The organism is Candidatus Merdisoma sp. HCP28S3_D10 (genome assembly GCF_052065835.1).
Taxonomy (GTDB): domain Bacteria; phylum Bacillota; class Clostridia; order Lachnospirales; family Lachnospiraceae; genus Laedolimicola.
On sequence record NZ_JBQHTG010000001.1, the window covers coordinates 399,942 to 457,166 of the forward strand.

Genomic DNA, 57,225 nt, shown 5'->3' on the forward strand with positions numbered 1-57,225 from the left:
TCTTGTCCGCCAGGGTTCCGATGGTTCCCGCCCGGAAGGTCTGGCCCGTACCGAAGATAACCTCCGTGTATTTGTGAGCCTTGGACTGGTAATCGCCGGAAAAGTTCAGGTCGATATCTGGCTCCTTATCTCCCTTAAAGCCCAGAAAGGTCTCGAAGGGAATATCGAAGCCCTCCTTCTTCAGGGGGCCTCCGCAGACCGGACAGGCCTTATCCGGCATGTCGCAGCCGGCCGCGCCCGCGTATTTCCGCACCTCATCCGACTCAAAATCACTGTAATGGCAGGAGGGACAATAGTAATGGGGCGGCAGCGGATTGACCTCGGTAATTCCGGCCATGGTGGCTACGAAGGAGGATCCTACGGAACCACGGGAGCCTACCAGATAGCCGTCCGCATTGGATTTCCACACCAGCTTCTGGGCGATGATATACATAACCGCAAAGCCGTTGGAGATAATGGAATGAAGCTCCTTCTCCAGACGCTCCGTTACCACGGGAGGCAGTTTCTCCCCGTAGATGGAATGAGCCTTCTCATAACAGATATCACGAAGGGTTTGATCGGAATTTTCGATGACCGGCGGGCACTTATCCGGGCGCACCGGGGATATCCGCTCAATCATATCCGCAATCTTATTCGTGTTAGTGATAACTACCTCTTCTGCCTTGTCGCTTCCCAGATACTCAAATTCCGCCAGCATTTCCTCGGTAGTCCGAAGATACAGCGGCGCCTGATCGTCCGCGTCCTTGAAGCCCTTTCCGGCCATGATAATCCGGCGGTAGACCTCGTCCTCTGGATTCAGGAAATGTACGTCGCAGGTAGCCACCACAGGCTTGTGAAACTGTTCGCCCAGCGACACGATCTTTTTATTCAGACGGATCAGATCCTCCCGTGACTCAAAGGTGGGGCGTTCTCCCCGCAGCATAAATTCATTGTTACCCAGGGGCTGGATTTCCAGATAGTCATAGAAATTCACCAGCCTTGCGATTTCCTCATCGGGCGCGGAACGGACCAGAGCCTGATAGAGCTCTCCGGCCTCGCAGGCGGAGCCTACGATCAATCCCTCCCGGTGCTTCTGGAGCACGCTTTTGGGAATTCTCGGCACCCGGGCAAAATAATCCATATGGGACCAGGATACCATCCGGTACAGATTCACCCGGCCAATCTCATTTTTCGCCAGAATAATCACATGATGGGAGGGCAGCTTCTTAATGGCCTCCCCGTCCAGGGTGCTCATCTGGTTGACGCCGTTCAGGTCAAAGACGTCCCGCTCCTTCAGCATTTGCACAAATTTTACAAAAATTTCCGCTGTACAGCCTGCGTCGTCCACGGCCCGGTGATGATTTTCCAGGGATACATTCAGGGCCTTGGCCACATGATCCAGCTTATAACGGTTCAGCTGGGGCAGCAGAATCCGGGCCAGGGCCACCGTATCCACCACCGTAAATTCACAGGGCAGTCCCTGCCGCTCGCTGTTTTTGCGGATAAAGCTCATATCAAAGCCCGCATTGTGGGCCACCATGACAGCTCCCCTGCAGAATTCCAGGAACCGGGGCAATATCTCCTCTATGGTGGGCTCTCCCAGCACCATCTCGTCGCTGATTCCGGTCAGCTTCTCGATTTCAAAGGGAATCGGCACCTGGGGATTGACAAATACGCTGAATCGGTCTGTAATTTCTCCCTTTTCCACCCGCACCGCGCCAATCTCAATGATCCGGTCATTTTCCGCAGAAAAGCCTGTCGTCTCGATATCAAACACCACATAGACGTCGTCCAGGCTCTGTCCTGCCGCGTCGGTGACGATGTCCTTCAGGTCGTCGACCAGATAGCCCTCCACACCGTAGATTATTTTAAAGGGATCGCCCTTGCCCAGACTGTGACTGGCCTCCGGGTAAGCCTGTACCACGCCGTGATCCGTCACCGCGATAGCCGTATGCCCCCAGGCTTTGGCCCGTTCGATGATACTTTTCACATCAGAGACGCCGTCCATGTCGCTCATTTTCGTATGGCAATGGAGCTCCACCCGCTTCAGCTCGCTGTTGTCCGTCCGGGGCGTCCGGAAATCCGATGACTTTTTTATTCCCACCACGGAGCTGATGGTCAGCTCGTTGTCAAAACGGTCCATGGCAGTCAGACCCTTCAGCTTGATAAAGGATCCCTTTTTCACCTTCTCCCGGAAGGCTTCCAGCTCGTCGTTTTTCTCAAAAATCTTAATCCGGATCGTATCCGTATAATCTGTCACGGTAATGGTCACGATGGTCTTTTCCCCGCGGATCTCCCGCTCGTCCCAGCCGGTCACCTGACCGTGGATCACCACCTCGCCCATCTCTCCGATCACCTGCACCAGATCAGTCAGCTCGCTGTCGTCGAAATCACGTCCATAGAGCACGTCGGGATTATTCGAATTGCCGCGGCTCCGGAAGCCTCCGCCGCTTCGCAGGGTCTTGCCGTAGGCGTACTCGCTCTTGCCGAAATTGCCGAAGTTCTTTTTTCCTTCTGCTTTGGCCGCTGGCTTCTTCTCTGCCTTGGCACCGGCTGCAGCCGCTCCTTCTGCCTCCTGCCCCTCTGCTCCGCCCGCCGCGTCGGCTGCCTGCTTCGCCGCCCACATGGCCGCGTTCAGAGCCTCCGCCTGCTTTTCCACATCTGCCCGGCCGGTCCGCTTCTTCTTTTCTTCCTTTTTATCCACAAACTCTACCTGAATCTTCACGTCTAATCCACAGCGTTCCGTGAAAATCTTGTAGAGAATGCGGATAAGCTCGTCGGCCGCGTCCTCTCCCAGGGTCGTTTTCTGCATTTCCAGCTTCATGACCCGGTTTTCCGGGAAATCGATTTTTGCCCCCCGGAACAGGTTGTATTCCAGCATACTGTAATGACGCAGCTCATACAGAATACTGTCCTTATAGAGCTCCATCAGCTTTTCCGGCGTATACTGTTCCGACAGCTCGTAGCGCTCCAGAACCTTCACCGTGATATCCGCCGTGCCGAACAGCTGCTTCTTTAATGTCTTTTCAAGCTGAAAAAGCTGCTCCTTATGGATCAGCTTTCCGCTCACAAGATACACTCTTATAAAATTTTTTGCCCGGTTGGAGGTCACCTTCTCCACCCGCACCTGCTCCAGAAGGTCAGACAGACCCTTCTCCACGCGCAGGGGCGGAAATACCTCCGCGAACATTTTCTGCATGTTATCTCTCCCTAATTCTCATTCCAGTGCAGCAGCTCTTCCCGCAATGCGCCCAGCAGCTCGTTCTCCGGCATTCTCCGGACGATCTCGCCCTTCTTAATCAGCATACCGGTTCCCTTGCCGCCTGCGATTCCGATATCAGCCTCCTTGGCCTCGCCCGGTCCGTTGACCACGCAGCCCATGACGGCTACCTTGATATCATTGAACGGAATATCCTCTACCATCCGCTCTACCTGATTGGCCAGGCCGATGAGATCGATCTGGGTTCTTCCGCAGGTCGGACAGGATACCACCTCGATACCGCCTTTACGGAGCCCCAGCGTCTTTAAAATACGCTTTGCGGAACGAATCTCCTCCAGGGGATCTCCGGTCAGGGATACGCGAATGGTGTCGCCAATGCCCTGATAGAGAATGATTCCCAGACCTACCGCAGACTTGATATTGCCGGAATACAGGGTTCCGGACTCGGTGATTCCCACATGGAGCGGATAAGACGTCTCCTTCGCAATCAGCTCATGGGCTTTTGCGCACATCATTACATCGGAGGACTTGATACTGATGACCAGGTTGTCATAGCCCATATCCTCAATACTGTGGACCTTATCCAGGGCGCTCTCCACGATTCCCTCCGCGGTTACGCCGTGATATTTTTCCACCAGCTCCTTCTCCAGGGAACCGCTGTTGACGCCCACGCGGATAGGAATCTTACGCTCCTTCGCGGCGTCTACCACGGCCTGCACCCGTTCCCGGCTTCCGATATTGCCCGGATTGATACGGATCTTATCCGCGCCATGCTCGATAGCGGCCAGCGCCAGCTTATAATCAAAATGAATATCTGCCACCAGCGGAATGGTGATCTGCTTCTTAATCTCTGACAGTGCCTCTGCCGCCTCCATGGTAGGAACCGCGCAGCGGATAATATCGCAGCCTGCAGCCGTCAGCGCCTGAATCTGGGCTACGGTTGCCTGCACGTCCTCGGTCCTGGTGTTGGTCATGGACTGAATCAGGATCGGATTCCCGCCTCCGATGACCCGGTCGCCGATTTTAATTACTTTCGTATGCTCTCTCATTACTCCTGCCTCCCGCAATTCTCTGTAACCACTTACAGGTTACCTCTCTCTCTTTTAAAACGACTCTGCTTTTCTACATTTAATACCATACCGATCTCGAACAGCAGGAATACCGACGCCGTTCCTCCATAGCTGAAGAAGGGCAGGGTAACACCTGTGGTCGGAAACAGACTGGTCACTACCATCAGATTCAATACCACCTGCAGGGCCACATGAGAAAAGACGCCTATGGCCAGCAGCCTTCCGAAAATGTCATCTGCCTCCTGGGCCACGCTGTACAGCCGGTACAGCAGATAGATAAACATCAGAATGATAAGGCCCGCACCGAAGATTCCCAGTTCCTCGCAGATAATCGAAAAAATCATATCGTTGTAGGGCTCCGGGATACGTCCCAGCTTCTGGATACTGTTGCCCAGCCCCTTTCCAAACAAGCCGCCGGAGCCGATGGCGTACAGCGCCTGCAGGGACTGATAGGCCTTGTCTGACTCATAGGAATAGGGATCCAGCCAGGCCATGATCCGGACGCTCCGGAAGCCCCCTCCATTTCCTGTGGTTCCCGCAGCCAGCTTCTTCTTCAAATAAAAGATCAGCGCTCCCACGCCGCCGGCTCCCGCGCCGCCAAGCAGCACAAAGGGCCAGTACTTAGGGTACACCATAAAGGCCATCAGAAAGCTGATTCCCAGCACGATGGTAGCCGTACTCATGTTATTACTGATTTCCAGAATCATAAAGGATATCACTGCCGTCGGCAGCATCATTACAATAAAAGCCTTTATGCTCTTCAGCCTGCCGGAATATTTCCCAATGTAGCTCGCTGAAAACAAAATCATCGCTACCTTGACCGGCTCCGCCACCTGGAACTGGCCCAGACCCGGAATTCGGATCCAGCGGGTCGCGCCCTTTACCGTAACGCCCAGCCCCGGAACCAGCAGAAGCCCAATCAGGAGTATCGAGGCGAGAAAGCCCAGAATCGCGAAATGCCGCCAGAAATGGTAATCCACATTTGCGATCACCAGCATCACCAGGATTCCCAGGATACTGTATTTCAGCTGGCTCTTTAAGAGAAATGTAGGATCATGGTTAAATGCGTCGCTCATACTCGCCGTATAATAGCTGGCGCTGTATATCATCACCAGACCGAATACAATCAGAAATAAGACTGCCACGATCAGGTTCATATCATAGCTGAACAGATAAGAGAAAAGCCTTCTCCTTTTCTTTTTATTTGCCATCTGGCTCTTCTTCACCATCCTTTGTTACAGATTTATCTTTTATTATAAGGTTTTCCCGGCAGGGTTGCAAGCAGAATACAGGAATTCCTTCGGAATTCCCGGTTTCGCAAAAAAAGACGGAACAAGTTTCCTTATTCCGCCTCTTCTGTAAATTCTCTTCGGATTCCCGCTTACTCTACCACGTAGATCCAGCCCTTCGGAGCCTCTATGCGGCCCATCTGGATACCGGTCAGCGTATCATACAGCTTTCTGGTAACCGGTCCCATCTCTGTCATTCCGCTGGGGAAGCAGATCTCCTTGCCATGATCTACGATCTTTCCTACCGGAGAGATCACGGCTGCGGTTCCGCAGAGTCCGCACTCTGCGAATTCCTTTACCTCCTCGAAGGGTACAACCCGTTCCTCCACTTCCATGCCCAGATACTCCTTTGCCACGTATAACAGGGAGCGGCGTGTGATAGACGGAAGAATGCTGTCGGACTTGGGTGTCACCAGCTTGCCGTCCTTAGTCACGAACAGGAAGTTCGCGCCGCCGGTCTCCTCCACATGGGTTCTGGTGGCTGCATCCAGGTACATATTCTCATCGAAGCCCTCCTGATGGGCTGTCACAATGGCATGCAGGCTCATGGCGTAGTTCAGGCCTGCCTTGATATGGCCTGTTCCATGGGGAGCTGCCCGGTCAAAATCCGATACCTTGATGGTAAGGGGCTTTGCGCCTCCCTTAAAATAGGGGCCTACCGGGGTGCCGAATACACGGAACTGATACTCGTCAGCCGGCTTTACGCCGATAACCGGGTTGGTTCCGAACATATACGGACGCAGATACAGGGTAGCGCCTGTTCCGTAAGGCGGTACGTATGCTTCATTTGCCTTTACAGTCTGTACTACGGCGTCAACAAAGCGATCCTCCGGGAATACCGGCATTTCCAGGCGCTTCGCAGACTGTACCATGCGCTCGGCGTTCAGATCCGGGCGGAAGATAACCGTCTTGCCCTGCTCCGTGGTATATGCCTTCATACCCTCAAACACGGTCTGGGCATACTGCAGAACGCCTGCGCACTCGTTCAGAACGATATTCGCGTCGTCTGTGAGGGTGCCTTCGTCCCATGCACCGTTCTTATAATTGGATACGTAACGCTTATCTGTCTGTACGTATCCAAAACCGATATTGGACCAGTCTAAATTTTTCTTTTCCATGATTTTCTCCTCCTGATCGTTCTTTCAGCACCGTTCGCATCGTTCGCGGCAACTAAATTGGTATTATTATAGATCAGATTCTTTGATACTGCAATGAGAAAAAGCGCGGACTTCTTATTTTTTTCGCTCGTATTTGCAGAAACTGAACTCCAGATCGAAATAGGTCTTTTCCTCGCTCTCCCCTGTCAGCTCCCATTCCGGATCCTGCTCCAGGTTCGGGAACCAGGCGTCTGCCATGTACGCGTGATCAATCCGGGTCACATGGGCGGTATCGCAATAGGGCAGAAACTGCTTGTAAATGGTATCTCCGCCGATAATATACACGTCCTCCGGCGGATATGCGCTGATCAGTTCCAGAGCCTCCTCCACAGAGCCGCAGACCTCCGCTCCCTTTACTTTATAATCGGGATTGCGGGTCAGCACAATGTTGGTACGGTTCTTTAAGGGCAGGCCGTTCGGAAAGGTTTCCAGGGTCTTCCGGCCCATCACGACCACCTTTCCCGTCGTCTCATTCCGAAAGAACTTCATATCCTCCGGGATACTGACCAGCAGCTTGTTCTGATAGCCGATGGCCCAGTTTTTATCTACAGCAACGATCAAATTCATAAATCAAAGTCTCCTTTTCCATATTTTTGTCTTACACTGCAATCGGAATGTCCTTGATCTGGGGCTCGGTCTCGTACCCCTCCACGTGCAGATCCTCCGTGGTAAACGCGTAAAAATCCTTCACCTCCGGGTTCAGCCATACCTTCGGCGCCGGATGCTCCGGACGCTCAATCAGCTTTCTGACAATGTCCACATGGCGGTCGTAGATATGGGCGTCCGCAATCACATGAACCAGCTCGCCGGGAACCATATCACAGACCTGGGCCACCATCATCAGCAGAATCGCGTACTGGCACACATTCCAGTTATTGGCCGCCAGCACATCCTGGGAGCGCTGGTTCAGCACCATATTCAGCACCAGCTTCTCCTGGCCCGGCTTCTTGGTCACATTGTAGGTGACGCCATAGGCGCAAGGATACAGGTGCATTTCACTTAAATCCGAAAATACATAGGTATTTGTCATAATCCGGCGACTGTAGGGATTCTGCTTCAGATCGAAAAGCACCCGATCCATCTGATCCATATCTCCCTCCCGGTAATGGCTCTTCACGCCGATCTGATAACCGTAGGCCTTTCCGATGGAGCCTGTCTCATCGGCCCACTCGTCCCAGATATGGCTGTTCAGGTCATGGATATTGTTGGATTTCTTCTGATAGATCCAGAGAATCTCGTCCATGCAGCTCTTAAGCCCTGTTCTTCTGAGTGTCAGAGCCGGAAATTCCTTCGATAAATCGTAGCGGTTCACCACGCCGAAGCGCTTGATGGTGTAGGCAGAGGTGCCGTCCTCCCATTTGGGACGTACCTTTTCTCCCTCTGTGCTGGTACCATTTTCAATGATATCCCTGCACATCTCCTTAAATATCTGATCTGCATAACTCATGCGGTATATTCCTCCCTGTATCGTTCTTCCCACTGGCTTCTATTATAGGAAATAATCAGCCTGTTTACAAGGGTTTGCACCCTATCGGAAATTTTTTTAACTTTTTTTGAAAAACCTGTTGACAAATGAGTCGAAATCCTGTAAGATACAACATGTCGCTGATGAAAAACAGCCGACACAAATGCGATAGTGGCGTAGTTGGTAACGCGCGACCTTGCCAAGGTCGAGACCGCGGGTTCGAGCCCCGTCTATCGCTCTCATCGAAAAGGAATTCTGAATCTTCAGAATTCCTTTTTTCATTCCATTCGTCAGTTAGTACGCATGCTTCATTTTATGGATTTACAGGAGGATTTTCGCAATGATTATTGACTTTCACACACATATATTTCCGAACACAGTGGCTCACCGGGCGGTCTGCAACCTGGAGCAGGTGGGCCGGGTGGTGGCCTACACGGACGGCACCCTGGAGGATCTGAAACACTCTATGAAGGAGGCCGGGGTCACCCATTCGGTGGTGCTTCCCATCGTAACGAAGCCCTCCCAGTTCCGCCACATCAATGAATTTGCCTGTTCCATCACCCATGAGGAGCCGGACGAGGACGGCCTGTCTATCATCAGCTTCGGCGGTATCCACCCGGATTCCCCCGACTACAAGGGCGAGCTCCGGGCTATCCGGGATATGGGACTGAAGGGCATTAAGCTCCATCCCACCTATCAGAACACTTACATCGATGATATCCGTTATGAGCGTATCATCGGCTATGCCACCGAGCTGGGACTTCTCGTGTCCATCCACTGCGGCCGGGATCTGGGCTTTCCGCGCCAGGTAAACGCCACCCCGGCCAGACTGCACCACATGCTTGAGGACGTCTTTCCCGGGGATAAAGGAGATACCTCCCGGCTGATTCTGGCCCATTTGGGCGGACACGATATGGAAAATGAATCCGAGCAGCTTCTGGTGGGCGGCAGCTACTACATGGATCTGGCCTATATTCTGCGCCTGGCCCTGCCGGAGCAGATTCTCCGCATGAGTCGGCATCACGGCATTGACCGGATTCTCTTTGCCACTGATTCTCCCTGGAGCGGCCAGAAGGAGGATGTGGAGTACATCAGACGGATTGGCTTTACGGAGGAAGAATTGGAGAAAATTCTCTATAAGAATGGAGCTAAGCTTTTAGGCTTGAAAGAGCGTTGATATAACGGACGCCGGGAGCGCTCTACACAAATTTTCCAGACTCGTCAGGCTCGCGTAGGAAAGTTTGTGTAGGACACTCCCGGCTGTTTTTTTATCTACGGACAGCTTCTGTTCGGAGCTCGTAGGTGTTATAGGCACGTATCAGAAGCTCCGCTTCTTTGGCTTCCGTCACAGGGAGCACAAAAGTGATGTCGGGACCGGTTTCCTCCGGCCACAGATACAGTTCGGACCAGGTAGCCCCTGTGTCCGTACTGTAATCATAATACATGACGCGGCTGTCGGGATCTTCTGCGTGGAGGGTGATCTGGGCGTTCGCCGGATCCTGGCGGGTCAGTGTGTAGTAAACGTTGACCGGATCGGTGGTATCGGGACGCACCGGAGAAGATACCGGTTCCGTGGTATCAGCAGCGGGCAGCTCCGGCAGATTTTTCCCCTTCTGCAAGCCAAAGAACGCGGCGATTCCGGCAGCGTCGCTTTTTCCAAGCTGTATTAACTTCTCATCGGTATCCATACGGCTCCAGTCGCCGTCCTGATCCATATAACCGTGTTCAATGATTATCGCGGGAATTCCCTGTTCTTTACTTTCGCGGATAATTCCGTAATAATCAGACCCCTTCCGGCCCAATCTGGTTTTCACCCCTTTGGATACAAAGCCGTCTGCCTCCAGTTGCTTCAGCACCTGATCGCCCATTCCCTTTCCAAAGGCATAATACGTTCCAAAGGCTGAGGTGAATACCTCAGATCCGAAAAAATGATGCTCCTCGGAGGCGTTAAGATGAAAGCTAATCAGGCAGTCCCCGTCCACAGCTTTAGCACAGGCCGCCCGCTCCTTCAAGGTCATGGCTTTGTCTGTCTCCCGGGTGTACAGGACTTCCACATTGCCGTAGGTGGACAGCTCTTGCCCTGCTGCCCGGGCGATTTTCAGGGTCAGGTATTTCTCGAAAGTATCCCGGTATTTCGCACCCAGTTCCTGCTCATCGGTGGTTCCTGGGCCGCCGTGACCGGGATCCAGTACGATACGGATACGGGAAACCCCGGGTTCCGAAGCCAGCTCTTCCGGACTTTGCAAAACGTCCTCTTTTCTTTCGTCCCGCTGCCCATCTGTCGTTGTTTCTATTTCTGTTTCCGTTGCAGCAGCTGTATCTTCCCCTGACTCCAAAAGAGCAGGCCCAGCGTTGCTGCCGGGTCTGCTCTCTTTCTCGTCTCGGAGTACATTGACCAGAAGCAGGGCAATGACTGCCACGCAGACCACCGCTGCTCCCGTCAGAACATATTGCAGCCGGAGTAATGCTTTTTTCCGTCTCTTTTTGCTGTTCTTTTTCATGTTCTCTTACCGTCTTTACTTCTATCTGCAGCCCTCTTTCGGGCTTTTCTCTTACTCGTTTCGTATCGCCGCCAGCGGACTTAAACGCATAGCCCGAAGCGCCGGGAACAATCCGGCCAGCATACCGATCACCACTGCAAAAACAAGCGCCAGCAGGGTCAGATACGGAGGAATATAGGAGATATTGGCGTAACTCTCCCTCACCACGAAATTAATGACCGCTGAAATGATATAACTGAGCATGATTCCTACTACGCCGCCGATCAGGCCGATGAAGCCGGCCTCTGCCAGAAACATATTCCGGATAGCCGCCATATCGCAGCCCAGCACCTTCATAACGCCGATTTCCTTGGTGCGCTCATAGATGGACATCATCATGGTATTCGCGATACCGATCGCCGCCACGAACAGGGATACGGCGCCGATACCGCCCAGGGTTGCCTGAATGGAACGGGAACTCTGCTGCACCTGCTCCATCCACTCCGCGTTGCTGCTGGCCTGCAGACCCAGGTTTTTGATCTCCTGCTGCACAGCCTTGACATTCTTCATATCGTCCACACGGATATAGGCGGAATCGTAATAAATCTCTTTATAGGGCTTGCCGGACTTGTTGGTAGGTTGGCCCGGAATGGCCTTTCCCTTATAAATCTTTTTCAGCTGCATTTTCAGCGCTTCCACATCACAGAGGACGCTGTTGGAATTCTCCGTATAGTCATTTTCTGTACCCGCCATCACGCCGCAGGCCGGAATCAGATACTTCTTCGGTGCGGCCACCGGAGCTCCGTTCTCGTCGGTACCGCCATTCTTGCTGTTCCAGTAGGCGTCCGTATCGAAAATGATAAACAGCGGATCCTTCATATAATCAATGTCTGCCAGCTGGCCCGTATCCCAGTAATACTGGTTCGTCTTTGCGTCATAGAAGTCTGTGATTACCGTATTGCCGTATAAGAATTTCAGCTCCGAGTCTGACAGCGGCAGCTCGCTTCCCTCTGTCAGCTCCAGGTTCATCTTCTGCAGGGCTTCCTTACTCATACCCTGGATATTTAGATAAGCTTCCCATTTCCCATACTTGGCAATGGCTGAGGTGGAGAGAACCGGTGAGGCGAGCTCCACATGATCGATGGCTGCCAGCGTCTCCATCATGGTGTCATTGATCCGGATCGGCTCATTGCCTGCAGAGCCCGACATACTGCTTTCCGCAGTCATGGCCATGCCGCCCCCGCCGTAATTCATTCCGCCGCCACTTTCATTGGGGTAGACCGTAATCGTGGTCAGGCCTCCGTACTGCTCGATCTGTTCCATATTGGACTTGCTGAGTCCCAGTCCCAGGGAAATCATAACCATAATGGAAGCCGTTCCCACAACTACGCCCAGCACCGTCAGAACTGTTCTGAGCTTCCGTCTCCAGAGGCTGCTCAGACTCATTTTGAGCAAATCGCTAAAACTCATGGATTACTCCTTTTCTGTATCGTCTGCGTCGTCAGTGTCTTCTGTGTCCTCGCCCAGATCCACTTCCTCCAGGCCGTCCAGATCCTCTGCGTCCAGAAGAGCTGCCGCTTTCTTTGCCTTTTTCTTACGAATGATGATAACCGCCGCAACGGCTGCAAGGATAAGCACCAGCGGAACCAGGACATACCAGATCTTGAAACCGCCCTGGGACTGACCGCCATCGTCCATCATTCCGTCGTCCGTCATTCCATCATCATAATTCATCATTTCCGTCACATAGAGTTCCATCTCTTTCTCGACGGTTGTTTTTTCTCCGGACTCGTCCTCAAAGGTAATGAGAATTTTCACCTTGCCATCGTCTGTGGTGGCTGCCGCGCCGCTCAGATACGCGTCCACGGAACCGGTTGCGCCCGGATCGATATTACCCAGATAGGTGTCGCCGCCGGTGACGGAATCTGCCTGGAACTTTACAGAAGCATTGTAAAGCTTGGTTTTTCCGATATTATAGAGGCTGAAGGATACGTTGGCCTCACCGCCCACCTCGATGGACTGGGGCGTCACCTCGATACTGCTGGTGTCAACCCGTGCCTCCTGGCGCACCGGAATGGATACACTGGCGGTATTCTCATAAGCGTTGACACTCTCGTCCTCATAATCCATCTTTACATTGATGACGTAAGGCTTCTGGGCCAGGTCGGAACGGGCCTCCAGCTCAATGCTGATGTCCTTGTTCGCGCCTGCCGCAATCTTGTCCACGAATACGGTGCTGGATCCTGCGGTGGGCAGGAAGGAAGCCGCCACATAGGTGGTATCGGTGCTCTCGCTGGCTGCCTGGATATCAAATACCATATTCTTTACCGCGGTAGCCTTGGAGGTGTTCTGCATGTGCAGGGTCAGCGTGAAGGTGTCGCCTGCGTGTACGGTCTCCGGACTGGTGGAAAATCCGGTTACAATGACACGGGGTGTAGAGGACTTGCCGTCCGCTGAGATTCCTGTGGTTCCCACTACTTTTACATAGGAAGTCAAGGTTACATTGCTCAGGCTCTTATCATCATTTTCAAAGGTTACATTAAAGGAAATGGGCATATAGCCGCTGGGAGCGTCCTTCCGGGTTCTCAGCGTCCAGGTCAGCTCCCGGCGCCGCTCCATATCCGTACCGCCGTCGTCTGTACCCGGCAGACGGTCGATGGTCTGGCTGTAATTGGAGGTTTCAATCTCAAAGGGCCATTTTGCCGCGTCCTCGCTGATAGCCGGAGTCACTACCACATTTTTCACACGGGTACGTCCCATGTTGACCACCGGAAGCACCACGTTGACCTGCTGGCCCGCGTTGGCCACCGGGGTTACCCAATTACCGCCCACCATGATGTTATTGTTGGTGGTCGTTGGGGTGGTATCGGGGGTGTCGCTGTCGTCAGGAGTGGCAGAGGGTGTGCCATAGGCCTTAAACTGTGCCTCTGCATCACTTACAATTCCATCAATTACCTTTTTAGACGTAACTTCATCGCGTTTGATTAACTCAATCTGTCCATCTCTATACTTCTCTGCCTCGTCTTTTTTTCCTTGATTCTCTATTGCTTTTTGTTCTTTCAAATAATACTGTTCCAATAATGAAATGGCCTTTGTCTTATACGCTGCGTCAGCGGTATCAGTTTCTTCCGCCTGCGCCACCATAGGCTGCGCCATTCCTGCCGCCGGAACTGCCAGCGCGCCGCACATCATCAGCACCAGTATTTTTTTCATCCACTTATTCTTCATTTTTCTTATTCCCCCTCTATCTGCTCTGATTTATTTCGGTTGTCTTCTATCTTCACAATCTTACCGTCTATAATATGGAAAATCCGGTCCGCAAAGCTGGCCAGATGATTGTCGTGGGTTACCATAACCAGCGTCTGGTTCCGCTCCCGCACAATCTTCTGCATCAGCCGCATGACCTCTGCCGATGTATTGGAATCCAGATTTCCCGTAGGCTCATCCGCAAAGATAATCTCCGGATCCACTACCAGCGCCCTGGCCACGCCCACACGCTGCTGCTGACCGCCCGACATCTCGTTGGGGCGATGATCCTTGTGCTTGGACAGTCCTACCAGATCCAGCATTTTATCTGCCTTCGCCATCCGTTCCTTCTTCGGAATCCCCCGGAACATCAACGGCAGCGCCACATTTTCCACTGCGTCCATGGTTCCCAGCAGATTAAAGGACTGAAAAATAAAGCCCACATGCTCCCGCCGGAACTTTACCAGCTGATTCTCATTCATTTTTTCCAGATGCTGTCCTGCAATGACAATCTCGCCCTTGGTGGGCTTCTCCAGACCTGCCAGCATATTCAGCATCGTTGACTTACCGGAACCGGAGGTTCCCACAATGGAACAAAACTCGCCCCGGTAGATGGTCAAATCCACACCGTTCAGCGCCCGTACCTTGTTCTCGCCGACCCGGTAGATCTTGTACAGATTCTTTACCTGAATCACAGGTTCTCTTTTCTGCGCCATGCTCTCTCTCCTGTGCGCGCAGCCCGGCTATTTTCCCGCCGACTGCCATATCTAGTGTTATATATGTTCAGTATAGCACAGAGATATACGAAAAACTATTTAATTAATTCTTAATTTGCCTAAATCCGGGCCGTCAAAAACCCCCGGAAACCGCTATCCGGTTCCGGGGGCACACACTGTTTTCTCTGTATTTTTACATATCCAGCGGATATTTGTCTGTCAGGCTCTTGACCAGGGCCTTCGCCTTTTCTGCGGCGCTTTCCCCCTCTCTGATCATCAGGGCTACCGCCTCGGCGATGGTCTCCATATCCTCTTCCTTCAGCCCTCTGGCTGTAACTGCCGGAGTTCCGATCCGGACGCCGCTGGTCACAAACGCGGACTTGGGATCGTTGGGAATGGTGTTCTTATTCGCTGTGATATTGGCTCCATCCAGCAGATTTTCCACCTCTTTACCGGTCAGATCAAAGGGCGTCAGATCCAGCAGCATCAGATGATTGTCCGTACCACCTGACACAATCTTGATTCCCCGATCCATCAGTCCCTTGCAGAGTGCCTGGGCGTTCTTCACAATCTGCTGCTGATATTCTCTATATTCAGGCTGCAGCGCCTCCTGGAAGCAGACTGCCTTGGCTGCAATCACATGCATCAGCGGGCCGCCCTGGATTCCCGGAAATACGGCCTTATTGAAATGAAACTGCTTCGCCGTCTCCGCGTCGGAGAGAATCATGCCGCCTCTCGGTCCCCGTAAGGTCTTGTGTGTGGTCGTTGTCGTCACATGGGCATAGGGAATCGGGCTCGGATGCACGCCTGCCGCCACCAGTCCCGCGATGTGCGCCATGTCTACCATCAGGTAAGCACCCACCTCATCTGCAATCTCCCGGAACCGTTTGAAATCAATGGTTCTTGCGTAGGCGCTGGCTCCTGCAATGATCATTTTCGGCCTGCATTCCTTCGCAATCCGAAGAATCTCGTCATAGTCCAGCACGCCGTCATCGTTGACTCCGTAAGGTACTACATGAAAATAGGTGCCGGAGAAATTGGCGGGGCTTCCGTGAGTCAGATGTCCGCCGTGTGCCAGGTTCTGTCCCATAATCGTATCTCCCGGCTTCAGCATGGCGAACTGCACTGCCATATTGGCCTGAGCGCCGGAGTGGGGCTGTACATTCACGTACTCGCAGCCGAACAGCTTCTTTGCCCGCTCGATTGCCAGACGCTCTACCTCGTCTACACATTCACAGCCGCCGTAATAGCGTTTTCCCGGATATCCTTCCGCGTATTTATTGGTCAACGGGCTTCCCATGGCTGCCATCACTGCCTTGGATACCCAGTTTTCCGATGCAATTAACTCAATGTGGCTGTTCTGGCGCGCCATCTCCGCCTCAATCGCCGCTGCTACTTCGCTGTCTGTCACCTTCACTTCATCTAATGAATACATGTTTCGCTCCTCCTCACCGGTCCATTCCGGAATGTCTTTTCCTCGCGGACATTTGTCTTTCAATGTTTTGGTTTATTATAGTCAAGCAACCAAGAAAATGCAAGTACTTTTTTATTTTTCTTTCATTTTTATTTTTTTGAAGGAATTTTATCCCTCTATCCGTTATTATTTCATACAACAAACATTTCACCGTATCTGTTTGTTTATTTTTATCACGAGGGGAGTTTTCTAGTATGAAACAAACAATCCAGACCCTGCTAAGCTCAGTTGGCGTATTCAGTCACTACTGTGGGTATCATTATTTCATCCGCGCCGTGGAATTGGCCATTCAGGATCCTACCCGCCTCCAGTGTATCAAAAAGGAAATTTATATGACCATTGCCTTTGAACATGCCACCACGGTCAGCAACGTGGAACGGGACATTCGGACTATCCGTAATGTAATGATGAAAAATAACGGTCGGCAGCTGCTCATTCAGATGACCGGCTGCCCTGTCTGGACAGATAAGACGCCTTGCCCCAAGGATCTTATCGCAATTTTCTGCGAATATCTGAACAGAAGCTCCTCGGGAAAAACTGCCGTTTAACCACATACAAGCCAGGAAACGCCCTGCAGCCATCTATCTGCTGCAGGGCGTTTCCTGTCTTATTTTCCTTAAATTTATAATACCACTGTGCCCAGCACTCTGACGCCTCTGTCAGCAGCCATTGCACGCTCCTTCTTAATCAGTTTGCTATAGGATACTCCCTGCTTCTCCAGGAAGATCACACCTTCGTAATTACCTATCTCATCCAGCGCAGCTGCCTGAAATACAATGCGTTCATAATCAGAAAGTGTGAGTTCCCCCAGCTCTCTGACAAATTCTGCACGAAATGCTTCTGCCTCCTCCCTTGCGATGGTACCCGCAAGCATAAGCTTTGTCACTCCAGCCTCTCTGGCTGCCGTCTTTACATTAGACGCCGCAATTTTTACGCGCTCCTCATAAGTGATATCCGCATATCCGCCCTCTTCCAGGTGTGTCAGCCAGCTGTCAACAAAACCAAACGGACGCTTTTTGCCCTCTCTTCCGGTAACATGGCCCAGCAACGGCATCTCAAATTCCTGCCGGAAGTCATCCAGGCCCTGCAGTCTGCCGCTCATCAGATACATGACAACCAGAACAAAGGCTGCCAGAAAAGCCCCGAGAACCAGACCTATAACCGCATATTTTACGCCATCTTTCACCGGATTTTCATAGGTTACTTCCTCTCCAACTACAATGGTCTCACCTTCCTGATCCTTTATCGTTTTCAGATCAGACTGCATCGTTTTTAAATTGGAAAACAGATTGTTATAGGTATTCAGAATACTGGTCTGATAATCCTGAATTTCCTGATCGATGCGCTCGGTCTGCGTCTCAGAAAGCAGCTCCAGCGTATGTTCTCCCATTTTCTCCTTCAGCTTCTCTGAATAATCATACAACGCCTGCCTTGCTGCTTCTGTATAGGCCTCCACATGTTTTTCTGTATCCGCTGTGATCTCGACCCGGAATACTCTGGGCTGCTGCCGTCCCATACCTGCCACATAGAGAGAAGAAGTTAATTCTTCGGAGATACTCTGCTCCATTGAAAAAGTATCCTCGCTCTCAAAGCGGATCAGATACTGCATCTCAGATTGATCAAAGGTTTTATCTGTCTTCAGCAATGTCTCTGCCAGACTTCCTTCCTCTGTAAAGCTTTTGTATGCAGACATGAGATTTCCCAACATACTGTTGCTCATGTTATCTGCCTGGATATAAAAGCTCAGCACTCCGGTATTCAGATGATAAGCGTCCATCTGCATCAGCACAGAGGTATCCAGATAATCCCGGACGTTATCCAGATTTTTTCTGGTGTTCTCGATAGACCGTTCATAATATTCTATATTCGGATTGGTGACAACTTCTTTTTTCTGCTTCTCCGCAGTTTTTCCGTCCTTTTCCAGTTCGGCTGCCGCTTCCTTTTTCACGGTATTTTCCTTTACCGTTGCCTGATACTTATAAGCGCCTGCCAATACTGCCGTCACCAGCATCGCAGCCACAATCCAGCGCCATTTTTTCAGGCAGTAAAACAATAGATCCATCAGGCTGATTTCCTTTTCATAGGTATCCTGATATTCGTTCATAAATATTTTCCTCCTGTATGATATCACTTTTCCATTTTCTTCAGTTTTTTACATAGTTATTTAATTATATACTATCCGTCTGCAAATATCAATTACAGTTTTTCCCTTCCTTGACATTCTGCCGGTGAAAAAGCTATACTATTAGATAACGAAAAGAAACAGGGAGACTTTTTATGCCACAGGAACGCTACCGTTCGCTGAATGACGCTTTACAGGAACGCTTCGGAGAAAAAATATATAAGCTGTCGCTGAACGGCGGCTGTACCTGTCCCAACCGGGACGGAACCTTAGGCAGCCGGGGCTGTATCTTCTGCAGTGCCGGGGGCTCCGGAGATTTTGCCTCCAGTCCCGCCCTTACGGTGACGGAGCAGATCGAGGACGCAAAAAGGCGCCTAGCCGGAAAGCGGCCCGTCCGGCACTATATCGCTTATTTTCAGGCCTATACGAATACCTATGCTCCCATAGAGCATCTCCGGAGGATTTTTACGGAAGCCATTTCCCATCCGGACGTTGTGGTGCTTTCCATCGCTACCCGCCCCGACTGTCTGGGACCGGAGGTCCTGGATCTTCTGGAGGAGCTGAACCGGAAAAAGCCGGTCTGGGTGGAGCTGGGACTACAGACCATCCACGAGGAAACGGCTGCTCTGATCCGGCGGGGTTATCCTCTGTCCGTCTATGACGAAGCCATGAGACAACTTCGGCACCGGGGGATAGAGACTGTGGTACACGCCATTCTGGGACTTCCCGGAGAAACGGAACGCATGATTCTGGATACCGTCCGGTATATCAGCGACTCCGGAGCCGACGGCGTCAAGCTGCAGCTTCTCCATATCCTGAAGGGTACGGATCTGGCCTCTTATTATAAAGAAACCGGATTTCCGGTACTGACCCTGGAGGAATACGTGGATCTGGTGATCCGCTGTCTGGAGGTTTCCCGTCCGGATCTGGTGATTCACCGACTGACCGGGGACGGACCGAAGGAGCTGCTTATCTCCCCTCTCTGGAGCCAGGCCAAGCGCCAGGTTCTGAACACCATCCACCGGGAGCTGAAGCAAAGGGATACCTGGCAGGGACGACTGTATTCCTGCCAGACGCCGTAAATCCGAAAGGAAAGGAAGGTAAAAACTGTCATGTCCGATACATTAACCCTATACAAACTGATTCTTCTCCATATTCTGGACAAGGTAAGCTTCCCCATGAGCAACGGCCAGCTTTCCGAATTCATGCTGGATAAGGAATATACCGATTATTTTACGGTACAGACGGCTCTGTCCGAGCTGGTGGAGGCTCATTTTCTCCACCTGAAGACCGTCCGCAACACCTCCTTCTACTCCATCACCGGGGAAGGGCAGAAGACGCTGGAATTTTTTGGAAATAAAATCTCCTCCCAGATTCAGGAGGAGATCGAGGAATATCTGAAGGAGCACAAATACGAGCTCCGCAATGAAGTGTCTGTTCCGGCTGACTATTACCCCACCGGGAACGGCGAATACGCTGCCCGCTGCCGGGTTCTGGAAAAGGGCTCTGCCCTCATCGATCTGACGCTGACCGTTCCCACCAGGGAGCAGGCGGAATCCATCTGCGCCAACTGGAGTTCCCGGAGCCAGCAGATCTACGCATATCTCATGCAGAATCTTCTGTAACTATCTGAATTTTTAAGAAAGAATCCTGTAACACAGTATTTCCTATAGAGTAAAAGGAGAGCAGGCTGCCCTACTCTCCTTTTCTATACGCGTTCAGCCCTTCGGCCAACTCTTTCACATCTTTGATGATATCGTCAAAGGCTCCCGCCTCATAGAGATTGATAACGATCAGTCCCACCGGAACCGCGATGATCATGGCAAAAATTCCGCCCATCTTATAACCGATATACATAAACACCATGGTGGACAGGGGGTTCAGACCGACGGTGTCGCCCACAATCTTGGGCTGGATCACCTGACGCACCAGTTGGCTGACCAGATAGATGATCACCAGTCCCACCGCAAATCTGTAATCGCCGCTCAGGGCCTTCAGCACCGCCCAGGGAATCAGCGCCGTTCCGGTTCCAAAAAATGGAAGAAAATCAAGGAACGCAATCAAAATTGCCCAGAGAATGGCATATTTGATATGCAGGATAAAGAATCCCACCAGCAGGATGACCGCGACTATGCCCATAATTTTGAACTGGGCCTTGAAGTAGCCGCCCACCGCGCCCTGGAATTTTCCCGTGATAAAGTGCCATTTGGAGCGTACCTCCTCCGGCGTATGTTCTCTTCCCCACTGGAGGATTTTATCCCGCTCTGCGATAAAAAAGTAGGCGGACAAAATGGTGAAAATCACATTGACCAGAATATTCGGTATGTTCTTCGCGATATTTCCCGCCGCCGTCACCGTCGGCACGCCAATGGTGCTGATCAGATTGCCCAGGGATTCTGTCAGGCTCTCAACGGTCTGGGCCAGCTTCTCCAGAAACTCCGGCGGTATCTTTGCCGACAGACCGGCCAGGTTTACACTGGTATCCTGCAGATCTCCCAGCAGTGCCTCATAGAGCTCCGGCAGAACTCCGATAAAGCCGTAAAGCTCCCGGGCCAGCCAGGAAAGGATTCCGTAGCCGCCCAGCACAATCAGAGCAATGGTTCCGATGATAATCACCATGGAACTGTGTTTCCGCACGATTTTCAACCGCTTCTCCATAAACTTCACCAGTGGGTTGGCAATCATAGCGATGATCCAGCCCACCACGAAGGGCATGAAAAAGATCAGAAACCGCGGTACCAAAAGACAGACCAGCACCACCCCCACAAGAAACAGTACAATGTTGACCAGATTTCTCAAGTACTTTCTGTCCATATCTTTCCCTCTTTTCGATTTTCTGTTCTGTTACGCTTCCGGCACTTCTGCCTGTTCCTCCGGCTCCGGCGTAATCAGTGTATCAATCAGCGCCCAGATCTCGTCCCGTCCCTGCTTGGTTTCCGCGGAAAAGGGCAAAATCTGTGTGCCCGGCTTTACCTGAAGCCCGGTGCGGATAAGCTTCAGCTGCTTCTGAATCTGGCTGCGCTTAATCTTATCCAGCTTGGTGGCAATGATAATCGGGTCATAGCCGTTCCAGACAATCCACTCATACATGCGCTTATCATTTTCCGAGGGCTCATGGCGGATATCAATCAACAAAAAGACCGCCTTGAGCTGCTTGGATCCATGAAGATACCGCTCGATGAGCTTGCCCCATTTTTCGCGAATCTCCTGAGTCACCTTCGCATAGCCATAACCGGGCAGATCCACCAGGTACATGGCCTGATTTACGTTATAAAAGTTAATGGTCTGGGTTTTTCCCGGCTGGGCCGAGGTCCGGGCCAGGGCCTTGCGGTTTAAGAGTCCGTTGATCAGAGAGGATTTCCCTACATTGGACTTGCCCGCGAAAGCAATCTCCGGCAGTTCATTTTCCGGGAGACGGCTGGTGATACCGCAGACCGTCTCCAGACTTACATTTTTAATAATCATTTCATTTCTCCGTTATCTCACGCTTTTCCGTGAAATGCTGTTTTCAACACATCTTCCATCTGCTCCGCATAGACAATCTGCAGCCCCTTCTTAATCTCCGAGGAAATCTCTTCCACGTCCCTGCGGTTCTTCTCCGGCACGATAACGGTCCGGATTCCGGCGCTTTTGGCTGCCAGAAGCTTCTCCTTCAGGCCGCCGATGGGAAGCACCCGACCCCGCAGGGTGATTTCACCAGTCATAGCCACATGGGCGTAGACCGGAATACCCGTCATCGCAGATAACATCGCTGTCGCCATGGTGATACCTGCGGACGGACCGTCCTTGGGCACAGCCCCCTCCGGTATGTGGATATGTATATCATGCTCCTGGAAGAAGGCTTTGTCAATCCCGTATCGGTCGCTGACAGAGCGGATATAGCTTAAGCCGGTCCGGGCGGATTCTTTCATCACGTCGCCCAGCTGGCCGGTCAGGGATATCTCGCCCTTTCCAGGCATGATGTTGACCTCAATCTGCAGGGTGTCGCCGCCCACGCTAGTCCAGGCCAGACCCCGGACGATACCGATCTCGTCGTTCTCATTTGCCATATCATAATGATACCGAGGCTTGCCCAGATATTTTTCCAGATTGCTTTCTGTGAGCCGTACACACGTTTTCTTCTGCTCCAGAATCTCCCGGGCCGCTTTCCGGCAGACCTCGCCGATTTTGCGCTCCAGCTGGCGCACGCCCGCCTCCCGGGTATAGCTGTGAATCAGAGTTTCCAACGCCTTCGGACTGATGGTGAGCTGTCCATCTTTCAGACCGTTCTTTTCCATCTGTTTGCCAATCAGGTGCTCTCTTGCGATATGTTCCTTTTCATTCTCCGTGTAGCTACTGACCTCGATAAGCTCCATACGATCCAGAAGCGGACGCGGAATCGTCTGCACGTCATTGGCTGTGGCGATAAATAGCACCTCCGACAGATCCATGGGAATCTCTACATAGTGATCCTGGAACTTGCTGTTCTGCTCAGAATCCAGCACCTCCAGAAGCGCGGATGAGGTATCTCCCTTGTAATCGCTGCTGACCTTGTCAATCTCGTCCAACAGCATCAGCGGATTCTTTACGCCTGCCTGCTTCATGCCTGCTGCGATACGGCCCGGCATGGCTCCCACATAGGTTCTCCGGTGACCGCGGATCTCCGCCTCGTCCCGGACGCCGCCCAGGGAAATCCGGACGTATTTTTTGTTCAGGGCTCTGGCAATGGAACGCGCGATAGAGGTCTTGCCTGTACCGGGCGGGCCGACCAGACAGAGAATGGGACTGCTGCCCTTCTTCGTCAGGATCCGTACAGCCAGGTACTCCAGCACCCGCTCCTTGACCTTTTCCATACCGTAATGATCCTCGTCCAGGATCTCCTCGGCTCTCTTCAGGTCATTGCTGTCCCGGGAGGTCTTGTCCCAGGGAAGCTCCAGCATGGTTTCGATGTATCCCCGCAGCACCGCGCTCTCGGAGGAATTCATACCCATACTTTTGAAACGGGCAATCTCCTTATTCAGCTTCTCCTTCACTTCCGCGGAAGCCTTCAGCTTCTTCACCTCTTCGGTGAAATGATCGGCCTCTGTCAGGGTGTCGTCCTCGCCCAGCTCCTCCCGGATAACCTTCATCTGCTCTCGCAGAAGGTAATCCCGCTGTCCCTTGTCCACACGGGCCTTCACCTTTTCCTGCAGCTCCCGGCGGAAACGCTGGATTTCAAGCTCTTTATTCATCAGAAGGCACAAAAGCTCATAGCGTTCGGACAGGTTCTCTGCCTCTAAGAGTTTCTGCTTGTCTTCATAGAAAAGCGGCAGGTTGATCATCACCTGGCTCATCATTTTCTTCAAATCGTGTTCTTCCAGAATCTGGCGCTCGGTATCCTTGCCCGGCTTTCCGTTTTCCTTACAATAGAAGCTGAAGGTCTCTGCCAGGTTCCGGAGCATGGCTTCCCGGGCGCTTTCCGGCAGCCCCTCCAGACTGGTATCCTCCGGAGAACGGATAATTTCCGCCTCCAGATAGTCTCCCTTTCCTGAAAAATGGCCTAATTCGCCACGTTCCAGTCCTTCCGCCAGTACCCGGATAATCTTCTGAGGCATTTTGATTACCTGCTTCACGGAAGCGATCGTACCGATTCGGTATAGATCCTCCGGCCCCGGATTCTCCACCTGGACGTCCCTCTGGGGCACCAGAAATACTCTCTGTTCTCTCAGCATGGCTTCCTCGATGGCTTTCACCGAGCGCTCTCTGCTCACGTCAAAATGTATGACCATGTCGGGAAGGATAGTCATCCCGCGAAGCGCTACCACGGGCATGGTTTCGATTACATCTGTCATAATATCCTCCTTCTCATCTGTATTGTTCTAATTTTTATCTTAGGTAGTTTCCTATTCCAGAAAAAGAGTTCCGCTTGCGGAACTCTTTCTGACTCCGGTCTTACGCCCGGGCTTTTATCTCGTTGCTTGCGGTCACAGGCGTTCCCGTTCCCTCTACAACCTCTTTTGTAATCATGCAGTTGGTAATGTGATCGTCAGACGGAATCTCGTACATGGTATCCATCATGATACCTTCCATAATGGAACGAAGTCCTCTGGCTCCTGTCTTCCGCTTTACTGTCTGCTCCGCGATGGCTTCGATAGCCTCCCGCTCAAAGGACAGCTTCACGCCGTCCAGCTCAAACAGCTTCTTATACTGCTTTACGATGGAATTTTTCGGCTCCACCAGAATCCGCACCATATCTTCCTTGGTCAGGGCGTCCAGGGCTACCGTCACCGGCAGACGACCCACGAACTCCGGAATCATACCGAACTTCACCAGATCCTCCGGGAGCATCTCATGAAGCAGATGACCAATCTCATCATTTTCATTGGGACGTCCCAGATATGCGCCAAAGCCCATGCTTCTGCGATCCATCCGGTGCTCGATGATCTTCTCCAGACCCTCGAAGGCTCCACCGCAGATAAACAGGATATTGGTGGTATCGATCTGAATCAGCTCCTGATGGGGATGCTTTCTGCCGCCCTGAGGCGGAACGGAAGCAACAGTTCCCTCCAGAATCTTCAGCAATGCCTGCTGAACGCCCTCGCCGGACACATCCCGGGTAATGGACGGATTCTCGGATTTTCTGGTAATCTTGTCAATCTCATCGATATAGATAATGCCGTGCTCCGCACGCTCAATATCGTAATCCGCTGCCTGAATGATTTTCAGCAGAATGTTCTCCACATCCTCGCCCACATAACCGGCCTCTGTCAGAGAGGTGGCGTCCGCGATAGCAAACGGAACATTCAGAAGACGGGCCATGGTCTGCGCCAGCAGCGTCTTGCCGGATCCTGTGGGACCCAGCAGCAGAACGTTGCTTTTCTGCAGTTCCACGTCCGAGGTATCCTTCTTATCTTCCATCGCCAGAATCCGCTTGTAGTGATTGTAAACTGCCACGGAAAGTACCTTTTTCGCGTCCTCCTGACCGATTACATACTCGTCAAGGACCGCTTTGATCTCCTTGGGCTTCAGCAGATTGATCTGCTCCCGCACTTCTTCCTGATCCTGTGCCTCGTCCTGCTCAAGCTCCTCCTCGATCAGTTCCGCGCACAGCTCCACGCACTCGTCGCAGATAAAGGTTCCGCTGGGTCCGGATATCATCTTTCGCACCTGGTCGCCTGTCTTTCCGCAGAAAGAACATCTCACCTTATCATCACTAATTCTAGCCATTCAACAATTTCCTCTATATTACTGTCTCTTTGTTACAATGCTGTCGATGAGGCCGTATGCGACTGCTTCCTCCGCGCTCATATAATTGTCGCGCTCGGTGTCTGCCGCGATGACATCCAGCGGCTGTCCTGTGTTGGCTGCCAGAATCTCATTCAGCTTCTTCTTTGTCTTCAGAATATGATCCGCTACAATCTTGATGTCTGTAGCCTGGCCCTGTGCTCCGCCGGAGGGCTGGTGAATCATAATCTCCGCGTTGGGAAGCGCCATACGCTTACCCTTCGCTCCGCCTGCCAGAAGGAACGCTCCCATGCTGGCTGCCATTCCCATACAGATGGTGGACACGTCGCACTTGATATACTGCATGGTATCGTAGATCGCCATACCCGCGGTTACAGAACCACCCGGGCTGTTAATATACAGGCTGATATCCTTGTTCGGATCCTCAGACTCCAGAAACAGGAGCTGGGACACGATCAGGCTTGCGGACACATCGGTTACTTCCTCCCCCAGAAAGATAATCCGGTCCTTGAGCAGGCGGGAATAGATATCATAGGAACGCTCTCCCCGGCTGGTCTGCTCAATGACATAAGGTACCAAACTCATATTTGTCATATTCAATCAATCCTTTATTATTTCTCTACTGCTGCGTCAGTGATCAGTTCTACTGCCTTCTGAATAGCCAGATCCTCTCTTACGCCCTTCAGATCTTCCTCTGTGAACATCTCTTTCAGCTTCTCTGTCTCCATCTTGTACTGCTCAGCCATTCTGCCCAGCTCTGCGTCCAGCTCCTCGTCGGATGCGGTCAGGTTCTCTGCTGCTGCAACTGCCTCAAGCACCAGACGGCTCTGGATACGCTTCAGGGCCTGGGGTTTGGACTGCTCTACCATAGCCTGAACATTGCCGCCTGTGAACTGCAGGTACTGATCCATGCTGAGTCCCTGCATCTGCAGTCTCTGCGCGAACTCATCTACCATACGCTCTGCCTGTGTCTCAACCATAGCGTCCGGAACCTCCATGGTAGCGCCCTCGATGATCTTCTCGATGACAGCGTCCTCTTTCTTAGCTTTAGCCTCTGCTGCCTTCTTTTCCTCTACCTTCTTGCGGACGTCTGCCTTGTACTCCTCCAGAGTATCGAAATCAGATACGTCCTGAGCGAAATCATCATCCAGCTCCGGAAGCTCTTTTACCTTGATCTCCTTAACGGTGCACTTGAATACTGCCGGCTTTCCTGCCAGCTCCTTTGCATGGTACTCCTCCGGGAAGGTTACATCTACTTCTACTTCCTTACCGATCTCTGCGCCTACCAGCTTCTCCTCGAAGCCCGGGATAAATGCGCCGGAGCCGATGGTCAGCGGGTAATCGGTTCCCTTGCCGCCCTCGAATGCCTCTCCGTCAACGAAGCCCTCGAAATCAATCACGGTCATATCGCCGTCCTGAACTGCTCTGTCCTCTACGGAGATGGTTCTGGAGTTTGCCTCGCGCTCCTTGTCGATCTCTGCGTTTACTTCCTCATCGGTCGCTGCAGTATCTGCCTTCTCTACCTCGATGCCCTTGTACTGGCCCAGGGTAACCTCCGGCTTTACAGCTACTTCTGCTGTGAAGATGAAGGACTTGCCCTTCTCCAGCTGTACGATATCTACGGTCGGACGGGATACGATCTCAAGCTCGCACTCGTCTGCTGCCTGCGGATATGCCTTCTGGATCAGCGCGTTTGCAGCGTCATCGTAAAATACTTCCGGTCCGTACATCTTCTCGATCATCTGGCGCGGAACCTTGCCCTTACGGAAGCCCGGAACAGAAATCTGCTTTCTATTCTTCAGGTAAGCGTTCTGGAGCGCTGTCTCTACTTCCTCTGCAGCTACCTCTACAGTCAGCTTTGCCATGTTCTTCTCTAATTTTTCAACCTGTAAACTCATGTTCTATTTTCCTCCTTAAGTGTGGGGCGCGCGGCGCCTTCCACAAATTCTCTGCGTATATGTTTACATACTTACAGTCATTTTAATAGTATAGCATGGGTTTCCCCGAAAAATCAAGTGTTTTGGCCTAATTTACGCGGCTCCATTCCGCGTTTTTTATCAGCTTACGCAGAAAAACCCCCGGCGGGCTCTCTGCTTTGGCACAGAGTTCCCGCCGGGGGCTGTTTTTCTTTTCCTTATCTGCCGCTCATCTGCTCTTCCTGCTTCTTGATCATTTTTCTGACCATTTCGCCGCCGATGGAGCCGGCCTGGGCGCTTGTCAGGTCGCCGTTATAGCCCTCCTTTAAGGGGACGCCCAGCTCGCTGGCTACTTCTTCCTTGAAGCGGCTCATCGCTGCTTTGGCTTCGGGGACTGCCATCTGATTCTGGCTTCCGCTGTTCTTCTGTGTCATGTTATCACCTCCATGATGGTAGTGTGGCACGGCGGGACGGCGGATATGCTGGAAGTTTTTTCATAAGACGGACGGTTCCGGCAGACGGCTGTGCCAGAAATTTCCCACGCTCGGGCGCAAATAGGCCCTCCTTAGGAAAGTTTCTGGCACAGCCGTCTGCCGGAACCTGTTCTTCATCTTACACTTCGTACACGATACTCTTCGCGATCTCGTCCGCCTTCTCCTGGCCGTAGAGCTGGGCGATCAGGCTCAGGGCGAAAGGAATAGCAGTTCCGACGCCGCGGCTGGTGGTGATGACGCCGTCGGTAACAACCGGGGCGGTCTCGCAGATGGCTCCGGTAAGTCCATCCTCACAGCTGGGATAGCAGGTGGCCTTCTTGCCATTCAGCAGTCCTGTGTGGCCCAGGACTGTGGGCGCGGCGCAGATAGCTGCCAGTCTTCTGCCTTTGGCATAATGCTCCTTCAGAAGCTCCATCAGCGGTTCGCAGGCTTTCAGATTCAGAGTACCGGGCATACCACCGGGCAGCACCAGAAGATCCATCTCTGTAAAATCCATTTCCGCAAAGAGACAGTCTGCGGTGATAACAATGCCGTGGCTTCCGGTCACTTCTTTTTTATCGCCGATGGATACCAGGGTAACCTCCGCTCCGGCTCTGCGCAGCAGATCCGCCGGTGTCAGCGCCTCTACTTCCTCGAATCCCTCTGCCAAAAATATACTTACTTTTTTCATTTTTTCCGACTCCTTCCGTATTCTGTCAGTTCTTCGTTTCTGTTTCTGAATCGACTTATTTTCTTCGGTTATTATAACAAATTTTCATTGAATTTTCTATACCTATGTGCTACTGTCCTTTTATCCTATCAATTGCTTACGGAGGTTTATTCATGGAAATCGAACGAAAATTTTTAATTCCCAGGCTGCCGGAAAACCTGGCTTCCTATCCGAGCAGATTGCTGGAGCAGGCCTATCTGTGTACGGAGCCTGTGGTCCGGGTACGGCGCAGCGACGATTCTTATATTCTCACTTACAAATCCAAAGGACTTATGAGCCGCGAGGAATACAATCTGCCCCTGACCGCGGAAAGCTACGCTCATCTGAAGGCCAAGGCCGATGGAAATATTATTTCCAAAAAACGTTATCTGATTCCGTTGCCCGACGGACTTACCATTGAGCTTGATGTCTTCGCGGCGCCTTTTGACGGACTGTGGCTGGCAGAGGTGGAATTCGAATCCGAAGAGCAGGCCAACACGTTTACACCGCCGGAATGGTTCGGAGAAGAGGTTACCTGGTCTTCCGCATACCATAACAGTACGCTCAGTCAGAAAAAGTTCTGATATCCTATATGGTCACCGCTTGATGACGGATTATTTGGTCTTGCGCTGCGTTTTGTGACATTGCGCATATATCAATCCGCAAACTGGTATAATAATGCCATCTTTTCGGAAGGAGAATGCGTGATGTCCGGTTCCTATCTGGCTGCTAATCTTCGCAGTCTACGCGAAGCCAGAAACTATTCGCAGAAATACATCAGTGAACAGCTTCATATTGCACGGCAAACCTACACGGTCTACGAGAGCGGCAAGCGCGTTCCCGATATCGGACTAATCTGTATGCTGGCAGATATCTATGACGTCTCCCTGGATCAGCTGGTGCTGACGGATCTGTCCGCCCACTCTGATATCATTGCCGATGGGGGAAGCGCCCGGCACTATGCAGCTGTACCCAATAAAAGCCTGATTCCCTTAAGCGGAGCCAACGCCAAGTCCGTTATGGATTTCTTAAACTTTCCTGAGAAGGAACAGTTGGAGACACGGGAATTTATCCGGTTTAAAAAGTATTTGCTGTCGAAGGAGCAGAAATAACTGTATGTATTAAAAATAGCAAGGGTTGTCCACATTATTTTGTGACAACCCTTGCTTCATTCTTATGACTTACAATTTGTATACTATCTTTCCGTCACAGATGGTGTAATGCACCCGTCCGGTCAGGGTCCAGCCCTCAAAAGGCGTATTGACTGCTTTGGACCGGAAGTCTTCCGCCTTCCACTCCTCATTTTCATCAAAAATCACCAGATCCGCAGGCGCGCCTTCGGCAATGCCCGGGAAGGGCAGATGATACAATGCCGCCGGATTCTGACTCATTTTCCGCATCAGCTCCATGAGTGTCAGATGACCTGGCTTCACAAGCTTCGTGATACTAAGGGCCAGAGAGGTTTCCAGGCCGATGATACCGCTGGGCGCTTCCGTCAGGGGTTTGTTCTTCTCGTCCATACTATGAGGGGCGTGGTCGGTGGCAATCATATCGATGGTGCCGTCCTTCAGGCCTTCGATGACGGCCTGCCGGTCTGCTTCCGTCCGAAGGGGCGGATTCATCTTCGCCAGTGTGCCATAGCTAAGCACCGCTTCGTCCGTCAGTGTGAAATGATGGGGCGCTGCCTCGGCTGTCACATGGGAACCGCGCTTCTTGGACGCGCGCACAGCTTCTACCGCTCCGGCTGTACTGATGTGCTGGATATTGACGCTGGCTCCGGTCTCCTCCGCCAGACGGCAATCCCGCTCCACCATGGTAATCTCCGCTTCCGCCGGGGAACCTCCGATTCCAAGCTTCTCCGAGACCGGCCCGCGGTTGATTCCATTATTGGCAATCAGCTTCGGATCCTCCTCATGAAGGCTTACCGGGACCTGCAGCTCCTCTGCTTTCCGAAGCGCCGCCTTTAAAACTGCTTCGTCCAGAATTGGAATCCCGTCGTCGGTAAAGCCTGCCGCTCCCGCTGCCCGTAAGCCGTCCATATCTACCAGCTCTTTTCCCTGCATTCCTTTGGTGACACAGACGCAGGAAAGCACATGGATCCCGGTCTTTCGTCCCTGCTCCAGGACATAGGACAGGACTTCCGCGTTATCCACCACCGGTCTGGTATTGGCCATGCAGATCACGGTCGTAAAACCGCCTGCCGCCGCTGCAGTCGCTCCGGTTTGGATATCTTCTTTATAGGTAAGACCCGGATCGCGGAAATGGACATGCACATCCACCAGTCCGGGCGCAACTACCATTCCTGCCGCGTCTATAATCTCTTCGCAGCCTTCCAGAGCAAGCTTCGCCCCTATCGCTTTGACTGTTCCTTTTTCCAGAATCAAATCTCCGGTAAATTCTCTGCCGCTTACCGGGTCCAGAATTCTTCCTCCGCGAATTCCTATCATACTATTCTTCCTCTTTCTCTGTCAGCGTCTTGTCGGCGTATTCCGTAAAGCTGTTCGTCGCTTCCTTAACACTGTACTGATCGTCAAGAATCTCTGTTTCCATCTGATACCAGTATACCCGCATTTTTTCAAAGCCCTTGACAGACTGGTAATAGGTGCCGCTATAGGGCATCAGCGCCTCATACAGCAGCGCTTCCTCATTTCCGTCATAGACGTCGCCCATGGAAGTCCGTACCGGAAACGCGCCGCTTCGTACTACATTTTCCTTTGCCACAGATTCGTCGTTGCACAGGAAATCAATCAGGTAACGGGAAGCCTGTTCCTTGGCCTCGTCCGCGGTCTGAAAAATACAAAAGCCGTTCAGCATATATTCCAGCGACGGGGTTCCGTCCTCCGACGGATAGGGCATAACTACCACATCTACGCCGTTCTCCTCCAGAGCCGCCGCATTGCTGATGGCCTGGGGCAGGCTCCACAGCAGACAGTAGGAATTGTTGCCTGTCACAAATTCTTCCACGGCGTCCGCACCGGAGGAATCTGTACCGTTCAGCATCCAACCCTTGCTGATCCATTCCTTTATCTTGGAAAATGCCTTCTGATTGGCGTCGCTGTTCATGGTGTAGGCGCTCTTATCTTCCTTCATCAGACTTCCGTCGTAGAGGTTGGTAACGAAAGAACGGGTCGCGTAATCTCCCGCGATACCGGAGCAGTACAGCATTCCGGCATTGAAGCCGGAGGCGTTCAGCTTCTCCAGCACCTGTTCAAAGGCTTCTGTAGTCCAGGTGCAGGCTCCCTCCCGGTTCATCAGCTCCATGGCGCCGGATCCCTCCAGCATTTCTCGGTTGAAGGCCATGACATAATTGGATCCGCTCAAAGGATACATGACGCAGGTATCTCCCACGCTGCAGGCACTTAAGATTCCCTCGCTGACCAGATCGGATTTCACCTCATCGGTAAACAGATCGCTGATATCCGACAGCATGCCCTTTTTCGCATAACCGCTGATTCTGCCCGGCCCGTCCAGCAGGACGTTGGGAAGCTCTCCGCCTTCGGCCTTAATCTGTTCCTCTACCAGGTTCGGACCGTCGGTATAGTCCAGAAGCTTCAGTTCTACTTTTATGTTCGGATATTTTTCATTGAATTTCTGAATCAGGGTCTGCTCGTAGGTGCCGTCGGCCTGGCCCTCGTCCTGGACAAATACCGGATAGGTCCACCAGGATATGCTGGCTTCCAGATCGGAGACAACTTTCGCCGGCGTCTCCGCCTCGGCTGTATCTTCGGTCTCTTCCACTACGTCTGCTATATCGATATCCTCATTTTTTGCGTCCTTTTTACCCTGGCATCCTGCCGCGGATACTGCCATGAGTCCTGCCGCTGTGAGAGCTGTAATTTTTTTCCAGTTTATCATGTTGTAAACTCCTCCTAACCTGTTTACTATAGCACAGATGGCAGAGGGGCACAAGGGAAAATCCTGGGAAACGGACGAAGTAAGGAAAAGAAGATAGATACCAAAAGCCCGCGGTCTTCTTGCGTCTATCGTCTGTCTTACAATGCTTTAATTCTCTCCAGCGCCTTCACCGTATTTTCATGGGAGCCAAAGGCGGTCAGTCGGAAATAGCCCTCGCCGCTGGGTCCGAAGCCGGAGCCCGGCGTACCGACTACGCCCGCATGTTCAAGCAGATAATCGAAGAACTCCCAGGAAGTCATCTGATTCGGCGTCTTCAGCCAGATGTACGGGGCGTTTACACCGCCGGACACCGTGTATCCCGCGTCCTTAAGTCCTGTCAGAATCGTCTTCGCATTGTTCATGTAGTATCCCACCTGCTCCTTTAACTGCGCCTTGCCGGCCTCGGAATAAACCGCCTCGCCGGCCCGCTGCACGATATAGGGCGCGCCGTTGTACTTGGTGCCGTGGCGTCTCGCCCACAGCGCATGCAGGGATACATCGCCGCATTTCAGATCCTTGGGAATCACCGTATAGCCAAGTCTTACACCGGTGAAGCCTGCATTTTTGGAAAAGCTCTTCAGCTCGATGGCACAGGTTCTCGCTCCCTCGCATTCGTAAATGGTGTGGGGCACATTTTCCTCGGAAATATATGCTTCATAAGCCGCATCGTAGATGATAACCGCGCCTACTCTGTTGGCATAGTCCACCCAGACCTGCAGTTGATCCTTTGTAATGGTCGATCCGGTCGGGTTATTGGGGAAGCACAGATAAATCAGATCCGGCGTCTCCTTCGGCAGCTCCGGCGCAAACCCATTGTCTGCGGTACAGGGCATATAGATCACGTCGCTCCATATCTCGGTTTTCGGATCATAGGTACCGGTTCGTCCCGCCATCACATTGGTGTCTACATAAACCGGATAGACCGGATCGCAGACCGCAATCCTGTTGTCCAGGCTGAAAATCTCCTGAATGTTGCCGGAATCGCATTTCGCGCCGTCGCTGACAAAGATTTCGTCCGCTTTGATATCCGCGCCCCGATCCTGATAGTCATTTTTCGCAATAGCGTTCCGGAGGAATTCATATCCCAGATCCGGCGCGTAGCCATGGAAGGTTTCTGCGTGTCCCATCTCGTCTACCGCCTTATGCATGGCCTCAATGATGGCCGGCGCGATCGGCTGGGTCACGTCGCCGATTCCCAGACGGATGATGCTTTTTTCCGGATGCTCCGCTGAGTAAGCCGCCACCTTCTTTCCGATGGTGGAAAACAGATAGCTTCCCGGAAGTTTTAGATAATTTTCATTTACTTTATACATAAGATTCACTCCTCCTCGTGCCACCGGCACATACATTTATTAACGTCCCTCTACGCTGGCCCGAAGCTCCTCCGGATCAAATTCTCCGGTAAACACGGTAGCTGCCGGTCCGGTCATATAGACGCAGTTATCCTTTTCATCCCAGAAGATTTCCAGATCGCCGCCCAGAAGGTGAACGGTCACATTCCGATCCGCATAGCCGTTCAGGATTGCGGCTACCGCGGTGGCGCAGGCGCCGGTTCCGCAGGCCATGGTTTCTCCGGATCCGCGCTCCCACACACGCATTTTCAGATTTTTTCGATCCATGCGCTCTACGAATTCTGTATTGACCCGATCGGGAAAACGCTCGTGCTTCTCGAATTTCGGACCGATTTCTTCTATTTTCAGGTCATCTACGCCTTCCATGAAGACCACTGCATGGGGATTTCCCATGGAAACGCAGGTCATCTCATAAATCTGATTGTCTATCACGATGGGGCTGGCCACCAGACGCTCGCCCCCGCCTGTCACCGGAATCAGCTCCGGCTTCAGAATCGGCTCGCCCATGTTGACCCGCACCTTCTTTACCTTTCCTGCTTCTACCGTAAGCTTCAGGTATTTGACTGCTCCTCCGGAAATGACGCTGATCTCCGTCTTGTCCGTCAGGCCGTTGTCGTAGACATATTTCGCCACGCACCGGATCCCGTTGCCGCACATCTTTCCGTAGGAACCGTCCGCGTTGTACATGGCCATTTCAAAATCCGCCTCGTCGGAGGACTGAATCAGAATCAGGCCGTCGGATCCGATGCCCTTGTGCCGATCGCTGACTAAACGTGCTATCTCGCCCGGATTTTCCAGACGTTCCTTCGTACAGTCCATATATACATAATCGTTGCCGATTCCATGCATTTTGGTAAATTTCATTTTTATTATTTTCTCCCTTCATTCTGATGCGGTGGACGTTCAGCCGCGCCATTCGCAAAACCATGGCTGAACTAGTATCTCATCATGCTGAGCACCATCTCCGCTGTCTCCACCAGATTCGTACCGCTGTCCATGCTGCATTTCTGGATATACCGGTGGGCCTCCTCCTCGGTCATGCCGTTCCGCTCCATCAGAAGAGCCTTGGCCTCCTCCAGCACCTTCCGATCCTCCTCAGAGCGCGCCTTTGGCATAGCTTTTCGCTTCTTCCGGCGGCGCTCCGCATTGGCCACCATCATTTCCAGGGTATTGAGCAGATCCTGGGCCTTCAGCGGCATTGCCACACACATGATACCAGATCCCGCGCATTCGCTCAAGACCCTCTGAGAGGCCATCAGAAGCACCTCGAAATGAGGCGGCAGACAGTCGGCAAGCTCCGCGTACATCATATCCGGATACTTATAACCGCAGACCACGATACCGTCTCCCAGGCTGTTAGCCCCCGCCAGGGCCTGCGCGCCCGTGGTACAGACCGACGGAACACGGAAACCGTGACGAACCAGCAGATTTCGAATGTTCTTCGCATCTTCTATTTTAGGAAATAATACTATTATATTCGTCACACTCGCACCTCCCGGAATTCTTCTGTCCTGAGGTGTCTGTTAAAAACGATACAGGTACTGCTCCGTCTCCCACTGGGACACTTCCGCAGAGTACGCCTCCCACTCCTGTTTTTTGGCGGCAATATAGCATTTACAGAGCTCTTCGCCGAGCACGCCCTTTACCAGCTCGTCCTGCTCCAGACCCTTCAGCGCCTCCATCAGATCCCGGGGCAGCGGACGGATCCCGAGTGCTTCTCTCTCTGTTTCCGTCATTTTCCGTACATCTTCATTGACCGGCTTCGGCGGCTCCACATGATTCTTTATGCCATCCAGACCTGCCGCCAGGCAGACCGCCAGAGTCAGGTAGGGATTGCAGGAGGGATCCGGGCTGCGCAGCTCGATCCGCGTATTCTCCTCCCGCTGGGCCGGAATCCGAATCATCTGGCTGCGGTTAATGGGCGACCAGGAAATATAGGACGGTGCCGTGAAGCCCGCTCCCGTCTGGGCCGGGAAAATGCGTTTGTAAGAATTTACCAGTGGATTGGTGATGGCAGACAGACCTCTGGCATGCTTGAGCAGGCCGCCAATAAACCAGTAGGCCTCCCGGCTCAGGCCGTACTCGTCGCTTTCGTCCGCGAAAATATTTTTTCCGTCCTTCTTCAGGGAAATATTGGTGTGCATGCTGGAGCCGTTGATGCCCGCCCTGGGTTTGGGCATAAAGGTGGCATGCATACCGAAGCGTCTGGCAATTGTCTTCACCGCCAGCTTGAAGGTCATGATGTTATCTGCGGAAAGCAGGGCCTCATCATAGCGGAAATCAATCTCATGCTGGGCGGAAGCCACCTCGTGATAAGAGGACTCTACTTCGAAGCCCATTTCCTCCAGGTTCAGAATAATATCACGGCGGACATTTTCTCCCTGATCGATGGGGCTCATGTCAAAATAGCCTGCCTTTTCATGACTGAATACGGTGGGATTGCCATCGTCGTCCGTGTGGAACAGAAAGAATTCACACTCCGGCCCCACATCAAAATGGTAGCCCATGCTTTCCGCTTCCTTCAGTACCTTCTTCAGAATATAGCGGGAATCTCCCTCATAGGGAGAGCCGTCCCGTTTCTGGATATCGCAGATGAGACGCGCCACCTTGCCCTGCTGAGGCCGCCAGGGGAAGATCGCCAGCGTATCCAGATCCGGACACAGGAACATATCCATGTCGTTGTCATGGAGAAAGCCCTCCACGCAGGAGCCGTCGAATACGTACCGGTTATCCAGTATCTTTTCCAGCTGGCTGGCCGTCACTGCCGCGTTTTTCAGGTTGCCGAACAGATCCGTGAACTGCAGACGGATAAATTCCACGTCCTCCTCTTCTACCAGACGCATAATATCTCTTTTTGTATTGTGACTCATACTCTCTCCTCCTATGAGTTTCTTTGTTTTATAAGGATAATATTTTTATGTAACAGGGAATTCTATCAGAGTTTCCTATTCCATAAAAAAAGGGGAGCCCCTGTGGGACTCCCCTTTCGTAGACTTCCCCCTTGGAGAACGTCATTGTTCTGTAAAAAATATAGCAGTTAGAATTTTTTTTGTCAATGATTTCTGTCAAAATCCGGGATATCGTACTTTAATGCAATACGTCCTGTAGATCAAAAAAGCCAGAATCAAAAAGATTCTGGCTAAAATCGGAGTAACAGGATTTGAACCTGCGACCTCTCGGCCCCCAGCCGAGCGCGCTACCAAGCTACGCCATACTCCGTCAAACGCATATATTATTTTATTACGTGCGTTTGATTTTGTCAAGGTTTTTTTGATAAATTTTAGTCCAACCGCAAAAAAATGGGCGGCTTTTTCGATCAGCACAACCTTTTTCTTTTTTTACTGCCGGATATAGATTCCCTGTTCCTCAATCCAGTCTTGCAGATCGTTCTGGGCGTCCTCTGCCCAGGTCTCCGTCTTTTCCGCACAGGCCAGGGACCGTCCGGTCTTCCGGAAATAATCCTCGATAGCCGCCGTCAGCTTTTCAAATTCATCTTCAAAGATACAGCTTTTCAGCGTGGCGTTTCGAATGCCGTCCAGACAGGCCCGGTAATCCATCCACAGAACGCTCTCCACCTCTTCCTTCTGAAGCTTCAAATCCCCGGTACGTCCGGTATACTCCATCAGATAAACCCTGCTGTACTCATAATTGATAAACGGCTTTCCATAGAATACATCTTTTACGTAACCCTTATGGGTGAACACCTCATGCAATTCCCCGGGCTCCGCTTTTATCCCCAGCTCTTCCCAAAGCTCCCGCAGCGCCGATTCCTGAAAATCCTGTCCTGCCGGGATATGCCCCGCGGAGGAGATGTCATAACAGCCCGGAAAAGAATCCTTATGGGCGCTCCGCTTCTGAAGCAGCACGTCGGCAGATCCCCGGTCAGCCCGGTAACGCACCAGCCATACATGGGAGGTACCGTGTAGATCGCCGTCCCGGTGCACCAGCTCCCGCTCCTTTGTTTCTCCCTTTCGGCTTCCGTCTTCCTTTCGCAAATCCAGTAACTCACTCATCCCTCTTCCTCCTTCTCTCCGCCAGCAGCAGATCCACCATGCGGCCATAGCTTTTAACCCCATCTTTCTGGGAATTAGCTCTCAGATAGGTATCGTTCATTTTATCAGAAATATCTGCCACTTTTCCGGCAAAGCTCTTCCAGTAACGGTTATGCTCTGCCAGATCGGCTTCCGCCCGGGCGCAGAGCCTCTCCCGAATCGCGATCATCCGCTCCGGATTCTCCCGATACAGGGCATTTCCACTGTAGATGTAGGCCAGCAGCGCTCCGCTGTAACGAAAGGCCGCGCTGTCCGAAGCCCGGCAGGCCAGATAAGCGATAAAATTGGCCTCGTCCTCCCGCATAAAGCCCTTCAGATGAGACAGCTCATGGCAGACCGTGGAGGGCTTGTCCGGCTGCGGCATATCCCCGTTATAATTGGCTTCTATGGTAAATGGACTGTATTCCCCCTGCAGCTGCTGATAAGACATGTACCACCAGCTGAAAATCTGCTTGGGAACCGGATAATACCCGGCCAGCTCCGGATAGCTTTCCCCCACCCGCTGCATGGCCTTCACCGCCTCTGTCCCCAGCTTCCGGCTGTCGGACAGGTCTTCGGGGGATTCTGTCTCCAGTTCCGCCGCAGCCTCATTGATTTCCTGTACCAGAGCTTCGCAAAGCTCAGCCAGCTCGTTCTCCGTAGACTTCTCTAAGGTAAAGCCAGCCCGTTCCTCGAAGGTCAGACGATGATAATTGATTCCGCAATTCAAAGTAAACAGAACAAATAAAACAATCGCGAATTTTACCACAACTACCGCCAGTCTGCGCAACCGCAGCCGTCGCCGGATTACCAGAAGCAGTCCGATCAGCGCCGACAATATCGCCGCGTAAATCAGAAGTTCAATCAGGGAAACGGGTACAAGAGCGCTTACGCGTCCCAGGCTTCCCACCCAGATCGGGTAGACCTTTTCCGCGTACCACTCCGCAAAGGCCGGAAAAAGCCGGGCCGCAAGATTCAGCGCCAGGGCAGCCAGAAGGCTGCCGCTCCAGCACACTGTACTCCTTTGTACCCGGCTTTTATGCTCCGCACGCCTCATGAAAGGGCGCTCTTCTTTTCATCGATTTCTCCCTGATACTCGTCAATCAGGATTTCCTTGCGCGCGATTTCCTCGCAAAGCTGCTGAAGCGGCGCGTCGTCGATACTGCCTGCAGCCGCGAAGCGCTCGTATACGATTTTTCCGATGGCCTCGTAATCCCGCTTCATGTCGCGCTCCAGACTGAAAATCTGATTCTTCAGCTTTGCCACGCCTGCTACCTCCGTAGCCTTGCGTCCCACCGTATCTGCCGCTCCTGTCACTGCTCTTCCGATGTTATCCCAGATCTTGTTGTCCATACTCTATACCCCTTTCTTTTTTATTCTATGCATAAGCTCTGCCAGAGCTGTAGAAGCCGCTCCCACCAGAAACGGCATCAGCAGCTGACAGGCCATGGTTTCATAAAAGCCAGCCATCAGGAAGGCCAACGCCGCAAAATTCCGCAGCAGCATATGCCACAGATAAATATTGGCGGAATCCCTTTCTCCTATCCGGGCCAGTAAAGAGCCCTTTCCCAGATCCGGAAAAGCCAGCGCCAGACGGAATAGCCCCTCCGCTGTCAGGATACTGCCCACATACAGCTCGTCATATCCGCTCCACAGACACTCTACCGACGAAAGGAGCATACCGGCTGCCACAAGCGCCATTCCCGCGCCTCTGTGTAATCGCAGCTCTCCCTGCTTCTCCCGGCAGGCAAACCAGCTGCCCCACAGGAAAAACGGAAAGCCCGTCAGCCAGAAGCTTCGGATCCAGCGGACCGGCACCGCGATACCAGTCAGCCCTCTTCCCTCTCCAAGCAGCAGATTGGCTGCCAGCAGTACCGGAATCAGAAGATATACCCTTTCCTCCAGGCGCTTACGCGCCAACAGCCGGTAAAACAGGTAGCAATACACCAGCGCGCCCATAAACCACAGATGGGGCGCCATGGCTGTCCGGTTAAAAAGCAACAGATCGGACACCGTCCTGCCTCCGTCCGGAAAAAGCTCTGCTCCCATCTGCGCGAAGGTCCGCTGAGACAAAAAATACCGGATCGCGGCCCACAGGTAATAAACCGCCACCGCTCCCACATACAGCCGGAAGATATGGCTTTCCCGCCGTTTTAAGACTGCGTCCTCCCGTCCATAGGCGAAATATCCGCTGATCAGGAAAAACAGCGGCACCGCGAACCGGGCTATTCCTTTTATGATTTCCCCGGGAACACCGGGCAGGGTGCAGTGAATCAGCACCACCGCGAAGGCGGCAATTCCCTTCCATACATTCAGACAATGATTTTTCATAGCTTATGACTGCTGCTCCAGCTCCAGCACGCCCCGCATGGAGATAAGCGGGCCGCCCCGGTGTTCTATATACTCTCTGGTTATGGTTACCCGCCCGATGTTGTCGTCCTTGGGAACCTCATACATGATATCCAGCATGAATTCCTCAATAATGGCGCGCAGGGCCCGGGCTCCCGTATCCCGCTTCAGCGCCTCCTCCGCAATGGCCTCCAGGGCTCCATCACTGAACTGCAGATCCACCTCGTCCAGGGCCAGCAGCTTCTGATACTGCTTCAGAATCGCGTTTTTCGGCTCCTTTAAAATCCGCACCAGCATAGCCCTGTCAAGCTTACCCAGCGTGCAGATAATCGGCAGTCTGCCCAGAAACTCCGGTATCATTCCAAAGCTCCGCAGATCCTCCACAGTCACTCTGGACAGCAGATTCGGCTCTTTATCGTATTTGTCCTTCAGATCTGCCTGGAAGCCCATGGAGGACTTCTGGTTCAGGCGCTCCTTGATGACATTTTCCAGCTCCGGAAACGCGCCGCCGCAGATGAAGAGAATATTCCGGGTGTTTACGGTAGTCAGCGGAACCATGGCGTTCTTACTGCCGGCTCCCACCGGCACCTCTACCTCGGCTCCCTCCAGAAGCTTCAGAAGTCCCTGCTGCACCGACTCGCCGCTGACGTCCCGGTGATGGGTATCCTTCTTTTTCGCTATCTTGTCAATCTCGTCGATAAAGACAATTCCCTTCTCTGCCTTTTCCACATCGTTATCCGCTGCCGCCAACAGCTTGGAAATAACGCTCTCAATATCGTCGCCGATATAGCCCGCCTCTGTCAGAGAGGTCGCGTCCGCAATGGCCAGCGGCACGTCCAGAAGCTTCGCCAGCGTCTTCACCAGATAGGTTTTTCCACTTCCCGTGGGTCCAATCAGCAGGATATTGGATTTCTCGATCTCAATATCGTCCTGGGTGCCGGTAGCCACCCGTTTGTAATGATTATAGACCGCCACAGATATGACCTTCTTGGCATAATCCTGCCCGATGACAAATTCATCCAGGCTGGCCTTCAGCTTATGGGGCGCCGGAATGCTCCGGATATCAAACTCCTGAGCCGGCTCCTCCTTCTTCGGCTTTTTCTTTTTTACCTGCTGCTGATGGGGCATCATGTTCTGCAGATCGGAAAGATTTATCATGTTAATTCCCTGCAGTCTGGAAAAATCGATATTTCCATTCTGAAGGGTATCCATGGTTTTCTGCATACAGTCCGGACATACGCTGATCCCATCCGTCAGGGTAATCAGTTTTCCCGCCTGGCTTTCCGGGCGGCGACAGAGGAAGCAGAAGCGCTCATATTCCTGCTTCCCGTTCCCATTATCATTGTCCTTATCCGTTTCCTTTTCGTTTTCCAAATACTCTTTATCCTGCATATTGTTCTGTGCTCCTTTTCTCACAGTATATCATAAAATGGTTCCCTGTGAGTACCAAATTCGATTTTTATAAATAGCTTTATAAATAGTTTCACAGGTGGAAAAAAGTCCGGCTGTTATCAAACCACAGCCGGACTCTCTGTTCATTTCTATTTACTTGCTGGCTGCCTCAACCTCAGCCTTGGTGCTTAAGGTCAGCGTCACGGTCTTTTCCACATAGCTTCCGTCCTCCGGAGACTGTACGGTCACCTCCACCGTCTCGCCTGCCTCATAGTACTGCAGACGCTGCCGCAAAGCATCATAGGTCGTCACTCCCACGCCGTCAAACCGGGTCAGGATATCTCCCTTCTTCAGTCCTGCCTGATCTGCCGCGCAGCCTGCCACTATAGACTTCAGATAGATACCCTCCGGCATATCGTACTGCTGCGCAATCTCACTAGTTACGTCCTGACAGGTGATTCCCAGATACCCTACCTTCTCGCTGTCTACCTCTGACCGTGTCTTCAGGTTCTGCAGATCGCCGATAATGCTCTCCACGTCGGAAATAGGAATGGCATAGCCCATACCCTCCACATAGTTAGAGGACAGCTTGGCCTCATTAATACCAATAACCTCGCCCTTCATATTCAGAAGCGCTCCGCCGCTGTTGCCCGGATTGATGGCTGCGTCTGTCTGGATCAGCTTATTGCTGATGGTGCTGCCATCTTCATTCTGCAGGGTAACCTCTCGGTCCAGGGCGCTGACAATTCCCGTCGTCACTGACTGACCGTAGCCCAGGGCATTGCCGATGGCCACAACCTGATCTCCCACCTGCATCTGAGAGGAATCACCGATGGACGCCGTCTTGATCTCGGCCATGGTTTCAGCCGGAATATCGGAAAGCTTTACCGCAATGACGCCCACATCCTTGGTGGCGTCCGTTCCTTTTACCTGCGCTTCTACAGCGGTAGCTCCGTCTTTTCCTTCGTCTACGCTGAACAAAACAGACAGGTTGGTGGCTCCCGTAATCACATGGTTGTTGGTGACAATCAGAAGCTCGCTGTCATTCTGGCCGATGATGATACCGGTTCCGGTAGAGGTCTCCTCCTGCTGGCGCGGCTGGCTGTACCAGCCAAAGCCCCAGTAATTCTGGACCTCCTTCACGCTGACATTGGTGATGGCTACCAGAGACGGCATACACTGGGTTACGATGTCAGATACAGACGCTGCGCTACCGGAAGAATCGTTTCCGGTCTGCGGCTGTACCGTTCCCACCTCCGGCTTGCTGACGCTGCCGGTGGTATTCTGGCCGGCGGAGGCTGTCACCTTGTCGCCGAACAGCTTCTGTCCCACAAAATTGGTTCCCTGAAAGGCTGCGCCTGCCACCACGCCAAACACCAGCGCGATGCATACAGTCTTCGCCAGGGTACGTCCAAAGCCCTTCTTCTTTTTCTGCTTCGGGGGCACAGAGCCTCCTGTATACTGGCTGTCTCTGCCATCATAGCTGTTATGATAATCCGTCGTTCTGTTTTCCGTTCTCTGCTCCTCGGTGTCCTGATAAAACGGGCCGCTATAGCGATACTGACTTCCGGTCGTTTCCGGATTCTCCGATGTATTCTGATTCTCAGACGTATTCTGATTTTCTTCCTCGTACATAAATATGTGCTCCTTCCTCCGCTCACTTTACTCCGTAGTTTAACAGGCAATTGTGTTCAAAGTGTGAGTAAAACATTAAAAAAAGTTTACAATTTCTCCGTCGCAGTGCGATAATGATTTTTATGTAATAAATCCGCAGGGTGCTTATACCCTACGGATTCTTCAGATTATTATTGCATTACATCTTACTCTGATAGTTTTCCAACTGGTGAAAAATTCCAAGTACATTGACTACATTTCCATCTATATTGAAAACCACAATATAGCTCATACCCGAAACGATAGCTTCTCTGTAATTCTTCTTCGCCAGATACGCATCTCTGCATTTGGGAAATTGAAAAGGATTATCTTCAAACTATAAGTCATATTTCGCCCTCGTCTCTCTGAGCGCTGCCCTTGCATCTCGCACCTGTCCATTCTCCACCTGCTTTTCAGATATTTCAATATCCTTATACATGGTAAGCTGTTTCATTGTTGCTTCATAAATCTCCATACTCATAATAACCATATCTCCATAACCATTCTTTGTTACAAAAATCGGCTCCTCCATTTTGTGACACATATCAGAAATCTCTGCTGTATTTTTCAAATCTTTAATCGGAATTATCTGTGGCATAATCGGCACCTCCTTCTTTATGGGATAATTATACCATAATTATATTCTTTTTCAATCCTTTTTATTTTCCATGAATGCCTCATAAACTCCATCCAACTGATGTCAAATAATATAAAAATAAGGGTATTCAAAAACCTTAAAAGCCTTTGAATGCCCTTATTTTCTGCAACAATGCGGATAACAGGACTTGAACCTGCACGGGGTTACCACCAGAACCTAAATCTGGCGCGTCTGCCAATTCCGCCATATCCGCGTATTGCTGTCCGCTTTCGTGGACTTGCTTAAATAAAAAGACCGAAAACCCTGTATTCACAAAATCTTCGATCCTCTCATGAAGCATCGGGGATTCGAACCCCGGACAACTTGATTAAAAGTCAAGTGCTCTACCGACTGAGCTAATGCTCCTTATCCATTTAAATTGCGGAAGGTTTTCATCCGTCCCAACTGGGCTAACTGGATTCGAACCAGCGAATGCAGGAGTCAAAGTCCTGTGCCTTACCGCTTGGCGATAGCCCAAAATTTTGCTCTCGCAAAGGGTGGATAAAGGGATTCGAACCCTTGGCCTCCAGAGCCACAATCTGGCGCGCTAACCAGCTGCGCTATACCCACCATATCTTGCCAAGTAACGGCATATGCAAATCTTGCAATCTGCAAATGTGCTCGAAGGGATTCGAACCCCCGACCCACGGCTTAGAAGGCCGTTGCTCTATCCAACTGAGCTACGAACACAAACCCTTCGAATGAAGTGTTGTCTGTAAGCAAAGTACTCACAGATCACAGCGGGTGATGGGAATCGAACCCACGTATCCAGCTTGGAAGGCTGGTGTTCTACCATTGAACTACACCCGCATGGTGCAATCGGGGTGACAGGATTCGAACCTGCGACCTCCTGGTCCCAAACCAGGCGCTCTAGCCAAGCTGAGCCACACCCCGAAGCTGTTCACCGCCGCGTCACTCGTGACGCAAAATATATTCTACTGGATAAAAGTAAAAATGTCAACAACTTTTTTCAAAAATCTTTAAACTTTTTTCAGATATATTTTATCGTATAGTGAGCGTCGCCTTTTTCATCGATTTCCATCACCATATAGCTGGGCTTTCTGCCCTCCTGGCGGGGATAAGACATACTGCCCGGATTCAAAACCGTCACGTCCTTTTCCTGCTCCAGATAGGGCCGGTGGGTATGCCCGAACATGGCGATATCAAAACTCCGTGCTCTGGCCTCCTCCTTCAGCATCTCAGTTCCCATGGAGATGTAATAATAGTGTCCATGGGTCAGAAGCACCCGGTATTTTCCGATTTCAAATTCATCTTCCCGGGGAAGATCGCAGAAAAAATCATTATTGCCAGCCACCATATGTACCGGACAGCCTGCCATTTCCCGGATTTTCTCCTCCCTGCCCTCCACGTCGCCGCAGTGAACCAGCATATCGATGGGCTGCTCCCGCTTCAGGGCTTCCCTCAGATTTCCTTCTTTTCCGTGTGTATCACTGACAATCAGTATTTTCATGCGTTTTCCCCTTCTAATACTTCTTTCATGGCCCGCAGCGCCTTGCCTCTGTGGCTCACCAGGTTCTTCTGTTCCATGGTAAGCTCTGCTGTAGAACAGCCAAATTCCGGCACAAAGAAAATCGGATCGTAGCCAAAGCCACCCTCGCCTCTCGACTCGTAACCAATGATACCCTCTATGGTTCCCCTGGTGGTAAATTCGTGTCCGTCCGGAAGCACCGCCGCAATCACACATACAAAACGGGCTGTCCGCTGTTCCTCCGGGACGCCTTCCAGCAGATCCAGAAGCTTCTGATTTTTGATCTCATATGGGGTATCCTCGCCCATATAGCGCGCTGAATAGACGCCGGGCTCCCCGTTCAGATAATCAATCTCCAGACCGGAATCATCTGCCAGTACCGGCGCGTCGGTCTGCGCCGCCACAGCCCGGGCCTTGATCAGGGCGTTCGCCTCAAAGGTGGTGCCGTTTTCTTCTGCGTTGCTCACGATACCGGCCTCCTTCTGGGACAGGATCGTAAGTCCGGGTCTTCCCAGAATTTCACGGATTTCTCTCATTTTTCCTTCATTTCCTGTGGCAAAAACTAATTTTTCCATCTTCTCTCCTCCGACGGCTCTTCCGCCCTTATCTTCCATTCGCATATACCTTCAGACACAGGTTGCTGTCCTGATTTGTCTCTACCCGTTCCCAGCCAGAAAAACCATCTGCGCTGATGTAGCCCTCGCCGTCACTCAAATCCACTGCCTCCCGCAGTTCCTCAGAGGAATATTCCACGGCGATAGGGTATTTGGAACCGGGCGTCGTGATCTGTACCACAACGGCGAACCGCTCTCCTGCTTCTACGGAAACCGCTTCCTGCAGATCTATCGTATAATAGCCTGCGTACTGCAGATACCCGGATTGGAGAAGCTGTGCCTCTCCCAGGGATTGCTCCCCGTCAAATTCCGGCTGAACGCTGATCCGGTACTCGGTGTCCGGACCGGTAGCGTAAAAGCCTACTGCCTGAAGGGTCTGATTTCCCGAAGCCTCGTATACGTTGGCAAAGCTGGCTTTTTCCGTATGGTAGCCGATCTGTCCGCACCAGCCGCACAGATCCGACTGATACAGCTCATCATAATTCTCCGCATCCTCCACCCTGGTGTAGGCCACGCTGTCATTTCCTATGTTGGCGTCATAATAGGAGACATAAAAGATTCCCGCTTCTCCAAAGCCTGTTCCCCAGCTGTTCTGGCAGATAAACGCGCCGTCCCCCTCCACCGTCTGACTGAAATTCTCTGCCGGGTACTGATCGTCCCAACCGATAATAACCACATCGTGATTGGAGGCTTCCCCGCCGGTGTATGCATAGCTGTGATACTTCCGGCTGTAGTATCGGGAATCCTGGGTCGGATCGGTAAAATCCATATACAGGGAACTTTCCACGCCTCCATGGAGATAAACCGTCTGCTTGATGGCCTCATAGTCCTTCGCCTCCGGCATCCGCACCTCCTGTACATGGCAGACCGCCGCCAAATCATCGGGAGAGTAACCGTCCCCATAAGGGTCCGCCTCCTCCGGTACCGGTCCGGCCCAGGAGGTCAGATAAGCCACCGACATCACATAAGAACCGCCCTCTTCCGTCCCCATTTTAAAATGATTATGATAATTCAAGTGATCCCTGGAAAAATTCCACAGCTTCTCCGGCATCAGGGACGTCTCCAGCGCTGTCAGACCGGCAAAGGCCCAACAGGTTCCATGCCGGCCCTGATCCCGGACCGGAACGCTCCGGCCCTCCTCCCGGTAATCATACCGATCCGGGAGTTTTGTTTCTTCCCTGTTCTGCTCGATTGCCAGGGCTTCCGCCGTTTTCTCTGCCCGTTCCCCCAGCATGGAGGCCACCAGGGCAGCGCCGCCCTCCGGCGTCTCTGCGGGAGCCGTCACTATATCCAGCGCTGTCATTCCACAGCATACCAGAAATGCCAGCACCATCAGCGTTTTTATTATCTTTTTCATACATTCTGCCGCGGTCTCCGGGGCGGTTTGGGACCCGGAAACTGATAGAAATAGGTTTTCAGCATTCCATTGTAGATTTTGCGGTTTTTGGCTGCCTTACGGCCCAGATACCGTTCTGCGTCCTCGTAGCTGGTAATCAGATACATAGACCAGTCGTCAAGGCGCCCATAGGCTTCTCCAAGCTCCCGGTATAGGGCCGGGAGGGCTTCCTTCTCCTCCAGCCGCTCGCCGTAGGGAGGATTGGTGATGACAAAGCCGTATTTTTTCGGGTGACGGAGTTCCGCCACCGGACGCGCCTGAAAATGAATCAGGTGATCCACGCCGGCTTCCCTTGCATTTTCCCGGGCTGCCTTTACCATATCCGGGTCGATGTCGTAACCCTGAATGTCGGTCTCTATCTCGTCTTTGATGAGGTCGTTGGCCTCCTCCACCGCATTGTACCAGAGTTTTCTGGGAATCCTGTTCTTCCAGTCTTCCGCTATAAATTCCCGGTTCATGCCCGGAGCGATATTGGCCGCCATCATGGCTGCCTCGATGGGGAAGGTGCCGCAGCCGCAGAAGGGATCCACCAGAATCCGGTCGCCCTTCCAGGGAGTCAGCATAATCAGCGCAGACGCCAGCGTCTCCGTAATCGGCGCTTTGCTGGTGAGCTTTCTGTAGCCTCTTTTATGAAGGGATACGCCGGTGGTATCCAGACCTACCACCGCCTCGTCCTTCAAAAAGGTGATACGGACCGGGTAGGAGGCTCCCTCCTCGCTGAACCAGGTCACGTTGTATTTGGTTTTCAGCCGTTCTACCATAGCCTTTTTGACAATGGACTGTATATCCGAGGGACTGAAAAGCTTGCTCTTGACAGAGGTTGCCTTTGTAACCCAGAATTTTCCATCTGTCGGAATATAATCTTCCCAGGGAATGGCTTTGATCCCCTCGAAGAGCTCGTCAAAGGTCTCTGCTTTGAATCTGCCTACCTGCAGCATGACCCGCTCCGCCGTCCGGAGGAAGATGTTGGCCCGGCACAGGGCGTCCATATCTCCGATGAAGGTCACGCGGCCATCCTCTACCAGGCTCACATCATAGCCCAGATCCTGTATTTCCCGTTTTAATACTGCCTCCAACCCAAAATGACAGGGCGCAAGGAATTCGAATGTTTCCATAGATTCTCCCTTTTTCTGTATTCAGACAGACGGCAGACACAGGTTTCCCTGTATATGCCGCCTTGCATCTACTTTTTATCTTAATATGCCCACTGTCCGCTGTCAATATTTTTATGACGGATCGACACGCCCGGATCCGCCATAGCGCTCCAGATTCCGGCCTTTGTAAGCCTGTATCCCACCCACCAGGGTTGCGGTCCGGTATCCTTCCTCCGCCAGCTCCCGGGCGGCCTTCATGCTGATGCTGCCCCGATCGCAGTAGAGAACCAGCCTTTTGTGGCGCAACAGCCGGGCCCGTTCCTTAAGCTGTCCATAGGGGATACAGACAGCGCCCTTCAGGTGCAGGCGGCGGAATTCCCCCGGGTCCCGGATATCAATCACGATACAGTCCGGCCGGAACAGACAGCGATCGATTTCCCTGGGGGATATGGTCCCGAAATTCATACGATCACCTTCTATATAGAGGAGTATACTTTATGAGTATGCGAAAAAGAGAGCGTCGTGAAAGTATTTTATATAAAGCAAAAGAGCCCGCTCTGCCATGCAGAACGGGCGGTAATTTGTTTTTAATTTTGAGACAGGAAAGCCAGGCAGGCTGCTACGTCCGGGAATATGCGGGACGACTGGATCTCCCGGCGGATAGCTTCATTGGCCCCTTTTAGGGTACAACCCTGATAGCGGCGCAGCATACCTAAATCATTATAGGAATCTCCGATAGCGGTAATACTTCCTGTAAATCCGATGGCCTTGGCCAGAATTGCGATTCCTTCTTCTTTTCCAAGACCCCGGCTTACAATATCCGCGTTATTTTCGTTGGCGAAGGCCTCCGCTCCGGGGTAGCGGGCGTTAATCTGCTCTGCGGCTTCAAGAGTTTTATTGCTGTCGTGAAAGCGCACATGAACCTGCAGCGTATCACGGCAGACCCTCTGAAATTCCTCCTGCATAATAGTCTCCCCGATCCCGTGATACAGAATATCCTCCTGCTCATTCTCTGTAATAACCTGTTTTCGGAACCCTTTGCAGGTGACGTCTACCGGTATTCCATATTGCTCCAGCAGATAATCGGTTATCTGCAGTACCTCGGCTGTATCCATTGTTTTCTCATACAGGACTCTGCCGTCCCAGCTTACGATACGCGCGCCGTTATTGCAGATCAGATAGTCGGCCTCGGCTCCCCATTCTTCCAGTTTTTCCCTGAGTATGATTTCTTCCCGGCCAGTGGCAATGAGGAACAGGTTCCCCTGCTGCCTCCAGGTCCGGACTGCCTGTATGTTTTCTTTTGTAATCTGTGAGTTTACATAATATGTCCGATCAAAATCGGACGCCAACAATTTAGCCAAATTTGACAATGCCATTTTCTCCATTTTGAACCGTGCCTTTTTTCAGCAAGGTTATATTTTCTCCGCTTGTGAAGATAACCGGGGAAACCACGGATTTTCCCTGGGCTTTCAGGTAATCTGTATCTACCTTTACCAGAACGTCTCCCTGACTGACGGTATCACCCTGGCTGACCTGTACGTCAAAGCCCCGCCCATTCAGCGCCACGGTGTCCATACCGATATGAATCAGAATCTCCTTTCCATCATCGGTGCTCAGGCCAAAGGCATGGCCGGTAGGAAATGCAGTAACAATCGTTCCGCTCATGGGCGCGGTCACTTCCGTTCCTGTCAGCTCTACCGCAAATCCGTCTCCCATCATTTTCCCGGCAAATACCGGATCCGGACACTGTTCAATAGGAAGCAGCGTTCCTGTCATCGGTGATACAAATTCTTCTTTTTTCTTACGACTGAATAATCCCATGTTCTTGGTTCTCCTTTACCCTTTTGGCGCATTCTTTTGCTTCTTTTGCCATGCGGCGGGCCAGAAAGGCGGATAATCCCGTATAATTCTCAGGCTTTATCATTTCTTCCAGCTCCTGGGCCTTAAAGTTTTCGGCCAGTACCGGATCTTCCTTCAGCACGGTAAGATAATCTTTGCCGTCCAGCTCTGCCAGCATCGCTTTATCATATAATAACTCATGGGCGCGATCCTTGCCAAGCTTTTCCGCTATTTTCATCATGACACACTCGCTGTTATCAAGTCCTTTATTTAAAAGGGCGTTCTGGTACATGCGTTCCCTGTTCACATGAAGGTCCGCCGTCAGCTCCTCCGCGCGCATCAATACCTCTGTCGTCAGTTCCAGAGCCTCCTCCAGCATACCGTCATACAGCATGTAAGCGCTGGAGTCTCCCTCAAACATCCGTACACCGGCAAAAAGTCCGGTGGATACCAGGGAATACAGTTTCTGGGAATTGGCTATGATACCCTTTGCCAGCTTCGGATTGATTTTCTGTGGCATGGTGGAGCTTCCCACCGTACCCTTCTGAAAAGGCTCGCTGACCTCCCCGAATTCTTCCAGTCCTGTGTAGTAGACTTCCTCCGCTATTTTGTGAAAAGCGTTGCATAATAGCGCCAGATTCATGATATATTCTTCTTTTTGGCTGAAGATGTTGCGGGACGGAACCGGCATACTGTACATTCCCAGCTTCTTAGCAAAGCGCTGCTGTACCCGCCAGCCCTTTTCGCCAGTGGCGTTGAAGGCGCCTACCGCGCCTCCCGCCATAGCCTGGAACACCCGTTTTTCACATTCTTCCAGACGCTCCCGGGCATTCAGAAGCTCGCTGATCCAGACAGACACCTTATAGCCGTAGGTAATCGGAATTGCGTGCCGCCCATGGGTGCGCCCCGGCATGACCGTCTCCGCATGAGCCTCAGCCAGATCGCCCAGGTGCTCCAGGATATCTGCCACGTAGGACAGGAAAATCCGATGAATTTTATAGGTAACATAGAGCTGGCCTGTCTGCTGGATATTCTGAGTAGTCACGCCGTAATGGACGTATTTTCCACCCTCCTCGCTGCAGGCCTTTACCAACACTTTTACGAAGGGCACAAAGCCATGGCCCACCTTCGCCTGAATACGCTCCATTTCCTCCAGATCGATTCGATCCAGCTTCGCATTTTCTATGATATTGTCTGCTGCGCTGCGGGGAATAAAGCCTTCCTCTGCCTGCGCGTCAGCCAGCGCAGCCTCCGCGAGGAGCCAGGATTCTATCTTCGCTTCCTTTGTAAGCAGTTTTTTGATTCCTCTGTCATTTCCTTTGCTCTTTGAATCATATAATGCTCTCATTTTTTATCCCTTCAGCAATTTATCAACGGCGTTTCTTACAAATTCCACATGAGGTCCAAATACCACATGGATATGGTTCGTAGACGGGAAGAAGATACCTGCGCAGCCAGAATCACGCAGTCCCACCTGATTTACCTGCGCCGGATCCTTTAAATCAATACGAAGTCTGGATACACAGTTTTCCACATGTACAATATTCTCCGGACCGCCCAGATTCTCCACTACAATGCGGGCGATTTCCGGCCAGTTCTTATCCTTCAGCAGCGTGCTTGCGGACTCCTCAATTTCAAAGGATTCCCGTCCCGGCGTCTCCAGGTTCCATTTCTTAATGAAGAATTTAAACGCAAAGTAGAAAATTACAAAGTTTACGATACCCAGCAGAATCAGGTTCAGCCAGTGAGTGTTCTCATACATCAGACCGAAGATTCCAAAATCGAAGATTGTTCCGCGGATGTACCCGATGCTGATATGCAGGAACTGATAAGGAATGGTCATCAGACCGCACAGTACGCAGTATACCGCGAAAAGCTGCGGAGAAATGAACAGGAATGAAAACTCCAGCGGCTCTGTAATATTTCCAAGAAAAGCGGTCAATACACAGGTCATGATGACGCCCTTGCACATTTTCCGGTTCTTCAGGTATGAAGTATGGTACATCGCCAGTCCGATGGCCGGGATACGAAACAGCGTAGTCAGCATCTGAGAACCTCCCAGGTAACTGGTCAGCTTCGGCATCAGCTCTGCCCAGTAGGGACTGTCCGGACCCAAGTTAAATAAAATCTCATTTACTGCCGGAAGGATACCTACATACTCTGTACCATTGATAAGGTAAGTTCCGCCTGCCTCTGTAAAGCGGACAACCGCCGCCAGTACATGGTGCAGTCCGAAGGGAATCAGCGCCCTGTGCAGCATATAGTAGATACCGCTTCCGATGTAGTTGGTGGTAAAGATAAAGGAAATGCTGATCAGGAAGCTGATTAACAGGTTCCATATAATCGGCAGCACCAGGCCAATCGGGATCATACATACAAAGGTAATAATCGGAATGGATTTCTTTCCTCCAAAGAACGCGAAGGCCAGCGGAAGCTCCAGATTGTAAAACTTATCTGCTACCTTGGCAGCCACCAGACCGGAAATCAATCCGCCCAGGGCCTCAGTCTTCAGTGTCTGTACGCCCAGCACCATACCCTGGCCTACCTGCGCCATGGTGTCGGCGTCTGCCAGCGTACCCGTATTTTTCAGGAATACATTCATGACCGTATTCAAGGTCAGATATCCCACTACAGACGCGAATACCGCGATTCCCTTTTCTTTCTTTGCCATTCCCTGCGCTACGCCCATGGCAAACAGAATCGGAATATTGTTGAAAATAATACTGGTAATATCCTTCGCTCCACTGATAATCAGTTTCAATACGGCTGTGTCCAGAATCGGAAATTTCTCAATCATGTAGCTCTGCCCCAAAGCGCTGCAGATACCCATAACCATACCAATCGGTGCTAAAAGTGCAATCGGAAGCAGCAGTGAACGTCCAAAGGTCTGGATTCCGTCTTTAAAGCTTCCCGCTTTTTTCTTGCTCATCATAACCCTCCTGAATTCTTAACAATTACTCATCCTCTTATTTTTCTGCATCCTTTGGCCAAAGATTAATTATACTATAGCCCTTGTGCGTTTTCTCTTCAAGGTCACCTTTCGACCCGAAAAAAATACAAAATATGACCCCAAAAAAGAAATATCTGTTATAATACGGCTATACGGGGGGAAATGAACGATGAGCATTCACTCTTATGATTTACAGACCTGTGCTTTTATCCAGGAAAAACAGACGCTTGCGCTGGAAAAATGCAGCCGGCTCTGTGGGAAAAGCACCGCATCCATAAAGCGGAGTATCTCCGCAATCAATGAGTATCTGGCACCGGAACATCAGATCCTCATCAGCAACAATCAGGCGGTTTTTCAGATGACTTATCTGGAATACCTTGCTTTTATCCAGTCTCTGACTCTGGAGGACTATGTGCCGTCCCAGACAGAACGGCTGGATATCATGACCATTTACGCCTTTTTCAACCTGACACTGAATATGTCCCATTTGTATGAGACGCTTCATTTCAGCCCTTCCACCAAAAAGAAGGATAGCCGCGCGTTGTCCGAATGGCTTCGATCCCAGGGGCTGGATACGGAAGTCGTGCCTAAGACCGGTATCCGCATTGCGGGAGATGAACTGAATTTCCGTATCTGCGTTGTTACCATTCTCTCCCGCTATCTGGAGGTGGATCAGGACTTCCGGCTGACGAAGCGTCTTGCCAACAATCCCCTGCAGTCCATGATTGCCGAATATTTTCTGATAACCGGAGACGCAGAGATTCAAACGGTATGGCAGCAGCTTCGGGAATTTATCGCCGCCTGTCAGTTCCGCATCTCCTATGCCTCCGTGAAATTCCTGTATATCTACATGGTCTGCGCTACTTTTCGACAGAATGCCGGTTATTCCCTCAAAGTCTCCCGGGAAATTCCGGTTCCGGTCCGGGATTTTCATCTGATGGACCAGGCTGCGGAAAATATGTTTGTCAACCATCTGATTTCCTCTCTGGATTTCAGCACTCGGGTCATGCCTCCGGTGAGTGAACAGCTTTTTGCCATCACCCGGAAGCTTATCTATAAACTCCAGAGCAATATTATTACCTGGATTCAGGACGACCACTTTATCTATGAGGAGGTGTATGCCTATCTCCATAAATCCCTGATCCGCAACACCTATCACTTTTCTTTTTATGATAACAAATTAGGTCAGTTTACAAGGAACTACACGCAGACCGTGAAACGGGCTGCTGACAACAAACGGCGCTATGCTCCCGGCTGGGTGCATAGCACCTGTTTGTTGCGGGGGTTTCCAAAGGGGGCAGCGCCCCATTTGGCACACGACTTTGCGGAGCAAAGTGTAGTGTGTTATACGCTCTGTCGGCGTTGCCCTGAAAATACCGTTGCCGCCGGGGAGGGCAAGGGCATTTGACGCGGCAGGAAAGCAGGGCTTTGTTTGGGGCTGGTAAGCCGGAAACAAAGGGCTGATTTCAGCAGCAGACAGGGCGTATTATGAAAGCCCCCGTCCCTCGTCCTCCGCCCCCGGCCTATGGGACAAAAAGTCCCAAAGCTCTGGACACCGTGACCAGATGTGTGGCCACACTCCGGGAAAAGTAGCAGGACGGCAGGAAACCGTCAAGGCTGAAATGAATGGGCTGACGCCCGGCCTTGACCGTTCCCCGCCGCCCCGCTGGATGGGTGGACAAGGTGGCCAATCCCTAAAAGTGTTTGGCCGCACTCGTTCATTTTGGGGCCTTTCTTCTCCCAAAATTGAAATGGGCGAGAAAGCCCTAAAATGGCTTTCCCGCCTTGATTACCCATTAGCAAAGACGGGCGAGACTGTCAACGGCGGCGCTGAAAGCGCCGTTCATCTTGACCGTTGACTGGCTCGCCTGGCTTTGCTACTGCCCGTAAGAGATGGAAAAACAAGATGGAAAACAAGGTTAAAAATGGTTGACAAGTCTATCGGATGTGTGTTATACTGTGCGACAGTTTGAGATTGGAAGGAGGCTTACGTGTGTTAATTTGTGTACGCTAATAAGCAATAAAAAGTAGAAGTACCTTTCCACATGATGGTGGGCTTTTTTTGCGTGCGTATGCAAAGGAACACGTAGGTTTGACACGAGCAGTCTTTGAACTGTATCGTGGTGTTTTTTCGTGCTTTGTTGTTATGCAGGCGTCTGCCCTCTCTGTGGGACAACGCCTGCTTTTTATTGCAGAAACAAAGGAACAATGCAATAAAAAAGGAGGTTCGCATTATGACCCAAAACAACAATTCATGGAGAAAAACTTATTTTACACTTCTTGCCGGACAAGCAATATCCTTTATTAGCAGCGGTATTTTGCAAATGGCCATTATCTTTTATTTGGTTGCGAAAACTAATTCTGCAATCATATTGACGGCGGCAACACTGATTGGATTTTTGCCGCAAGCCTGTTTAGGCCCGTTTGCAGGTGCTTTTGTTGACCGGCACAGCCGTAAAAGCGTAATGATTGGTGCGGATTTGATAATTGCCGCCGCTGGCGGTATTCTGGCGCTGGTGGCGTTTTACATGGAATTGCCCGTATGGTCTATTATGGTTGTCCTGTTAATCCGAAGTGCGGGAACTGCTTTTCATTCTCCAGCATTCAGCGCAGCAACACCTATGATTGTGCCAAAAGAGGAACTTACAAAATGCGCTGGTTACACGCAGACCATGCAAGCAGTAAGTGCGATTATCAGTCCAGCTGCCGCAGCGTTTTTATATGCTGTTTGGCCTCTTAATGCAATTATATTGTTAGATATTGTGGGTGCAATCCTTGCCTGTGTGACTGTTGCGATTTCGTCCATACCAACGCCTGAACTATGTCCAGAAACGAAAAGACAACAGTTTTTACAGGATATGAAAGAGGGGTATGTGGTATTAAAGCAAAACAGGGGCCTCTTTGCTCTGCTCTGGATTGGTGTAATTTATATGTTCTTTTATATGCCAATCAGTACGCTTTTTCCTCTCATCTGTATGTCATACTTCAAAGGAACACCGGCCCATGCCTCTGCCGCTGAAATTGCTTTTGCGGTTGGTATGCTGCTTGGCGGAGTCATTCTGAGCATTTGGGGCGGTTTTAAGAAACGGCGGTACACCATCGGTCTTTCCGTTCTCCTGATGGGCGTTAGCATTATGCTCTCCGGGCTTTTGCCGCCAGACGCATTTCTTGTCTTTGTTGTGTGCTGTACTGTTATGGGAATTTCCGCTCCATTTTACGGTGTGCAAAATGCGATTTTTCAAGAAACGGTCAAACCAGAATATCTGGGGAGAGTTTTTTCTCTACTGACAAGCGCCGCTTCCCTCGCCATGCCGTTTGGCCTTGTCATTTCCGGGCCTCTGGCGGAGCGGCTGGGAGTTGAGAAATGGTTTGTCATTTGCGGAATTGGCATTATCATCGTTGCGCTTGCCGTATTTTTACTACCCGGTTTGAGAGAGATTGACAATACGCAATAATCAACTGCACCTTTTTCTATTACTAAACAAAATGCCTGGATGGTGGTTCTGAAAAACCAGAACCGCCGTTCAGGCATTTTTTATCTTCGTCCTCTCTGCGGTTTTGGATTCTTCAGCAAGTCGGATTTTTCCGCAATCTTTTTCAGCCACTTCCGTTCTTCTACTGACAGCTTCCTAAAATTCAGCTTGAGCCGTTTGCAGATAAACGCCAAGTACGCTTGTTCCGTGTCGCTGTCCTGGCTGACGATTTCACCAGCAGTTTCCAGCATTTCTTTTAGCGGGTTATCCTCTGGGACGCTGAAAAAATCGTCCTTGTGTGTTTCCCGCAGAGCAAGGGCAATCCCGTTTATGTCCCGTTGTATCACATAGCGGCAAAACTCGTCCTCATCAATATGGGCGGTGATAAGCTGTCTTAACTGCGTATCACTCATGCCAGGATTATGCTTTTTTATAACAGTTGCGCTCATCGTGTCCACTATGGCGTTTGCACCCTGCGCCTGTTTCAGTGCCGTTCCGTTCACATAGATTTCAAGGTCAGCCATCAGCCGGGGGAAATCCAGG

The 57,225-nt window shown here is 51.7% G+C and carries 50 protein-coding genes, 9 tRNA genes and 1 pseudogene (2 of these 60 running past the window's edge); 9 read left to right on the forward strand and 51 right to left on the reverse strand.

Annotated elements, in window-relative coordinates; translation table 11 throughout:
- The 6 genes and pseudogenes from ACTNCH_RS01860 to thyA form a co-directional block, all read right to left on the reverse strand.
- Positions 1–3,178, reverse strand: partial view of a PolC-type DNA polymerase III gene (locus ACTNCH_RS01860; RefSeq protein WP_441015289.1) — the 5' portion only. Its footprint begins 1,313 nt before the window's first position; 3,178 of the gene's 4,491 nt are visible here — the first part of the coding sequence; its start codon is at positions 3,176–3,178; its stop codon lies off the left edge, out of view.
- Between the two features lie 11 nt (positions 3,179–3,189).
- Positions 3,190–4,248 carry a flavodoxin-dependent (E)-4-hydroxy-3-methylbut-2-enyl-diphosphate synthase gene (ispG, locus tag ACTNCH_RS01865; protein ID WP_441015287.1) on the reverse strand — a complete coding sequence of 353 codons (1,059 nt, stop codon included), beginning with the start codon at positions 4,246–4,248 and terminating at the stop codon, positions 3,190–3,192.
- Positions 4,249–4,280: 32 nt separating this feature from the next.
- Positions 4,281–5,480, reverse strand: a complete 1,200-nt coding sequence (locus tag ACTNCH_RS01870; protein WP_441015285.1) for an FtsW/RodA/SpoVE family cell cycle protein — start codon at positions 5,478–5,480, stop codon at positions 4,281–4,283.
- Positions 5,481–5,650: 170 nt separating this feature from the next.
- A pseudogene (locus ACTNCH_RS01875) lies at positions 5,651–6,688 on the reverse strand (branched-chain amino acid aminotransferase); the annotation flags it as partial.
- Positions 6,689–6,790: 102 nt separating this feature from the next.
- Positions 6,791–7,282 (reverse strand): dihydrofolate reductase, encoded by a 492-nt coding sequence (locus ACTNCH_RS01880; RefSeq protein ID WP_441015283.1) that lies wholly within the window; start codon positions 7,280–7,282, stop codon positions 6,791–6,793.
- A gap of 31 nt (positions 7,283–7,313) precedes the next feature.
- Entirely contained in the window at positions 7,314–8,162 is an 849-nt protein-coding gene (gene thyA, locus ACTNCH_RS01885) for a thymidylate synthase (protein WP_441015281.1), read from the reverse strand.
- 183 nt (positions 8,163–8,345) lie between these two features.
- Here thyA and ACTNCH_RS01890 point away from each other — a divergent pair.
- A tRNA-Gly gene (locus tag ACTNCH_RS01890) sits at positions 8,346–8,418 on the forward strand.
- A 102-nt stretch (positions 8,419–8,520) separates the two neighbouring features.
- The gene (locus ACTNCH_RS01895) at positions 8,521–9,357 is read left to right on the forward strand and encodes an amidohydrolase family protein (RefSeq protein ID WP_441015279.1); all 837 of its coding nucleotides are present in this window, start codon (positions 8,521–8,523) and stop codon (positions 9,355–9,357) included.
- Positions 9,358–9,448: 91 nt separating this feature from the next.
- Here ACTNCH_RS01895 and ACTNCH_RS01900 read toward each other — a convergent pair whose 3' ends face one another.
- The 5 genes from ACTNCH_RS01900 to glyA form a co-directional block, all read right to left on the reverse strand.
- Entirely contained in the window at positions 9,449–10,681 is a 1,233-nt protein-coding gene (locus ACTNCH_RS01900; protein WP_441015277.1) for an N-acetylmuramoyl-L-alanine amidase family protein, read from the reverse strand.
- A gap of 51 nt (positions 10,682–10,732) precedes the next feature.
- Positions 10,733–12,130, reverse strand: coding sequence for an ABC transporter permease (locus ACTNCH_RS01905; protein ID WP_441015275.1), 1,398 nt, complete (start codon positions 12,128–12,130; stop codon positions 10,733–10,735).
- 3 nt (positions 12,131–12,133) lie between these two features.
- Positions 12,134–13,888, reverse strand: coding sequence for a COG1361 S-layer family protein (locus ACTNCH_RS01910; RefSeq protein ID WP_441015273.1), 1,755 nt, complete (start codon positions 13,886–13,888; stop codon positions 12,134–12,136).
- A gap of 5 nt (positions 13,889–13,893) precedes the next feature.
- Positions 13,894–14,622 (reverse strand): ABC transporter ATP-binding protein, encoded by a 729-nt coding sequence (locus ACTNCH_RS01915; RefSeq protein ID WP_441015271.1) that lies wholly within the window; start codon positions 14,620–14,622, stop codon positions 13,894–13,896.
- Between the two features lie 193 nt (positions 14,623–14,815).
- Positions 14,816–16,057 (reverse strand): serine hydroxymethyltransferase, encoded by a 1,242-nt coding sequence (gene glyA / locus ACTNCH_RS01920; protein WP_441015269.1) that lies wholly within the window; start codon positions 16,055–16,057, stop codon positions 14,816–14,818.
- Positions 16,058–16,290: 233 nt separating this feature from the next.
- Here glyA and ACTNCH_RS01925 point away from each other — a divergent pair, with 233 nt between their 5' ends.
- Positions 16,291–16,644, forward strand: a complete 354-nt coding sequence (locus ACTNCH_RS01925) for a sporulation initiation factor Spo0A C-terminal domain-containing protein (protein ID WP_441015267.1) — start codon at positions 16,291–16,293, stop codon at positions 16,642–16,644.
- A 74-nt stretch (positions 16,645–16,718) separates the two neighbouring features.
- Here the strand turns inward: ACTNCH_RS01925 and ACTNCH_RS01930 are convergent, their stop codons facing one another.
- Positions 16,719–18,200, reverse strand: a complete 1,482-nt coding sequence (locus ACTNCH_RS01930) for a hypothetical protein (protein WP_441015265.1) — start codon at positions 18,198–18,200, stop codon at positions 16,719–16,721.
- A gap of 173 nt (positions 18,201–18,373) precedes the next feature.
- On the opposite strand from ACTNCH_RS01930, the gene ACTNCH_RS01935 reads away from it, so the two are divergent.
- Both ACTNCH_RS01935 and ACTNCH_RS01940 read left to right on the forward strand, forming a co-directional pair.
- Positions 18,374–19,300 (forward strand): TIGR01212 family radical SAM protein, encoded by a 927-nt coding sequence (locus ACTNCH_RS01935; protein WP_441015263.1) that lies wholly within the window; start codon positions 18,374–18,376, stop codon positions 19,298–19,300.
- Positions 19,301–19,330: 30 nt separating this feature from the next.
- Positions 19,331–19,843, forward strand: coding sequence for a DUF4364 family protein (locus tag ACTNCH_RS01940; RefSeq protein ID WP_441015261.1), 513 nt, complete (start codon positions 19,331–19,333; stop codon positions 19,841–19,843).
- Between the two features lie 70 nt (positions 19,844–19,913).
- Here ACTNCH_RS01940 and ytvI read toward each other — a convergent pair whose 3' ends face one another.
- The 8 genes from ytvI to ACTNCH_RS01980 all read right to left on the reverse strand — a co-directional run bounded on the left by ytvI (position 19,914) and on the right by ACTNCH_RS01980 (position 28,501).
- Positions 19,914–21,032, reverse strand: a complete 1,119-nt coding sequence (gene ytvI, locus ACTNCH_RS01945; RefSeq protein ID WP_441015259.1) for a sporulation integral membrane protein YtvI — start codon at positions 21,030–21,032, stop codon at positions 19,914–19,916.
- Positions 21,033–21,062: 30 nt separating this feature from the next.
- On the reverse strand, positions 21,063–21,683 hold the full coding sequence (yihA, locus tag ACTNCH_RS01950; RefSeq protein WP_441015257.1) for a ribosome biogenesis GTP-binding protein YihA/YsxC: 621 nt from the start codon (positions 21,681–21,683) through the stop codon (positions 21,063–21,065).
- A 17-nt stretch (positions 21,684–21,700) separates the two neighbouring features.
- On the reverse strand, positions 21,701–24,028 hold the full coding sequence (gene lon, locus ACTNCH_RS01955; RefSeq protein ID WP_441015255.1) for an endopeptidase La: 2,328 nt from the start codon (positions 24,026–24,028) through the stop codon (positions 21,701–21,703).
- 100 nt (positions 24,029–24,128) lie between these two features.
- Positions 24,129–25,403: an ATP-dependent Clp protease ATP-binding subunit ClpX gene (gene clpX / locus ACTNCH_RS01960; RefSeq protein WP_441015253.1), complete on the reverse strand. Its 1,275-nt coding sequence runs from the start codon at positions 25,401–25,403 to the stop codon at positions 24,129–24,131.
- An 18-nt stretch (positions 25,404–25,421) separates the two neighbouring features.
- The gene (gene clpP, locus ACTNCH_RS01965; protein ID WP_441016123.1) at positions 25,422–26,006 is read right to left on the reverse strand and encodes an ATP-dependent Clp endopeptidase proteolytic subunit ClpP; all 585 of its coding nucleotides are present in this window, start codon (positions 26,004–26,006) and stop codon (positions 25,422–25,424) included.
- Positions 26,007–26,032: 26 nt separating this feature from the next.
- Positions 26,033–27,319 carry a trigger factor gene (tig, locus tag ACTNCH_RS01970; protein WP_441015251.1) on the reverse strand — a complete coding sequence of 429 codons (1,287 nt, stop codon included), beginning with the start codon at positions 27,317–27,319 and terminating at the stop codon, positions 26,033–26,035.
- Positions 27,320–27,555: 236 nt separating this feature from the next.
- On the reverse strand, positions 27,556–27,771 hold the full coding sequence (locus tag ACTNCH_RS01975) for a small, acid-soluble spore protein, alpha/beta type (protein WP_441015249.1): 216 nt from the start codon (positions 27,769–27,771) through the stop codon (positions 27,556–27,558).
- 178 nt (positions 27,772–27,949) lie between these two features.
- Positions 27,950–28,501, reverse strand: a complete 552-nt coding sequence (locus ACTNCH_RS01980) for a DJ-1 family glyoxalase III (protein ID WP_441015247.1) — start codon at positions 28,499–28,501, stop codon at positions 27,950–27,952.
- A 152-nt stretch (positions 28,502–28,653) separates the two neighbouring features.
- Here ACTNCH_RS01980 and ACTNCH_RS01985 point away from each other — a divergent pair, with 152 nt between their 5' ends.
- Together ACTNCH_RS01985 and ACTNCH_RS01990 are read left to right on the forward strand one after the other, a co-directional pair.
- Positions 28,654–29,103: a CYTH domain-containing protein gene (locus tag ACTNCH_RS01985; protein ID WP_441015245.1), complete on the forward strand. Its 450-nt coding sequence runs from the start codon at positions 28,654–28,656 to the stop codon at positions 29,101–29,103.
- Between the two features lie 123 nt (positions 29,104–29,226).
- The gene (locus ACTNCH_RS01990; RefSeq protein ID WP_441015243.1) at positions 29,227–29,631 is read left to right on the forward strand and encodes a helix-turn-helix domain-containing protein; all 405 of its coding nucleotides are present in this window, start codon (positions 29,227–29,229) and stop codon (positions 29,629–29,631) included.
- A gap of 69 nt (positions 29,632–29,700) precedes the next feature.
- Here ACTNCH_RS01990 and ACTNCH_RS01995 read toward each other — a convergent pair whose 3' ends face one another.
- The 30 genes from ACTNCH_RS01995 to ACTNCH_RS02140 all read right to left on the reverse strand — a co-directional run bounded on the left by ACTNCH_RS01995 (position 29,701) and on the right by ACTNCH_RS02140 (position 53,188).
- Positions 29,701–30,966 (reverse strand): dihydroorotase, encoded by a 1,266-nt coding sequence (locus tag ACTNCH_RS01995; protein ID WP_441015241.1) that lies wholly within the window; start codon positions 30,964–30,966, stop codon positions 29,701–29,703.
- 1 nt (position 30,967) lies between these two features.
- Positions 30,968–32,374 (reverse strand): ABC transporter substrate-binding protein, encoded by a 1,407-nt coding sequence (locus tag ACTNCH_RS02000; protein WP_441015239.1) that lies wholly within the window; start codon positions 32,372–32,374, stop codon positions 30,968–30,970.
- Positions 32,375–32,511: 137 nt separating this feature from the next.
- Positions 32,512–33,726, reverse strand: a complete 1,215-nt coding sequence (locus ACTNCH_RS02005; protein WP_441015237.1) for an LL-diaminopimelate aminotransferase — start codon at positions 33,724–33,726, stop codon at positions 32,512–32,514.
- Positions 33,727–33,765: 39 nt separating this feature from the next.
- Positions 33,766–34,629 (reverse strand): diaminopimelate epimerase, encoded by an 864-nt coding sequence (gene dapF, locus ACTNCH_RS02010; protein ID WP_441015235.1) that lies wholly within the window; start codon positions 34,627–34,629, stop codon positions 33,766–33,768.
- 71 nt (positions 34,630–34,700) lie between these two features.
- On the reverse strand, positions 34,701–35,249 hold the full coding sequence (locus ACTNCH_RS02015; protein ID WP_441015233.1) for an ANTAR domain-containing response regulator: 549 nt from the start codon (positions 35,247–35,249) through the stop codon (positions 34,701–34,703).
- A gap of 39 nt (positions 35,250–35,288) precedes the next feature.
- A complete protein-coding gene (glnA, locus tag ACTNCH_RS02020; RefSeq protein ID WP_441015231.1) occupies positions 35,289–36,635 on the reverse strand; it encodes a type I glutamate--ammonia ligase in 1,347 nt (448 codons plus the stop codon).
- Between the two features lie 275 nt (positions 36,636–36,910).
- Positions 36,911–36,984 (reverse strand) — tRNA-Pro (locus ACTNCH_RS02025).
- Positions 36,985–37,103: 119 nt separating this feature from the next.
- Positions 37,104–37,778 (reverse strand): NUDIX hydrolase, encoded by a 675-nt coding sequence (locus ACTNCH_RS02030; protein WP_441015229.1) that lies wholly within the window; start codon positions 37,776–37,778, stop codon positions 37,104–37,106.
- Positions 37,771–38,853, reverse strand: a complete 1,083-nt coding sequence (locus ACTNCH_RS02035; protein WP_441015227.1) for a DUF3810 domain-containing protein — start codon at positions 38,851–38,853, stop codon at positions 37,771–37,773. The genes ACTNCH_RS02030 and ACTNCH_RS02035 overlap by 8 nt, the downstream gene beginning before the upstream one ends.
- On the reverse strand, positions 38,850–39,149 hold the full coding sequence (locus ACTNCH_RS02040; RefSeq protein ID WP_441015225.1) for a hypothetical protein: 300 nt from the start codon (positions 39,147–39,149) through the stop codon (positions 38,850–38,852). Before ACTNCH_RS02040 ends, ACTNCH_RS02035 begins: the two co-directional genes overlap by 4 nt.
- Before the next feature lie 3 nt (positions 39,150–39,152).
- Positions 39,153–40,127, reverse strand: coding sequence for an acyltransferase (locus ACTNCH_RS02045; RefSeq protein ID WP_441015223.1), 975 nt, complete (start codon positions 40,125–40,127; stop codon positions 39,153–39,155).
- A gap of 3 nt (positions 40,128–40,130) precedes the next feature.
- Positions 40,131–41,537: an ATP-dependent Clp protease ATP-binding subunit ClpX gene (gene clpX / locus ACTNCH_RS02050; RefSeq protein WP_441015222.1), complete on the reverse strand. Its 1,407-nt coding sequence runs from the start codon at positions 41,535–41,537 to the stop codon at positions 40,131–40,133.
- A 153-nt stretch (positions 41,538–41,690) separates the two neighbouring features.
- The gene (locus ACTNCH_RS02055) at positions 41,691–43,172 is read right to left on the reverse strand and encodes a S1C family serine protease (protein ID WP_441015221.1); all 1,482 of its coding nucleotides are present in this window, start codon (positions 43,170–43,172) and stop codon (positions 41,691–41,693) included.
- Positions 43,173–43,527: 355 nt separating this feature from the next.
- Positions 43,528–43,788: a type II toxin-antitoxin system Phd/YefM family antitoxin gene (locus tag ACTNCH_RS02060; RefSeq protein WP_441015220.1), complete on the reverse strand. Its 261-nt coding sequence runs from the start codon at positions 43,786–43,788 to the stop codon at positions 43,528–43,530.
- 172 nt (positions 43,789–43,960) lie between these two features.
- Positions 43,961–44,041: transfer RNA gene (locus tag ACTNCH_RS02065), tRNA-Leu, on the reverse strand.
- A gap of 79 nt (positions 44,042–44,120) precedes the next feature.
- A tRNA-Lys gene (locus ACTNCH_RS02070) sits at positions 44,121–44,193 on the reverse strand.
- Between the two features lie 39 nt (positions 44,194–44,232).
- Positions 44,233–44,304: transfer RNA gene (locus tag ACTNCH_RS02075), tRNA-Gln, on the reverse strand.
- Between the two features lie 19 nt (positions 44,305–44,323).
- Positions 44,324–44,397 (reverse strand) — tRNA-His (locus ACTNCH_RS02080).
- A gap of 46 nt (positions 44,398–44,443) precedes the next feature.
- Positions 44,444–44,517, reverse strand: a tRNA-Arg gene (locus ACTNCH_RS02085).
- A 49-nt stretch (positions 44,518–44,566) separates the two neighbouring features.
- Positions 44,567–44,637: transfer RNA gene (locus ACTNCH_RS02090), tRNA-Gly, on the reverse strand.
- 9 nt (positions 44,638–44,646) lie between these two features.
- A tRNA-Pro gene (locus tag ACTNCH_RS02095) sits at positions 44,647–44,721 on the reverse strand.
- 97 nt (positions 44,722–44,818) lie between these two features.
- Positions 44,819–45,298: a metallophosphoesterase family protein gene (locus ACTNCH_RS02100; RefSeq protein WP_441015219.1), complete on the reverse strand. Its 480-nt coding sequence runs from the start codon at positions 45,296–45,298 to the stop codon at positions 44,819–44,821.
- Complete coding sequence (locus ACTNCH_RS02105) at positions 45,295–45,891, reverse strand: XTP/dITP diphosphatase (RefSeq protein ID WP_441015218.1); 597 nt, start codon at positions 45,889–45,891, stop codon at positions 45,295–45,297. Before ACTNCH_RS02105 ends, ACTNCH_RS02100 begins: the two co-directional genes overlap by 4 nt.
- A 28-nt stretch (positions 45,892–45,919) precedes the next feature.
- Positions 45,920–47,287, reverse strand: coding sequence for a lectin like domain-containing protein (locus ACTNCH_RS02110; protein ID WP_441015217.1), 1,368 nt, complete (start codon positions 47,285–47,287; stop codon positions 45,920–45,922).
- On the reverse strand, positions 47,284–48,441 hold the full coding sequence (locus ACTNCH_RS02115) for a THUMP domain-containing class I SAM-dependent RNA methyltransferase (RefSeq protein ID WP_441015215.1): 1,158 nt from the start codon (positions 48,439–48,441) through the stop codon (positions 47,284–47,286). The genes ACTNCH_RS02110 and ACTNCH_RS02115 overlap by 4 nt, the downstream gene beginning before the upstream one ends.
- Positions 48,442–48,552: 111 nt before the next feature.
- A complete protein-coding gene (locus ACTNCH_RS02120) occupies positions 48,553–48,885 on the reverse strand; it encodes a rhodanese-like domain-containing protein (RefSeq protein WP_441015213.1) in 333 nt (110 codons plus the stop codon).
- A 122-nt stretch (positions 48,886–49,007) separates the two neighbouring features.
- A complete protein-coding gene (locus ACTNCH_RS02125) occupies positions 49,008–49,790 on the reverse strand; it encodes an HAD family hydrolase (protein ID WP_441015211.1) in 783 nt (260 codons plus the stop codon).
- Positions 49,774–50,241, reverse strand: coding sequence for a PTS sugar transporter subunit IIA (locus ACTNCH_RS02130; RefSeq protein ID WP_441015209.1), 468 nt, complete (start codon positions 50,239–50,241; stop codon positions 49,774–49,776). The genes ACTNCH_RS02125 and ACTNCH_RS02130 overlap by 17 nt, the downstream gene beginning before the upstream one ends.
- Positions 50,222–51,607, reverse strand: a complete 1,386-nt coding sequence (locus ACTNCH_RS02135; RefSeq protein WP_441015207.1) for a class-II fumarase/aspartase family protein — start codon at positions 51,605–51,607, stop codon at positions 50,222–50,224. The genes ACTNCH_RS02130 and ACTNCH_RS02135 overlap by 20 nt, the downstream gene beginning before the upstream one ends.
- Before the next feature lie 3 nt (positions 51,608–51,610).
- On the reverse strand, positions 51,611–53,188 hold the full coding sequence (locus tag ACTNCH_RS02140; RefSeq protein ID WP_441015205.1) for a PTS transporter subunit EIIC: 1,578 nt from the start codon (positions 53,186–53,188) through the stop codon (positions 51,611–51,613).
- Positions 53,189–53,378: 190 nt separating this feature from the next.
- Between ACTNCH_RS02140 and ACTNCH_RS02145 the strand changes: the two genes are divergently transcribed.
- A complete protein-coding gene (locus ACTNCH_RS02145) occupies positions 53,379–54,617 on the forward strand; it encodes a helix-turn-helix domain-containing protein (protein WP_441015203.1) in 1,239 nt (412 codons plus the stop codon).
- Between the two features lie 826 nt (positions 54,618–55,443).
- Positions 55,444–56,664, forward strand: coding sequence for an MFS transporter (locus ACTNCH_RS02150; protein WP_075680193.1), 1,221 nt, complete (start codon positions 55,444–55,446; stop codon positions 56,662–56,664).
- Positions 56,665–56,744: 80 nt separating this feature from the next.
- Here ACTNCH_RS02150 and ACTNCH_RS02155 read toward each other — a convergent pair whose 3' ends face one another.
- Positions 56,745–57,225: the 3' portion of a helix-turn-helix domain-containing protein gene (locus ACTNCH_RS02155; protein WP_441015201.1), read on the reverse strand. It continues 320 nt past the right edge of the window; only the last 481 of its 801 coding nucleotides appear in the window; its start codon lies off the right edge, out of view — the gene reads right to left on this strand; its stop codon occupies positions 56,745–56,747.

Coding starts and splice junctions, on each gene's coding strand:
- ACTNCH_RS02110 (WP_441015217.1), bottom strand. CDS start 47,287: ATGAAAAAGATAATAAAAACGCTGATGGTGCTGGCATTTCTGGTATGC.
- ACTNCH_RS01905 (WP_441015275.1), bottom strand. CDS start 12,130: ATGAGTTTTAGCGATTTGCTCAAAATGAGTCTGAGCAGCCTCTGGAGA.
- tig (WP_441015251.1), bottom strand. CDS start 27,319: ATGAGTTTACAGGTTGAAAAATTAGAGAAGAACATGGCAAAGCTGACT.
- ACTNCH_RS02130 (WP_441015209.1), bottom strand. CDS start 50,241: ATGGGATTATTCAGTCGTAAGAAAAAAGAAGAATTTGTATCACCGATG.
- ACTNCH_RS01910 (WP_441015273.1), bottom strand. CDS start 13,888: ATGAAGAATAAGTGGATGAAAAAAATACTGGTGCTGATGATGTGCGGC.
- ACTNCH_RS02140 (WP_441015205.1), bottom strand. CDS start 53,188: ATGAGCAAGAAAAAAGCGGGAAGCTTTAAAGACGGAATCCAGACCTTT.
- ytvI (WP_441015259.1), bottom strand. CDS start 21,032: ATGGACAGAAAGTACTTGAGAAATCTGGTCAACATTGTACTGTTTCTT.
- ACTNCH_RS02115 (WP_441015215.1), bottom strand. CDS start 48,441: ATGGAAACATTCGAATTCCTTGCGCCCTGTCATTTTGGGTTGGAGGCA.
- ACTNCH_RS02000 (WP_441015239.1), bottom strand. CDS start 32,374: ATGATAAACTGGAAAAAAATTACAGCTCTCACAGCGGCAGGACTCATG.
- ACTNCH_RS02120 (WP_441015213.1), bottom strand. CDS start 48,885: ATGAATTTCGGGACCATATCCCCCAGGGAAATCGATCGCTGTCTGTTC.
- ispG (WP_441015287.1), bottom strand. CDS start 4,248: ATGAGAGAGCATACGAAAGTAATTAAAATCGGCGACCGGGTCATCGGA.
- ACTNCH_RS02045 (WP_441015223.1), bottom strand. CDS start 40,127: ATGAAAAATCATTGTCTGAATGTATGGAAGGGAATTGCCGCCTTCGCG.
- ACTNCH_RS02005 (WP_441015237.1), bottom strand. CDS start 33,726: ATGTATAAAGTAAATGAAAATTATCTAAAACTTCCGGGAAGCTATCTG.
- ACTNCH_RS02055 (WP_441015221.1), bottom strand. CDS start 43,172: ATGTACGAGGAAGAAAATCAGAATACGTCTGAGAATCAGAATACATCG.
- ACTNCH_RS01940 (WP_441015261.1), top strand. CDS start 19,331: ATGTCCGATACATTAACCCTATACAAACTGATTCTTCTCCATATTCTG.
- clpP (WP_441016123.1), bottom strand. CDS start 26,006: ATGAGTTTGGTACCTTATGTCATTGAGCAGACCAGCCGGGGAGAGCGT.
- ACTNCH_RS01980 (WP_441015247.1), bottom strand. CDS start 28,501: ATGAAAAAAGTAAGTATATTTTTGGCAGAGGGATTCGAGGAAGTAGAG.
- ACTNCH_RS01985 (WP_441015245.1), top strand. CDS start 28,654: ATGGAAATCGAACGAAAATTTTTAATTCCCAGGCTGCCGGAAAACCTG.
- clpX (WP_441015222.1), bottom strand. CDS start 41,537: ATGCAGGATAAAGAGTATTTGGAAAACGAAAAGGAAACGGATAAGGAC.
- ACTNCH_RS01975 (WP_441015249.1), bottom strand. CDS start 27,771: ATGACACAGAAGAACAGCGGAAGCCAGAATCAGATGGCAGTCCCCGAA.
- ACTNCH_RS02060 (WP_441015220.1), bottom strand. CDS start 43,788: ATGCCACAGATAATTCCGATTAAAGATTTGAAAAATACAGCAGAGATT.
- ACTNCH_RS02035 (WP_441015227.1), bottom strand. CDS start 38,853: ATGAGGCGTGCGGAGCATAAAAGCCGGGTACAAAGGAGTACAGTGTGC.
- ACTNCH_RS02150 (WP_075680193.1), top strand. CDS start 55,444: ATGACCCAAAACAACAATTCATGGAGAAAAACTTATTTTACACTTCTT.
- ACTNCH_RS02105 (WP_441015218.1), bottom strand. CDS start 45,891: ATGGAAAAATTAGTTTTTGCCACAGGAAATGAAGGAAAAATGAGAGAA.
- ACTNCH_RS01915 (WP_441015271.1), bottom strand. CDS start 14,622: ATGGCGCAGAAAAGAGAACCTGTGATTCAGGTAAAGAATCTGTACAAG.
- ACTNCH_RS02040 (WP_441015225.1), bottom strand. CDS start 39,149: ATGGACAACAAGATCTGGGATAACATCGGAAGAGCAGTGACAGGAGCG.
- clpX (WP_441015253.1), bottom strand. CDS start 25,403: ATGGCTAGAATTAGTGATGATAAGGTGAGATGTTCTTTCTGCGGAAAG.
- ACTNCH_RS01990 (WP_441015243.1), top strand. CDS start 29,227: ATGTCCGGTTCCTATCTGGCTGCTAATCTTCGCAGTCTACGCGAAGCC.
- ACTNCH_RS01995 (WP_441015241.1), bottom strand. CDS start 30,966: ATGATAGGAATTCGCGGAGGAAGAATTCTGGACCCGGTAAGCGGCAGA.
- ACTNCH_RS01870 (WP_441015285.1), bottom strand. CDS start 5,480: ATGGCAAATAAAAAGAAAAGGAGAAGGCTTTTCTCTTATCTGTTCAGC.
- ACTNCH_RS01900 (WP_441015277.1), bottom strand. CDS start 10,681: ATGAAAAAGAACAGCAAAAAGAGACGGAAAAAAGCATTACTCCGGCTG.
- ACTNCH_RS01880 (WP_441015283.1), bottom strand. CDS start 7,282: ATGAATTTGATCGTTGCTGTAGATAAAAACTGGGCCATCGGCTATCAG.
- ACTNCH_RS02135 (WP_441015207.1), bottom strand. CDS start 51,607: ATGAGAGCATTATATGATTCAAAGAGCAAAGGAAATGACAGAGGAATC.
- yihA (WP_441015257.1), bottom strand. CDS start 21,683: ATGATTATTAAAAATGTAAGTCTGGAGACGGTCTGCGGTATCACCAGC.
- ACTNCH_RS01930 (WP_441015265.1), bottom strand. CDS start 18,200: ATGAACGAATATCAGGATACCTATGAAAAGGAAATCAGCCTGATGGAT.
- lon (WP_441015255.1), bottom strand. CDS start 24,028: ATGACAGATGTAATCGAAACCATGCCCGTGGTAGCGCTTCGCGGGATG.
- ACTNCH_RS02100 (WP_441015219.1), bottom strand. CDS start 45,298: ATGAAAATACTGATTGTCAGTGATACACACGGAAAAGAAGGAAATCTG.
- thyA (WP_441015281.1), bottom strand. CDS start 8,162: ATGAGTTATGCAGATCAGATATTTAAGGAGATGTGCAGGGATATCATT.
- dapF (WP_441015235.1), bottom strand. CDS start 34,629: ATGAAATTTACCAAAATGCATGGAATCGGCAACGATTATGTATATATG.
- glyA (WP_441015269.1), bottom strand. CDS start 16,057: ATGTATTCATTAGATGAAGTGAAGGTGACAGACAGCGAAGTAGCAGCG.
- ACTNCH_RS01895 (WP_441015279.1), top strand. CDS start 8,521: ATGATTATTGACTTTCACACACATATATTTCCGAACACAGTGGCTCAC.
- glnA (WP_441015231.1), bottom strand. CDS start 36,635: ATGAGTCACAATACAAAAAGAGATATTATGCGTCTGGTAGAAGAGGAG.
- ACTNCH_RS01935 (WP_441015263.1), top strand. CDS start 18,374: ATGCCACAGGAACGCTACCGTTCGCTGAATGACGCTTTACAGGAACGC.
- ACTNCH_RS02030 (WP_441015229.1), bottom strand. CDS start 37,778: ATGAGTGAGTTACTGGATTTGCGAAAGGAAGACGGAAGCCGAAAGGGA.
- ACTNCH_RS02145 (WP_441015203.1), top strand. CDS start 53,379: ATGAGCATTCACTCTTATGATTTACAGACCTGTGCTTTTATCCAGGAA.
- ACTNCH_RS01925 (WP_441015267.1), top strand. CDS start 16,291: ATGAAACAAACAATCCAGACCCTGCTAAGCTCAGTTGGCGTATTCAGT.